This is a genomic window from Rhodohalobacter sp. 8-1, assembly GCF_038150125.1.
Classification (GTDB): domain Bacteria; phylum Bacteroidota; class Rhodothermia; order Balneolales; family Balneolaceae; genus SW132.
This window is the reverse complement of the sequence record NZ_JBBVMF010000022.1, coordinates 1-57,671: the sequence shown is the minus strand read 5'-3', so window position 1 is coordinate 57,671 and position 57,671 is coordinate 1. Positions and strand designations below refer to the sequence as shown.

Genomic DNA, 57,671 nt, shown 5'->3' with positions numbered 1-57,671 from the left:
AGCCTGGGAACAGGAAAACGACTGATACGAAATTTCACTTACTACAAACAAACACATACGGAAACTGTATCCCGTCGAGCCTGCCTTTCAATCTACAGAGAGCTCAGGTTCAACGTCTTCAGCCTCCAGAACATGTACCTTGATGATGCCCGGAGTGAATATCACGGCTCGTTCAAAGTGATGATTGCTAAACAGATTCAGGACAATCTTGAAGAACTGCACCGGAAAGTACTTTTTTTTGATACAGATGATATCGTTGACCTTATACCGGTCTTAGATCAGCTTCGGGCATTTTGGGCAAATTCATCAGAACCCGCCTTTTACGATAACAACTTGTCGGTTCGGCTGGATGAACAAATTATTCCGCTCCTATCTGACATTGAAAATTATTTACTGAACCTGCCGGAACTGTCAGACTCCTAACCTTTTTTATTTTTAATCTTATCAACAATACGTGATCGTTCCTAATACGGCTCACTATTTGACTGAACCAATTACATATTATGATTTCAAAAAAACTGCTCCTGATACTTATACCCGCCACTCTGTTGGTCGGCTGCCTGGACTCCACCAGCCCCGAATTTGACGATTACGACAATACTGCCGATTTGGAGTTTCTCGAAGAAAATGCCCAGCGTGATGACGTAACCGTTACTGAGAGCGGACTACAGTATCGGGTTATTGAAGAAGCAGACGGTACTCTTCCTGCCGAAGAATCTATTGCTGTCTTTAATTTTATCGGGACGTTTTATGACGGAGAAGTATTCAATGACACATTTGATGAGGGCCAGCCGATAGTCACTACAGTCAACTCACTTCCTCCCGGATTATCTGAAGGGCTGCAATTAGCGCCTATTGGCAGCAGATATGAATTTGTACTGCCACCGGATCTTGGATATGGCAACAACCCTCCTCCCGGCTTTCCTCCTGGAGCCGTGCTTATTTTCGAAGTAGAGGTGTTACACAGCAGCAACTACGATCCGATTTTTCTTGATCAAAATGCAGAGCGTGAGGAAGTCATGGTTACCGAAAGTGGCCTGCAATACCGTATTATTGAAGAAGGAAGTGGCGAAAGCCCGGCTAATGACTCTAGTGTGAGTGTAGAATATACCGGAACCTTTATTTACGGTGAGACCTTTGATACATCAAGAGATACCGATGGGCCTGCTACTTTCGATTTAAACGGAGTTATTGAGGGTTTTTCTGAAGGAATTCAGCTCATGCAAGAAGGTGCACGCTACGAGTTTTTCATTCCCGGAAACCTGGCTTATGGGCAGCAGCCGCCACAACAGAGCCTGATTTATCCTGACGCCACTTTAATTTTTGATGTTGAATTGATATCAGTAAATGATGAGTAACCGTATTTATCCTTTCTTTGATTGAAGGCAATTAACTCAGAATTCGATTTATACCTTGAGTCAAGTTCGTTATCTTGAAATTCTGAAAACGAAATGAGATTTATGATATGAGTGATAAAAAGTTCTACATCGAAACGTACGGCTGTCAGATGAATTTCGCCGATACCGAGGTCGTCAATTCCATTCTCATCGATGATGGAATGACACCGGTTCAGTCGGCAGACGAAGCGGATATTATTTTTGTAAATACCTGCTCCATCCGCGAAAATGCGGAAACCCGCGTTTGGAACCGTCTGAAAGAATTTCGATCGATCAAAAAAGAGAAGAAGCATCTTACCGTCGGCGTGATGGGATGTATGGCCGAGCGGATCAAAGATAAAATTATCGACCAGGAGCAGCTTGTCGATATCGTTGTGGGCCCCGATGCCTATCGCGATATTCCTAATCTGCTGGCAGAAGTAAACGATGGGCGAAAAGCCGTGAATGTACTTCTCTCCCTGGAAGAAACGTATGCCGACATCACCCCCGTTCGCACCAGCGACAACGGCCTCAGCGCTTTTGTATCGATCATGCGCGGGTGTGATAACATGTGCGCCTTCTGTGTGGTACCGTTCACACGGGGACGCGAGCGAAGCCGGCCCATGGAAAGCATTTTACGTGAAGTTCAGCAGCTCAGCGATCACGGCTACAAAGAAGTGACGCTTCTCGGGCAAAACGTAAATTCCTACCAATACCAGGACATCGACTTTACGCGCCTGATGGACGAGGCCAGTAAAGTTGACCCTGAAATGCGATTCAGGTTTTCATCACCCCACCCCAAAGATTTTCCGGAGCCACTGCTTCACCTGATTGCCGAGCGGCCAAATCTTTGTAATTACATTCATATCCCTGCGCAGGCAGGAAGCGACACCATGCTGGAGCGTATGCGCCGGCCCTACACGCGAGAGCAATATTTAAAACTTACAAAGCGCATGCGGGAGATTATCCCGGGCGTAAGTCTCTCAACTGATATCATCGCCGGATTTTGTGGCGAAACGGAAGAGGAGCACGAAGCTACGATGACCCTGATGGAACAGGTAGAGTACGATCTTGCCTATATGTTTGCCTATTCTGAGCGTGAGCGTACCCTTGCTCAACGAAAGTATGAAGATGACGTGCCTGAAAAGGTAAAGAAACGCCGCCTGTCTGAAATCATAACCCAACAGATGAACATCCAGGAGAAGCGCAATAATGCTGAAATTGGCAACGTACATATCGTTCTTGCTGAAGGCACCAGTAAAAAATCAGACAAGCAGCTCAGCGGCCGGTCAGACACAAACAAGATGGTCGTTTTCGACAGGGAACACTATCAAAAAGGGGATTACGTAGCGGTTGAAATCACAGAATGCACGTCGGCTACACTCATCGGAAAGCCACTTTATAAAACAACACTTAAAGAGTTTGCGGCAGAAGCAACTAAAGTTGCTGTGTAAGTAGTAAATGTAATAGCTTGTTTGAAATTCACTTTATCTTGACTGCCCAATAATAAATGCGGATTCAGGATTTGAAAAATTGATGTGCTTACATTGGTTCTAACAAACCAAAAAACCCGGCTCCATTTCTGAAACCGGGCTTTAGGTATGCTAACCTATCCATCTGGAAATCTAAACTTAGCGATTACTCGCCTCCAGACGCACTCAGCTCTATCTCACCTATGTCGTTAACTTCACCAACCGTTACGCTGATACTGTCTACGGATCCGGATTCAAAACCAGCTTCTCTCGGAGCAGCAGAAACGGTGTAAGATCCCTCTTCGAGGCCTACAAGGGTAAATTCCCCGGAAACGGTATCTGCAAAAGTGGTAGACAGTGTATCCGATTCCTGGATGGCATAAACAATAGCACGAGCATCAATCGGCACTACGGTTCCGGAGATGTTTCCGGTGATCGCTTCATTAGTAGCGCGGACAACCGGTTTCAGGTTATAAAGATCCTGATTTCCACGTTTTACCACTGACTTATTGGCGTCGAAATCGAGAAGCAGCGTATATTCAAACCCTTCCTCAATTTCCGCATTGATATTGAGCTTGAGGCCGGTCTGCTCACCGCTGGGTACAAACAGATCATACGATTTACCATCTATGACCACGGTGTTTTCATCATTAAGGATCAGGCGAATCTGTTCGTATGTACCGACTTCCAGTTCAACGTCTGCCAGAACGGCCATATCCCCATTCACCAGGTCCAGGATATTGTAGGTTGCGTTGGGTTCACTAATCACAATCCAGCCATCATCAGTTTGGGTATTGTTTACTTCTACTCGTGCCACTGATATATTAACCTCATCGTAATCCACCGGGGCATCGTGAAGTTTTACCACCATTGATCCGGTTCCGCTACCCGATTCTGTGTTAAGCGTTGATTCGCACCCCCAAAAAAGAAGGGAAGCAATTAGGAGTACGCTTGTCATTGTTTTTAACTGTATTTGAGTAAACATAGTAATCCTTGTCTGTTGTTTATGATATATAATTGGGGTTGTTACAGGAGTATGACGACCGGGATTTGAATCGGTTACACACTTTATTAAATATTTTTAATAAAAATTCTTATCTGTCCCCCACACTGACATAGCGGCTCAATTTCACAGAATACCTGAGGACGGTGTGCGGGTATCCACGACGTTAAGTTGGCTTTCCAAACCAGATTTGAAATGCTGATTTTATCTTATGAGGTGCCTGTTCGACTTTTCTCTTGGTAGTCGTTTAGGAGATTTAATTTAAAGTTTACATCAGTTCATCTATAAATGTCGGATTAACTTTTTAACACTCACCGGCGCCCTTCAGGGCAACACCTACTGTCCACTGCAGGAATAAAATAACCCTTCAATGGGTTAGTAATGCCGGCAAATGCCTTTAATGTTCTTCTTAGTCAGCCATCTATTAGTGCCTGTTCTTTAAGGCAGTCTTGAAGATAATGACTGCATAGTAAACCGTGTCCAGGTTTTAATACGGCTGGACGAATCATCCATCATAACGATGATTTCCTGAGAAATAGGGACAAAGTTTAACACATCTTCAAATCATTCGGATATCCAATTCACTATCTTTTCTTGAAAAATGTGTTTGTTTCAGAAACAAATAAAGTCAGCTTTGCAATTAAAACAGAGTGTTCCATACGTTAATGTGTCATCTACAGTGTCATACCGCTTTATATACGGCACCACCTGTACGCTACTGAAAGTATGCGCCAAAGGGCACCTGTATCCTGATCTTTTTGCACAGCTTACAAGTTATTCACGGATGATTAATAAGTGAAAGCAGGTCTAATAGCTGAAGGCTTTGCAAAACCTTAAAGCATACTGTAATCGATTTATCCATAAATATACCTTCATATCTTATGTTGTTTGGCGTTTATAAAAGAGACCTTATTAAAACAATTACATTGTTGTGTTTATGGATTGGGATGACAACTGTTGGACATTCTCAAACAATAACCATTATAGATCAACAAACTGAAGAGCCTCTGAAAGGTGCTGTACTTATGAGCGAAGGTTCCATCTTATCTAGTGTTACAAATGCAGAAGGGCAGGCTGATATATCGGCTTTTGTTGGAGCAGAAGAAATTTTAATTCGCTCGCTTGGCTATAAAACTGTGGTCTTTAGTTATAGCGAAATCCAGGCATTGAATTTTGTAATAGCCTTGGAAAAGTCAATTATGGACCTTGACCAGGTAGTGGTTTCAGCTTCAAGATGGCAGCAATCCTCAGGGAATATTCCTCTTAAAATTGCCTCTGTTACGCCTGAAAACGTGGCTTTACAAAATCCACAAACAGCTGCCGACCTGCTGGGCGCATCCGGAAAAGTGTTTATCCAAAAAAGCCAGCAAGGTGGAGGAAGTCCTATGATTCGGGGATTTGCCACAAACAGGCTTGTTTACACTATAGATGGTGTAAGAATGAATAATGCAATTTTCAGGGGAGGTAATATCCAGAATGTGATTAATATCGATCCGTTTTCCACGGAAAGCACCGAAGTTCTATTTGGGCCCGGATCGGTCATTTATGGAAGTGACGCCATCGGTGGTGTAATGAGCTTTCAAACACTTACTCCGCGCCTTAGACTAGAGGATGAGCCCCTTATAACGGGTAAGGCTGTCGCAAGATATTCATCAGCCAACAACGAGCAAACAGGCCATTTTGATTTTAATATTGGCTGGGAAAAATGGGCCCTCGTGACAAGTTTCAGTTCCTGGGACTATGGCCACTTGAGGCAGGGCAGATTTGGGCCGGATGATTACCTTAAAAATTACCACACAAAGCGGCAAGACAACCAGGATGTGTTGATTACACAGGATGAACGCTTGTTACAAATTCCTACAGCGTACTCTCAAATCAACCTAATGCAGAAAGTACGTTTCAAATCCAGCGAGAGTTGGGATTTTCAGTACGGCTTTCATTTTTCTGAGACATCCTCTTATGGAAGATACGATAGACATCAAAGGGTGAGAAACAACACTCCGCGATACGGGGAATGGAAATATGGTCCCCAAAAATGGCTGATGAATAACTTATCTGTCAGACACACTGAAAGGAATTCTATGTACGACCAATTGAATCTGAGAGTAGCTCAGCAGTCATTTGAAGAGAGTAGAATCAGTCGCAATTTCAATGACAATAAACGTCAAGCACGTATCGAAAATGTCGAAGCCTATTCTGTAAATCTTGATTTTATCAAAAACAGTGGGTCCAAAAATACTATCTATTATGGAACAGAGTATCTTTTGAATGATGTGACATCAATAGGCAGAAATGAATTTATTTCTGAAAATGTGATTGAACCGGACTCAATAAGTACCGGCCCAAGCAGATACCCGCAATCTACCTGGGAGTCGATTGCGGCTTATGTAAATAATGAATTCAGGCTTTCAGACCAGATCACTCTTCAGGCGGGTTTACGGTATAATCACTTTATGTTGGAATCAGATTTCAGTAATAACTCAGAATTTTATCCATTTCAGTTTACTACTGCTGAAATTGATAATGGAGCACTTACAGGGAGCTTCGGGATTGTTTATAAACCCGCTGAAAGCTGGGCCATTAAAACCAATGCCGGTACCGCCTTTCGGGCACCGAACGTGGATGATATAGGCAAGATATTCGATTCGGAGCAAGGGTCCGTTGTGGTTCCAAACCCCGATCTTAAAGCGGAGTATGCCTACAGTTTCGATTTAGGAATGGCAAAAGGTTTTAGTGATCTGGCGAAGCTTGATATCTCTGCCTACTATACCGTTTTACAAAATGCAATGGTGCGAAGAAACTTTCAAATAAACGGCCGGGACAGCATAGTGTATGAGGGTACGTTAAGTCGGGTACAGGCAATACAAAATGCAGCCAACGCTAATGCTTATGGTTTCCAGCCGGGACTGGAAATTAATTTCCCTGCCGGGTTCACCTTCTTATCTGACATTAACTACCAATTAGGTGAAGAAGAGCTGGATGATGGAACAAGCAGCCCATCTCGTCATGCAGCACCGCTTTTTGGTGTGAGCAGACTAAGATATGAAAACAGTACCCTTACAGTTGAGTTGAATACCATCTACCAAGGCGAAAGGTCTCATGAAAATCTTGCCGTCAGTGAACGAGGAAAAAGTGAAATCTATGCCCTGGATAAAAATGGGAATACATATTCCCCAAGCTGGTATACGCTCAATTTTAAATCTTTGTACCAGTTTACTGAGACGTTTAGCATGAGTGCAGGATTAGAAAACATTACCAATCAAAGATACCGCCCATATAGTTCAGGTCTATCAGGAGCCGGAACGAATTTCATACTTTCGCTGAGGGCAGAGTTTTAAACCCCGAAATTAAATATGAATGTGTTCGCTTAATCTTCCTGAGCTCGACACATTTAAAGGGGTTTCATTCTTTTTAGTCAATAAAAACAATTAGTTAACCCATCCCTATTTATGATTTTTGGGTGTCCCCGGCCTCGTCAAAGTAACTGCGATCGTAGCAAATACCGTTTTATCAGGATTTCTACTTGAACTGATATCATCACTTTCTTAGACAGATAATTCAAGCCTTAAAGATAGATGATAAATTTTATACAGCCGGCGACAGTTGGTAATCAATGCTATCCCTCCACCCATCAAGGCCAAACCCCCTCTTCCTATACAATATTACTGGATTTACTAAATGGCAAATTTATGGGTGTCCCAGTGTGGGACTCTGGTGAGTTCAGTTTGTCTTCATTGATTTACTCAAATGCAGTTTTATACTGCTTCTTCTGGTGTGCCCCAAGAGATTTGTCTATTTTTTTTTGAAGGAATTTTTTAGGCAAGACCAGGAAAACAGGCCCCCAAAAATCAACCGCATAAAAAAAGCAGTGACAAATATTTATCACTGCTTTTTGACCTACAGACATAAATTAGTCCAGGCGAATTGGACGTTGCTCAATCTCCCTGATCTGATCTGGAAGCTCGCCTTCAAAAACTTCAATTATCCGTTCAAACTGCTCATCTATTTGAGCTGAGAGATCCTCGTAAACTTCATACTGCTGCTGAGTAGGACGGCCATCACCCGTAGCCACTGTACTTGCCAGTGAAGCTAATTTATTATTAAGCTTAATTGGATAGTTCAGTACATCCTGGTAAGATTCCGCTTTTGTTTGCATCAATTCACCCTCCACATCTTCAAGCACCTCCAATACTTCATCTGCACGCTCCAGAAGTTCCGTATCTTTGGGGTTATCTGATTTAATATCATTGATCTGTTGACGAACATCACGAATCCGATTGATCATCTTATGCGTGGTATCAAGTTTAGCAGTAATGGCTTGATGCAGGGTGAATTGCTCTTCGAAATCCTCCTGTGTGGTTTCGATACGTGGATCTTTAGTCAAATCAAATGTCTGTGCACCAACCACTTCGTCATCAACAAGAAGTTGAACCTGATAGGTGCCCGGAATGGCTCTGGGTCCAGCAGTTGAACCAGACCATAAGATCTGACGTCCGTCCAAGTCTTGTGCGCCGGGATAACGCATATTCCACTCAAAAGAGTTATTTCCTTCTTTAGTTGTAAGTACATCTGAAGGGACATTGTGCTCTTCTTCATAGAATTCATCCGATTCTTCTACAGGGTCCCCTTCTAAGGTCTCAACATTAGAAAAGGTTCTTATTACAGTACCGTCAGATTCCAGAAACCGAAGTTTAACTTCAGCATCAGGTACACTGTTAAGCGTATAATAAACAACCACACCATCTTTTGGATTTTCACCTAAGGTTTCACCCGGTCTAATATCTCTGTGATTTCCAAATAGATACGTAGTTTCAGGTTTGAAGAGATAATAATCAGAGTTTTTAACCTCATCACTTAATTGATGAAGAACTGAAAGATCATCCAAAACCCAAAATGACCTACCCTGGGTAGCAATAACAAGGTCTTTATCTCTTGCATGAACTGTAAGGTCAGTAATTGGTACAGCAGGCAAATTTAACTGAAGCGGCTGCCATTTATCACCGTCGTTAAAAGAAACATAAACACCGGTTTCCGTTCCTGCATAGAGAAGGCCCTGACGGTTTGGATCTTCCCTGATAACGCGGGTGAAATCGCCTTCCGGGATACCATTGGTGATTTCGGTCCAGCTTTGTCCATAGTCGTCAGTTTTATACAACATTGGGGAAAAGTCATCAAACTTATACCTGTTGGCTGCCAGGTAAGCCGTGCCGGCATCATGAGGGGAAGGGTCTATGATACTTGCCATCGCTTCGGGCATTCCGTCTGGGGTTACTTCAGTCCAGGTTTCCCCGTTATCACGGCTGATATGGATGAGGCCGTCATCGGCGCCGGTCCATAACACACCCGGCTGAACCAGTGATTCTGCAAATGTAAAAATTGTATTATAATATTCAACGCTGGTATCATCTTTAGTGAGCGGTCCGCCAGACTCGCCTTGCTTCGACTTTTCGTTCCGGGTTAGGTCTCCACTGATATTTGTCCAGCTCATGCCTTCATCGTCAGACCTGTGCACATACTGTGACGTTGCATACAATATATCTGAATTATGAGGGGAGATATAGATTGGGAAGGTCCACTGGAATCTATATTTCAGATCCTCAGCTCCGGCACCCATAGGATTGTCCGGCCATACGTCGATGCGATCACTTTGATTGGTGAAGTCGTTGAACTTGTTAAAATATCCGCCATAACTACCGCCATATGTCACATTAGGATCATCAGGGTCGGGAGCTATATATCCGCTTTCACCACCGGCAACAGGGGCCCAATCTCTTTCAGTAATTCCGGCACTTGCAGTTCTGCTCATAATACCTACAGTACTGTTATCCTGTTGTGCTCCGTATATTCTATATGGAAATTGGTTATCGGTGATCACCTGATAAAACTGAGCCGTAGCATATTTATAGTAGGACGACCAGCTTTCGCCGCCATTATAGGATACCTGTCCTCCACCATCATCTGCAACGACCATACGGTTCCCATCATCAGGAGAAATCCACAGATCGTGATGATCTCCATGAGGAGTCCCAATCCGTTCAAAGGTGTTTCCGCCATCCGTAGATTTGTGGAATCCTACGTTTAATACGTAAACTTCGTCTTCGTGGTTTGTGCCGGCAACAACATGAGTATAGTACCATGCACGCTGGCGCAGGTTACGATCTGCTGTAGTACGTGACCACGTTTCACCTCCGTCATCTGATTTAAATAGTCCGCCATTATCGTTTTCGATGATGGTCCAGATACGGTCTGAATTTAGAGGAGAGATAGCAACTCCGATCTTGCCAGACATCCCTTTAGGCAGGCCGGGACGTTGTGATACATTTTCCCAGTTTTCTCCGCCATCAGTACTTTTATAAAGCCCACTTCCATCACCACCACTCGACATTTCCCAGGGATTTCTATAGGCTTCCCAAAGAGAGGCATATAATATCCGGGGATTGTTTGGATCTATTTCGATATCAACAGCGCCCGTCTTATCGTTATGATACAGGACACGCTCCCAATTTTTTCCGCCATCAGTTGTTTTGAAAACTCCTCTCTCAGAATTTCCTTCATTACCAAACGTGTGGCCTAAAACGGCTACCCAGGCTACTTCCTCATTTTGCGGATGTACCACAATTTCGCCAATAAAATGGGAATCGCCCAACCCAATATGCTCCCATGTTTTACCACCATTTACTGAACGGTAAACTCCATCCCCTGCAGACATGTTACCCCTGATACAAGTCTCACCCATACCGGCATAAATTACATTCGCGTTGGATGGGGCAACAGAAATAGCACCCACAGAACCGGTTTTAAAATATCCGTCAGAGACATTAGACCAGTTAATTCCACCATCTGTGGTTTTATATACACCACCACCGGTAAATCCGGTATAGTAGATGTGTGGGTGATCAGCATGACCTGCAACGGCAACAGATCGACCGCCACGGAACGGGCCTATATTACGGTATTCTAACTCCTGAAAATGTGAATGTTCATAATCAGGATTGGATATTTCTTCGCCATGTCCAAATATCTGTGCCTCTGCTGTGGAAAGATTCCCAAGAAGAAACAAAGATACTGCAAACATAAAAAACAAAGAACATAACGTCGGTTTTTTGTAACTGTGAGGCATTATACTTTAATTTTGAATTAAATATTTGGTTTAGGGGAGTCTTAGTGAAGCTATCAAAAATAAAATGGTTGTTACGTAAAAAAATGTGAACTGATGTTCATTGTCCTGGATTGTAAATCGGCACTCCGGAACAAATGTCCGGAGTGCTGATTTGATAAAAACGGACTATTGATAAGCTGAATTTTGCTCAATATTTTCATTGGCGTCGATATCTCTGGATGGAATTGGGAACACTTGACGACCAGCGTTAAGCAGTGATACCGGATCTCCATTTAGCCTGTCAAGATTAGTCAAGGTACTCAATCCCTTACCGGTTCTTAAAAGATTAAACCAGCGATGCCCTTCCTGGATAAATTCAATTCCCCGTTCACGTTCGATAGCAGCCATAATATCTGTGGCATTGGTTACACCTGCTCCGGTTGTATCGGCAAGACCTGCGCGGTTTCTAACCTCATTAAGGTCATCGAGTGCACCTGAAAAATCAGGAGTCGACTTGCGAGTACGTGCTTCTGCCCTGTTCAAGTACATTTCGGCTAATCTAAGAATCTGAATATTATCATCCCCGCCGGCTTTAGCATATTTTGTGGAATAATACGCGCCTACATTTGCATCAAACCCGATAAGTTCTCCGCGCTTATCATCCGGGCGTGCCAATACCATATCAACAAATTCCGCGTGCAATGCAATATCGCCACGTCCTCCACCACTTGAGGGAAAATACCAGAAACGGATGTCGTTTCCGTCTGTATTCGTAAATGTTAGTTCAAAGATGGCTTCTGCTGTATTTTCGTTCGCGAAGATATTGGCGAAGTCATCTACAAGAGAAAAACTAAAATCATCAATTACTTCAGTGGCATAGCTTTCAGCTAATTCGAAATCTTCTGTATAAAGAGCCAATCGTGAGAGTAAGGCTTTTACCGCTGCGTCTGAAACCCGATTTGAGGTTGAAAAACCGGCTGTTGCCAGTAGATTTTCCGCCTGAATAAGATCATCACGCACCTGCTGATACGAATCCGAGATTGACGCTCTGGAAGGAAAACTGTTCTCGTCAATTTGGCGGGAAGGAACGGTAACAATAGGTATTCCCTGATCTCCATAAACACCATCAACTCCACCAAACGTACGAGTCAGATCAAAAAAGGCGAGTGCCCGAATAAAGTGGGCTTCACCCAGTATCTGGTTTCGTACAGCATCAGGGATATTGTCGACGTTGGGTACATCAGCAATAATGTTATTTGCGTGGTTAACCGTAGAATACATTTGTTCCCACAAATTACGGACCTCGAGGTTACCGGCTGAAATCACATACGTATCCATTTCCCGGTAAAAATCCCAGGTTCCTATACTTTCCGAGATATCAGCAGATACATCACCTGAGATCTGCAAATTACTCCCATAATAGTCTGTTGATTGTAATTGACTATAGAGGCCATTAAGGGCTGCTTCAGCACTTTTTTGATCTCTTATAGCAATTTCGTCAGATATTGCTGTTTGTGGTTCTTGATCCAAGACATCACAACCTACCGCGAACACCAATGTAATAAGTAGATATTTTTTAAATTTTTTCATGATCAATAATTTTTTCAATTAAAATGAGATGTTTATACCGCCCATGACGGTCCGAGCCTGCGGCATGGTATAAAACTCAATACCCCGGGTTAGCGGCGAGGTAGCAGTTGCTGTAACTTCAGGATCCAGACCGGTGTAGTTGGTGAACGTCAACAGGTTTTGTCCGCTTAAATATATTCGCGCTCGCGAAATACCTGCTCCAAGCTTGTTAAGTATGTCAACAGGAACTGTATACCCTAATGTGGCATTTTTAAGCCTCATATAAGAGCCGTCTTCTACAAAACGCGAAGGCCGCAAGTTTCCGGCATAGTTAGAACTTTTCATTTGGGGGACCATGGTTTGATCTCCCGGCTGTTGCCATCGATCTAATTGTGAGCTCAGGTATCCTGTATTTCGGGTTCCTCCATGTTCCTGGAAGAATCTATTCCAGTTCAGCTGTTCGTTACCGTAGCTGTATTGAAAGAAGATTGAAAAATCGAATGCTTTGTAGTTTACCTTATTGGTTATACCCCCAAAGAAATCTGGATTAGCATCCCCAACAATTTTTCTATCCACATTCGGATTGAACGTCCCATCTCCATCAACATCGGTGAATATTGGTTCGCCTGTGTCTGGGTCAACTCCTATCTGCTCATGGAAATAGAAGGAGTACATTGGGACCCCCTCTTCATAACGATAAATATCACGGTTATACACGTTGAATGGAGAAGCTAGTTTAACAATTTTATTGCGGTTACCGGCAATATTGAAAATCAGATTCCAATTCAAGTCATTAGTCTGGATAATATCTGCTGCAATGCCAAACTCCAGTCCTTTGTTTTCCAGCTCACCAAAGTTCTGCACAAGCTCAGAAAAGCCTGTAGACATTGGTACAGGCACAGCAAGTAACAAATCATCTGTTTGCTTTTCGTAGTAGTCAAAAACAAAGTTTAAACGGTCATCAAACAACCCGATGTCAATACCGATATCCAGCTGTTTGGTTGTTTCCCATTTGAGTTCAGGATTTCCAAGCTGCCCCGGACTTGTACCCGGGCTATCACCATAACTTTCGCCGCCCCAAAGACCCCGGGCCTGAAAGTTACTTATACCGCTTTGATTACCTGTGACACCGTAGCTTACTCTCAGTTTTAACTCAGACACTGAGTCTATCGAAAAGAATTCCTCTTCAGAAACGACCCATCCCAGGGCTGCAGAAGGAAATGTACCCCATTGGTTATTTTCACCAAAGCGTGAAGAACCGTCTCGGCGGACAGTAAAAGTTGCCAGGTACTTGCTGTCGTAATCATATTTTACTCGTCCAAAGAAAGATGCAAGTCCCCAGCTGGTTCCTGATGAGGAAGCGGATTGTACCGCTGCGTCCTGCACCCTCTTGAAATCATTGCTTGGAAACTGTTCCCCCTCGGCAGTAGTACGCTCAAAGTTCGACTCTTCGACACTTGTACCTATTAGTGTACTGAAGTTATGATTGGATCCAATGTTGAAAAGATAGCTGAGGGTATTTTCAGCGGTCCATGTCTGTATAACAGCCACGGTTGAAAGAGCACTTCCGTTTACGGCAGATCCGTTATTTAGCAGTGTATTATCATACCTGTCTTCTTTAATCTGGTTATAATCCAGGCTCCAGCTGCTTCTGAAAGTCAAACCAGGGAGAAATTCATAGTCAGCAAAGACATTACCAATAAGCCTGTTAACATCCATATTGAAATCCACTTCGTTGGCGGCAGCAACAGGGTTTTCAAAAATGCTGAATTTAGTATAGTTGCCGTCACTATCGTAAACAGGTAGGTTCGATGGTATGAAATAAACTCCACCAAGCACACCGGTAATATTATCATTATTACGGGCCCTGTTACGATTCGAGAATGAATAGGTAGTGCTGGTTCCAAACGTAAGCTTTTCAGAAGCAAGAATATCAAGATTTAACCGGGCACTTTTCCTGGTAAATGAAGCCGGTGTTACAACCCCATCCTGGTCGAATGCAGAACCTGATACTGAATATTTAATAAACTCGTTGCCACCACTTACTGAAGCGTCATAGTTTTGAACAATTCCAGTTCTGAAAACCTGGTCAGCCCAATTCGTATTGGTAGCATTTGCAGGATTGGCGTAAGGCTCAGACTCTCCATTATTACTTGCAGCTTCGTTCATAAGCATTTCAAACTCAGGTCCGCTTACAAGGTCAGGCATGTTAACCGGTTCTTCAACTCCTCTATAAAGGTTGATACTTACACGAGGTTCAGTGAAACCACCTCTTTTTGTTGTTATTAAAACAACACCGTTTGCAGCACGAGCTCCGTATATGGACGTTGCAGACGCATCTTTCAATATTTCTATAGATTCTATATCTGAAGGGGCAATATCTGCCATAGCACTGGTAGTTTCACCACCAAGCCCTAATCCATAGTTACCTGTTTGAATCGGTATTCCATCTACAACATACAAGGGATCACTACCCCCGGAGATGGATGATGTTCCACGGATTTTTACGAAAATCCCTCCACCTGGAGTACCTGAATTGGCACTTACCTGCACGCCTGCAGCACGCCCTTGCATAAGCTGGTCGGTGCTGGCAGAAGGTATATTTGCAATATCTTCGGAAGATATTGAAGAAATCGCGCTTGTCAGCGTTTTTCGGTCTTGTTCACCGTACCCTACAACAACAACATCATCCAGTAGCTGGACATCTTCATCAAGCTCCACGTTGATAGTTTCCTGGTTGCCAACTACAATTTCCTGAGTTTCAAAACTAACTGAGCTAAATACAAGTATAGCATCAGAGTTCTCAACTGTTATCTCATAATTCCCGCTTTCATCTGTAGTGGTTCCATTGGATGTGCCTTTTTCCAAAACTGTTACACCGGGCAGAGACCCACCATCAGAAACGGAAGTTACTGTCCCATTAATTGTTATTTGAGCATATGATGCAGCAGTAATGCCGAACATCAAAATAAAAAAGCATGTCAATTGCGATGCTCTTCTCAATACTATTAAAAATTTATTTTTTGAGGTTGACACAGCATGGACTGCACCTGGATTGTATCGTTTCATCATATTATGCATTTTTTTTGAAGAGATGAGCTACTGAAGCTAGATGGATTATTTACTAGAATGAGCTTTTCAATTATTATATTATAAAAAATTAAAAATTACTACATCCCTTTTACTTTAATCATTAAGAGCTTTAACCACAAGAAATTATAAAATCTATTCAAAGAGAGCTTTGCAGAACCAGAAATTTTGACATAATCCACGGTCAGTCCACAAGCAGGTAAACGTGAATTTTTTAATGTTACAGTTTCGATGGAATTTGGCAATGCTCGGTTTTACAACACAGTCATACCAATAAAACAACACCTTCTGAAAGCCAGTGAATAAACTGAATAATACCAGCCTGGTTTCGATTCAAACAAATGGGAAAAATATTAAAAGCAGTCTGCAGCTATAATCGATACTGAGTTTTTATACCCGGCCGAAGCTGTTATGAAAAGAATAAACCTATTTTATTGGAGCAACAGGCGGTGAATTATAGAAAACCGAAGACGGTGGTGAAACCTGGGATATTGTTTCAGACGGATTTTCAAAATACCGGTTCTGTTTATAAAATCAGCGCATCTGTATCAGACTTTGAGATAGCATATGTTGAGATGAAAGGGTTTCCTCCACTCTGCGGTGTGACAATATCCCACGAAATTTAAGTCTACAGATCTACTGACGCGGGTAAAACATGGGTCTATATTCTGTCTATAGATGAGGGTACCGGAGCTTGTAACATTGATTGTGGATATGGTAAATCCGCGAATCATTTATGCGTTTTTTTGGCATCATCGACGCTATTTCCGTAAAGATCGCAGCGGTGGCCCCATTAGCTATATATGGAAGTCTAACGACGGAGTTGACGCCTGGAAATAACTAACAGAAAGAGCTACCTCTGCACACATCCTGCGAGTTACGAACCTGATTTCAACCTTTTGATTTCCACATCCAGACGGTATGGGGAATATGACCACTTATGTTTTAAACCCACCATTTCCTTTCCCGTTCCCATTGCCTTGTCCCTGTCCGGGCCTGTCACCTGGCTTCCCGCCGGGTCTGCCCGGAATGCCATTCGGCGGCCCGGCATTGATGTTCCCATTAAATAAGTTTTGAAGGACCTGGTTTGCCGGAATACCATTGTCTATTTGATTTGACAACCCGTTCAGGATTGAAGCAGACGGTAGCTGGCTCCGCTTTGCGGCAGCATTCATAGCGCCAGGTAGTTTTTGGATATCTACTGCTGAAAATCCGCCCTGAACCGCTCTTGAAATCATTTGTTGCATCCCTGCCTCATTTAGCATGGAAGCCGGTATGTCCGGGAGTATTCCAACGGCCGCTGCTATAACTTGTGGCGACGCTTTCTGCAGCACGGCAGGATTTCCCAGCTCAACCAATACAGATTCTATTGTTTCTGATGGCACCTCCTGAGTGAGTGATTTCAGGCTGGCATTAATTAAGTCACCTCTGAACCGGGATTGCTGTCCACCCATGGATTGCACGAAAGGAGTGACATCTGTTCTGTTCATCCACTGTTCAGACAGAGCTACTGCGCCCGGCGTATGCTGATGGATCGACTCTATAACCGGCATCATCCGGCCGGCCGGCACACCCTTAGCTAATCCCTCAAGCATCTTTTGAACCATAAAGTCGCTTGGCATTCCTCTTTCTGCAAGGTCCGCAGCAGGTTCCATTAATCGTGCCAGCATTTCATTGTCGATACCACGGCCGGCTGCCCTTTCCTGAATCTGCTCTATTTGATTTCGATCAAGACCTGCGGCAATGGCGCGATCTGTAATCTGTTGCAGATCCTGGACTTGTTGAGACCATGATTTAGCCGGCAGCATCAGTACAAGCAGCAGAATGATCGCCAAACCTGTTACATAATTTTTTAATGAATAACTGTTTTCGTGTTGCATAATAGGCCTCACCTATTCCTCAATAAAGATTAATCCATTCACACCGCCGAACCCATCACTGACGGTCATCGTATCATCTGACAATTCGACCCATGATTCTTCCCCATCCCGTATTAAAATCACTTTATATTCATAAATGCCAGGTTCCAGCTCTACACTGGCAGCTAATCTTTGCTGGGTTTGTCGTGAGAGAGCCACACCCGGGCGACCCCAATCATTAAATTCTCCGGTAAGATATAGATTGCCGTCTCCGCCGTAGTTCACAGTCACAACAACAGCTTCACCTGGCTTGTTCTCCCACTCCGGCTCAACTGCGCTTCGCCGCTGGTTTAGCATCGCCGACCCGGGAATTGAATAACGGATACCCACTGAAGCAGCAATGTCGGACCGAAATTCACCGTTTGCCGCCCAAAACGTATGCGTACCCACACTTCCGGATCCTGAAAGTTGTCCGGCAATTGGAAATGTGACTGCAACTTCACTGCGAAGCAGGTGGTCCGTCTGCTCAATGATCTCATCTTCAATACTTGTCTGCCCCGACCCAAAAGGTGAACCCCCTGTCTGCGGACTGATTGTGTAACTGTTTGTAAACCGATTCATACTCACACTTAACGTAATTCCTACCTTTTGTTGAATCAACCGCCTTACTGAAAGCGCAGCGCTGTGGTTATCAAGTAAGCTTTCACCCGGCATGCCATAACCGCTGACCTGGATTCTCCATCGCAAGGATGGCCAGTGTTCAAGCTCAATTCCAGCCAGATCAAAACGGTCACTAAAACTATTTACCTCGCTTTCACCGAGTCCGCTATACTCTCTGAAAGAGGAACCCGCCTTTGCCTGAATTCTCGTAAAAAGTGTTGGGGACCAGGTTACGTTGGGTAACATAGATAATGTCTGCTTTCTGAACGAAGAACTCATGTGGCTTCCGCTGGCCTCTACTCCAGCAGACAACGACTCAGTGAACCTGTAATGCAACCGGGCTGACCCAAATGCTCCGTTCCAGCTATTCCTGTTATCAAAAATGGATTCATAAAAATAGCCGGCTGATCCTTCGGCTGAAAAGCCCTGGCTACCCCAGAAAAACTGTGCTGATGGAGTGATCCTGGCAAACGCCCCATCATCTGAAGAATCCCATTCATTCACAAATGGATGGAGATATGTATTTGTGGAATATCCTCCACGGGATTCTATCGAGAAAATCGTATTTAAACTCTGAGCCACCAGGCTTTCTATACAGAACACCCCGATTATAATTAGGCCAAGTATTTTCATAAATAGATTACAGCATTTTTATTCCCAAAGCCGTCGTCCCGCTGAATCTCAGCCAGCGGATCCGAAATCCATTCCTCACCGTTTCGTACAAACATATACCGGTGCTCACCTCGCTTAACCGGCACAAGACCTGTCCAAACGGTACGGTCCCCCATCTTTCGGCTGTCCAGCTCTATCGGTTCCCAATCGCTAAAATTTCCGGCCACTGCAATCTGATTAGCTTCTTCATCTATATAAACAAACCGGATCCAAACTTCTTCAGACGCCTCGCCGGAAACAACCTGCGTTCCGGCCGAATACTCTATAGATTGAGCAGGCTTAAGAAGCATGGACTGGTAGAGACCGGTGAAAAGTATCAACAACAATGCGGGAACAGCGAAAATAGTGGCTGGTCTGAACGAGTATTCTCGAGGTGTTAATAAAGAGTTGAGCTGTTGCTTTACCTTTTCGATCCAAGAGGGATTTCTTTCTGCTGTTCCCTCAAGCTGGGCAATCTCACTCATTACATCATCCGAGAAACCCTCGGGAACGGAAAATGACTTCGCATCAAATTTACCTCTCAGCGTCTTGGAAACGTACTGCTCAAAGCGCAGTTGTTCTCTCATCTCGTCATTTTCAGCAATTCGTTTCAGCGCGTTCCTTTCCTGTTTAGGATTAAGTTCGCCATCGAGAAATTGTCTTAATAGGTCATTCAGATCATTATTATTCAGACGGCTCATCACAGCACCCCGTTTCCGAGATTTCTTTTTAACTCAAGACGGGCCCTGTGTACCCGCACTTTCAATGCAGATTCAGATACTCCTGTTTGCTGTGCGATCGCCTTGTAGCTCATTCCGTCTCTGTACTTCATAAGCAGCGGCTCCGACTGTTCAGGCGACAATTTTTCTATAGCCCGATAAAGAGCCCCCTCTGTTTCCTGCCGTTCCATCGATTCATCGGGCTGCAGTTCTTCGCTGGTATGGTCATCTATAAAAGTCTCTCCCAATTCGCTAAACCTTCTGTTATTACGGCGAATATTCTTTGCATAATCCCTGCAATAATTGAGTGCTATAGAATAGATCCAGGTTGAAAATTTCGCCCGTTTCTCGAATCTATCAAGTTTTGTATATGCCTTTACAAAAATTTCCTGAACCATTCCTTTAACCTCCTCTTCATTTTTTTCAAATGATCGTACAAGGTGAAAAATTATTGGTGAACTGGTATCCACAAGGTGCCTGTAAAGCTCCCTATCACCATCCAGGATCCTCGACACAATTTCTGAATCTGATTTGAATCGTTTCATACACTACATTCACAGATCAATCAACCGTCGGTGAGCCCTGCTACGTTAGTTGGACGACCGAAAGATGGATTGGTTACAGGAGTTTTTTCCTTTTAAATTTCTCTGCTAAATTCAAGAGCAATCTCTCAGAATTACATCCGGCAGCAACAAGCCAGACACCCTGAGGGTTTGAAAACTATAAATTCAATTAAGGGTCAGTTAAGGATCACAACTTAAAAGCCTCAAATATTTAAGATATTCTACATCTAAAGTGCAGAATAACTTTCGATCATTATTACTCTAAGCCCTCTATATAATTTCTAAAAGTATGATTGAAAGATATCCTCGATGCTTTTTTATTATCGGTTAGAGCTTGGTAAAAGTTCAGTAGAACTATCGCTATATTTTCCTCACTCATTACGCCGGTAATAAGTACAAATACGTTGGGATGTTCCTCAAAAACATTTAATAGTAATCCGGTATTTTTTTGCACAAACTTAACAGTAATAATCCTTTTACATTAAAAGTTTTCATTATATTGTGGAATGGTTACTTTTTCTTTCCCATTTAAACCATTAGGACTTAATGTTCAACAATTAAACGCATATGAGTTTACAATCTGTAACAGGTTCACTTCATGACTTACAGGACCAGCTGACACAGTTTCGAGAGATCCTATTAGCCAATCTTGTAATGATCGGGGAGATCCCGGCCCCAACATCCGGAGAACAGAAACGCATTGAATTTTTGCTGAACCGTTTTAAAGAGGCGGGGCTTTCAGAAAATTCAATTGATGACTGTGGAAACGGTATTGGTTTACTGGAAGGCGAAGAGGGTGAAAAGTCCATTCTTCTGAACGCTCACGCCGACACCGTTTTTTCTGAAAAATCTGATCATACCATGCAGGTATCTTCCGATAGTATCATTGGACCCGGGGTGGCAGATAATAGCCTCGGCCTCGGTGTGCTGGCTACCATACCCTACATTTTGCAGGAGCTGGACATAAAATTGAAGAATAATCTTGTACTGCTTGGCGGCGTGAAGAGCCTCGGTCGCGGAGATCTTGAAGGGATTCGGTTTTTCTTAGATAACAATGAGTTCGATATTAAAAATGCCCTTTGTATTGAAGGTGTTGAATTAGGCCGCCTTAGCTACACATCTATTGGCATGCTCCGCGGAGAAATTACATGTAAAGTTCCGGAATCGTACGACTGGTCGCGCTTTGGAGATGCCAGCGCAATTCTCACATTAAATGAAGTCATTAATAAAATTAATGATATCCGGCTGCCAAAACGGCCCCGAACAAGTGTGGTGATGGGATCCATTTCAGGAGGCTCCTCTTTTAACACCATCGCGAAGGAAGCCACGCTGGGTTTTGAAGTTCGGTCTGAAGCAGAAAACGTTGTGGACGACGTTGGTAAAACAATTGAGGATATTGCCAAAGAGGTGGCATCCAAAACAGGTGATGAGGTTGAACTCGATATTTTTGCCCGGCGCCGGCCCGGCGGTATTCCGTATGCGCATCCAATGAATGAGTGTGCGCGCTCAATCATGAATACCCTCGATATTGAGCCAAGATTGGCACCAAGTACATCGGAGCTCGCGGCACTCATCGATAAAAAAATCCCGGCTTTAACGCTTGGTATTACGTCCGGCGACAGGATTCATAAAATGAATGAATCGGTTCAAATTGACCCGATTTACAAAGGACTGGCTCAAATCATCGGAATATTAATTGCTACAGATGGAGGATTCTGTGACTGATCTTCAACACTGGATTGATAAAAATACGTATCATCACTCCCAATTCTGGGACCTGAAAAAATTGGTAGAAACAAAAGAGAAACATGGACTTACAATATCTCTTTGCCTGCCAACTCTGAACGAGGAAAAAACGATCGGCAAGGAGGTCATCCTGTTCAAGTCGGAACTCGTGAACCGTTATCCGCTGCTTGATGAAATTGCCGTGATCGATTCCGGATCGGACGACAATACCCTGGAGGTGGCTAAAACTTACGGTGCCGACACCTATCTATCGGCCGATATACTCCCAAATCTTGAACCTAAAATGGGGAAGGGCGAAAACCTTTGGAAAGCCATCCATCAGCTGAAAGGCGACATTATTGTGTATGTTGATGCGGACATCAGCAACATTCACCCACGCTTTGTATATGGACTCGTTGCGCCTCTTATTTACCGCGAAGAGGTGAAATACGTAAAAGCATTTTACGATCGCCCGCTGGCTGTCTCCGGCGGTGTGCGAAATTCAGGCGGTGGCCGCGTGACTGAAATCCTGGTTCGGCCGCTCTTTTCCTTGTTCTTTCCCGAACTGACAACCATCATTCAGCCACTTTCCGGCGAATATGCCGTACGGCGGGAAGTTCTGGAACAGATCGCTTTTCCAATTGGATATGGTGTTGAAACCTCCCACCTGATTGACGTGCACAACAAGTTTGGACTGGAAGCTTTTGCCCAGACAGATCTTGACAAACGGGTCCACGAAAATAAGCCAACCATTTCGCTTGGAAAAATGTCGTTCGGGATTCTTCAGACATTCCTGAAACGGGCTCAGGCGCTTGGCAAGTTTGAAAACGTGGATCACGAAACAATTTTAAGGCAGTTCCAGGTTACGAAAAGTCAATACCAGCAGAACGAAATTTCAATTGTGGAGGAAGAACGCCCTCCAATGATTGAGATCGAGGAATACCGCAAAAAATTCGGTCGAAAGAAACCATGACAGATGAAGCCACTTTAAAACAGCGTTTTAAAATATTGTCGTCTCCTCTTGATCCCGAAGAGACCGGGGAAGAGCCTGTTTTAAATAAACTAGCCGGTATTAAAGCCGTCATTTTCGACTTTTACGGAACACTGTTCATTTCCGGAGTGGGAGACATTGGTATAGATGAAGGTAAATCAGATGCGGGCTTACTCATTGAGTCAATGAAAGGTGCAAATATCCAGCCAGTCCATGATAAAGTGGGGAAACGCGGATATGAAATCTATGACAAAGTGGTGACGGAACAGATGCAGGATCTGAAATCCAGCGGGATTCCCTACCCCGAACCGGACATTCGAAAGGTGTGGAGAAATGTACTAAATCAAATGTATGCCGAAGACCTGATTGGCGAATCGACATCATCTGATCAACACGACCGGATGGCAGTTGAGTTTGAAGTCCGGATGAACCCAATCTGGCCTATGCCCGGACTAGAGGAGACGCTGAGCGGATTAAAAGAAAAAAATTTAGAGCTGGGAATCATTTCGAACTCACAATTTTATACCCCAATAGCGTTTGAAGCTCTTGCCGGAAAAACGTTGGATCAGCTTGGGTTTAACCCGCACCTACTGCACTGGTCATATGAAGAATCCAGGAAAAAACCGGGACTTGTTTTCTATGAGCACTTTCTGAAAAAGGCGTCAAAACATTTGCCTGATCTCGAACCCGAAAATTATTTATATGTAGGCAACGACATGCTGAAAGATGTTTACCCGGCACATGAAGTAGGGTTGCAAACAGCACTCTTTGCAGGTGATTCCCGATCATTAAAATGGAGGCCTGACGATTCCAGAACTAAAGACTTAAGACCGGATCTCGTTATTACTGAGTTGAACCAGATTTTAGATTGTGTATAATTTCTTTTCTCAGAATGCTTTTCATGACTTCTCCTTTGCAACCTGAGTTTGATTCTTAAACTTGTCAAATACCACCAAAATCAGTTCAAAAAGGGCGTTAGTTAAGTTAATTCATCAACAATTATGTCATGCCGGACTTAAATCCTGCATGACGGAATGGATAACATTATAACACTATTACGCCCTTTTTAAACAGCCTCCCATATTTACTCGTCAGCCTGTGAAAGCAGCATGCAGACGAGGGGCGAGTCACATCCACTCGTCAGCCCGCAAAAACAGCGTGCAGACGAGGCTCTACACCACAAGCCAGGCTACCTGGCAGGCATCAAGCTCTAACTTCTGATCTTTAACCCTTGTTTCCCCGGTAAGTATATCATCATAGGTCGATTTCTTTTCAATAGGAAGATCCTGTTCTTCAAGTGATTTGGTAATCTTATCCGTGGTTAAATTGGCCACAACCAATATTCGCTCAGTTTTGTCCGGGTCTTCCCGCATTATGCAGAACAGATCGCTACCAATATCGTAGACGGTTTGTTTCCCGAATGGATGAAACGCAGGATGCTCATTTCGTTTCAGCAGAATATCCTTGTACCTGTTAAAAATCCTGTAAGTATTTGTGTCAGGGTCATTCAAGAGATCCACGAGCTCTTCGTACTTCCATTTTTTCCTGTTAATGGTTCGGTACCGGCCCGTTATAGAAACACCGCGGATGTTGTTCCGGGTAGCCGTAAGGTTGTGAAAGTAAATACCGGGAACTCCCTGTAGGCTAAGCATAATGAGTTGCGAGCAAATATATCGTCGCTCCTGCATGCTTTGGGATCCATTATAATCAGAGAATGCATCAAAATAAGTGATGTTGAGTTCATATGGGCTCAGAGTACCATCAGCATTTTGCTTTTCACTCACAAAACCACCGCGTTTTTTCATGCTTTCAACAAGTGCGGTGAATTCGTCATCCGGAACCAGTCCTTCAAGCGGACGAACCCCGATTCCATCGTGAGACGCCGTGAAATTGAAATACGTGCAGTTCTTCGGAAGAGGCTTCAGAGATTTTGCCCACTCGGTTAGGTATTCCGCATTTTCAGTTATAATAGCATGCAGTAAAAGTGGTGGCAGGCTAAACTGGTACACCATATGTGCTTCATCACCCTCGCCAAAGTAGCTTATATTCTCCTTGTGAGGAACATTGGTTTCTGTGATGAGGGTTGTTTGCGGTACAAAGTGGTCTACAATTGTGCGCATCAGTTTCACAATTTCGTGCGTCTCAGGCAGATGAATACACGAGGTTCCCAGCTCCTTCCAGATGAAGGCAACAGCATCAAGCCGTATAAGAGACAAACCTTCACTGATATAAAAAAGAAAGATATCGATGTATCGAAACAGCAGTTCAGGATTTGAAAAATTTACATCTATCTGATCATCACTGAAGGTAGTCCAGACAAATTTCTCACCCTCTTCGGTATGAACGGGTGTTAAAATTGGCGAACTCCTTGGCCGCGTGACACTGCTCATATCTGTATCGGGGTCAACCTCAATAAAGTAATCGGTATAGGGTTTTTGTTGATCGGTATATTTCTTAAACCACATGCTGTATCTGGACACATGATTCATCACCAGGTCCCCCATCAACCTATAGTCTTTACTCAGAGCTTCAATATCTTCCCACCCTCCGAGTCGCGAATCAACCCGTTTGTAATCTACAACAGAGAATCCGTCGTCCGAAGAGCTCGGAAAAAACGGTAAAATGTGTATGGTGGATAGAAAATCTTTGGCGTATTCATTTAAAAATTTATGCTGAACATTAAGTTTATCGACCGCCTCTCCTATTTTTGGCTGAACCATATCGCCGTAAGTAATCAGAATTTGGTCCTGATGAGACCATACATCCTTAAACTCTTTTCTCTCTTCTGGGGGTCTCAAATTGTATTTTTCGAGCAGCCGATGAGTTTCACGAAGACATTTTTCTACAACTTCATCGTTGTAAATAAATGAGAAATGTTTACGTATAGCAGTCTCAAATTCATCCGTAAATCGTGGGTATTCTTTCATAAAGAGTTGATTTTTCGGTCATATATTAATTTGATTCGTAATCTATGCCAAAAGCCCATAATGTGTCGTGGCTCTTGATTCGGAATTCTCGTATGTCCCGATGTCTGATAGCTTTGACCGTTAGGTAAGAGCCGAATGACGCTGGGGCGAAAACAGCACATAGTTGCAATAATCAACGATTTTATTACTAAATAACATCTAACAAACAATCTTTTTTACTTAAAGTAAAGTTTGAATAGCAAAAGAGACGAAGAATTTATGGAAGCATTTCCTTTTATGGTAAGAACAGGAACTTTCTTATTTTTAAGGTCTATTAAATAAAGATTACTTATGGACAGACAAGCGCTTCAAGAAAGATTTGGTTTGAATGGTGAATCAGCTGCTATAAAGCAAGTAGTTGATAAGATTATGCAGATTGCAAAAACTGATATTACGGTTTTGCTGCAGGGGGAGACAGGAACCGGTAAGGACGTGACTGCACGAGCTATCCATTCAATCAGTGACAGAAAAAACTCAAACCTCGTTATTGTAAATTGCGGTGCCATTCCTGAAGGGATCATCGAAAGTGAACTCTTTGGCCACGAAAAAGGCTCGTTTACAGGTGCACATGATTCGCGACAAGGATATTTCGAAAAGGCCGATGGGGGCACCATTTTTTTAGATGAAATTGCAGATACTCCAAAAAATATACAGGTGAAGCTTCTTCGCGTATTGGAGTCGGGTGAATATTTCAGGGTAGGATCCAGCAAAATGCTCACGACGAATGTGCGTGTGATTGCTGCCACAAATAAAGATCTGTGGGAGGAGGTTAACGAAGGTAATTTCCGAGAAGACCTCTACTACCGGCTCGATACAGTTAAAATTAAACTGCCGCCTCTTCGCGACCGGCAGGAAGATGTTGTACCAATATTCAGAAAGTTTGTGACTGAATTTTCGTCAAGATACGATTCTGTATTTAAGGGTTTTTCGGACGAGGCGAGGGAGTTGCTTATTTCATATCGCTGGCCGGGTAATGTTCGTGAACTCAAAAATGTGGCCGAGCAGCTGGTTGTTCTCGAAAAATCGCAGTTTATTGACAAAGAGCGACTTCAAAAGTACCTGAAGGGCCGACAACACAGGGGCTCGGCAGATAACTTACCGGTAGTGGCATCTAAGAGCGAAAAAGAAACCACCTCTGATGATTTTGAATCTTCGCCATCCCAGGATCCTACCCTCATTTACAGAGCACTTGTTGAAATGCGAACCGACCTGTCGGACCTGAAAAAAATGCTGGCGAAATTTTTGTACTCATCATTCAGCAATAAAGAAATCAAGGCGCTTCCGGAGGCTATGCCCAGAGATTTCGATCCTAATGATATTTCGGTTTACACAAATAAGCACGGAGAAGAGAGCCTTGGCATCCGTTCTATGGACAACGACCTCGATGAGGAAGATGCAGATGAAGAACCGTCCATAAACTCTTTTTTCTCAGATGATGATATACCATCCATTGAAAAAGCTGAAAAATTTCTTATCCAGCAGGCTCTGAAAAAATACGAAGGTAATCGGCGAAAGGCGTCTGAGGCACTTGGAGTAAGCGAACGAACACTTTACAGAAAGCTGGATCAGTATGAGCTTCAATAAGTTTTTGGCAGCCGCAGTGGGGCTGTTATTTGTTTGTACATCCTGTATGAGCTACAGTTTTACGGGAACAAGTATTCCAAGCGATGTAGACACGATATACATCCCGTTTTTCTCTGATAACTCTCAGAGTGGTCTTGGAGACCTCAGTGACCGACTATACAATGCGCTTGTCAATCGGTTTGTGAACCAAAGCCGGCTCTCTTTGAACAATGAACAGGAAAACGCAGACTCGTGGATGGATGGGGCCATTCAATCATACCGAAACCGGCCGTTCAGTGTGGGCGGTGATGAACAGGCCAATCTAAATGAAATCCAAATTGTTGTCCGGGCCACCTTTCAGTATGCTGATAGTGACGAACCGGTTTATAGCAAAAGCTTTACCGGCACGGCAACATATGATGTGCTCGACAATCCGGTTGATGGGGAAATTGAAGCGGCCTCAGAGGCACTCCAGCAAATCGCAAATAACGCTTTTAACGATGCCGTGAGTAATTGGTAGTGAATATCAATTATTTTTTTTGTACTATCTAACTGCCGTATTTCCACTTACGGCAATGCCTGATAATTTCTTTTAGGCGCGTGGTCTCTATAATTGTTGCTCAAAAAAATTTGATTAATGGAATTGCCCGCAGGTCCGGTACCTGAATCGTACCAAATATACCTGGATCAGTTTGACAGCGATCCGGCAGGTACACTTACAAAACTTGAAACCCATGTATCCAAGCGCAGTAGCGGAGCTGTGGGGTATTATATCTTAGCCGTTCTGAGCCGTAAGGCCGGCCGTTCAAAAGACGCCATTAAGTATGCGTTATCTGCAAAAATAATGGCCCCCGGCAGCGAGTTCTTCAGGCGCCTCCCCTATTATATGCAACATCCAGATTATTTTGATGCCTGGGTTCCGGAAACGGCACCGCCATCGAACGGAAAAAGCAAACAAAAGCCGCGCAGCACGCATCCAATCCGGGATCTCGATCAGCTTATTTCAAAACTTTCAAAAGCGGAAACAAAGCGCATACAGATACCAAATTCAGGTACAGATCCTGACCAATCGGTTGAAGACCTGAGTCAGCGTTCTGCCGATGTTGACGATATCGTAACAGAGACACTTGCATTGATTCATGAAAAGCAAGGTAACTACCAGGCTGCAATTCATGTGTTTAAGCAGTTAAGACAGTCTAACAGCTCTAAAAGGGCTCACTACGACAAGCAGATTCTCCGTTTACAAGAGTTGATGGCAAATGACACCTCAGACTGAGTGATTCAAAACGTTAACAGCTTACGGCTGTAATACGGCGCAGAACAAAGTCTCTCCACCCTCCAGGTATCTGCCCTATTCACAAACCTGCCTGATTATATAGAATTCAGGTAGGCGTGAAGATCCTCATCTGAATCCAGGCCAAGTTTTTTCCTAAGGCGCGACCGGCTAATATACACGCTGGACGGTTTTATGTTTAGCAGGTCTGCAATCTCTTTTGAATCGAAACCCATTTTAATGTATATACAAAGCCTCAGGTCATAACGGGTGAGATCGGAGTACTTATTTCTAAGCGTTTCAAAAAACTCCTGGTGCAGCTCGTCGATTTGAATTTCAAATGTATTATCTTCAGAGTCGATATGAGAATCAATAATTCGTTTAATTTCGTCAGACTGGCGTGATAACGAATCCGGATTTTTTTTCAGCTTTTCAAATTTTTCATTTAATGTTTGAAGAATTTTCTGTTTCTCATCATTCTCTTTTGCTTTGGTCGCCAGTTCTATTGTTTTGCTTTTCAGCTGCGCTTTCATTTTATCATATTCGGCCCGCAATTTATCCTCTTCAACCCGCTGAAGCTGCTGGCGATAGCGCTCTTTCTGTTCCCGAAGTGAGTCCCTCTGATCCATCAGAAGATATTTCTTCTGCCTGCTGAGGGATACACCCTGCCAGGCGTAAATCAGGTAAAACACGGATGAAACGACTAAAAAGTAAAATAGAAAAGCCAGCCAGCCGAGATACCAGGGTGTATCAATCGTGAAGAAGACAGATTTTTCGGATGTTACAGCTCCGCCGACCCTTGCTCTTGCTGACAGCCGGTGATTGCCATATCCAATGCCGATCAATTCAAATGTTCCATTTTTCGTCCATTCGCTCCAATTGTCAGAATCAGAAGTTTTGTACTGGTACATCACATCAGATCTGTTCGGGACAATACTCACAATTCTGAGGTTATTGAGACGATAATTAACTTTTGAACCGCTGGGAATGTCCACTCGTTCATCGTTACTGTAGGCTTCAATATGCCTAAAAATTAACTCCGGCGTACCGCCATAGTTCTTGTCAGACCTGTTTAACTGTCGCAATGCAAAACCATTATAAACCGGGTAAAACTCATATGATCCATTTAATTGAACAGGCTGTGACCCTCTCAGTAACAAATTATCTATTCCCGATTCAGCTTCATCAAGGCGACTTTTTCTAAAACTGTTCTGCCCGGGAATATAGCTATGCCTATACCCCTCCGTAACTATGTTTACGCCTTCTTCATCCTTTACCAGGTAGTGATCCCGGCCACTAAACTGGTCTGACAGAAAAATCTCTCTGTTTTGCGGGTATAGATTTTCATCCAGTGATGCTTTGATTACTCCATAGTTTGGAATATTTACCCATATGGTATTATCCCCGTCAAGGATGATCTGGTTGCAGGATCCGAGTATTAGCTCCATCTGCTTGTAAAAAGTCCACCACTCACCATCTCTCCTGAAAACTGATATGCCGTTATAGGTCCCCGCAAGCAGATAATCACCGTACTGCGTTATGGTCCAAACACCACGTTGTTCTGCAATTCGTTCTGGCTGACCACCATTAAGTGAAAACAGGCCACGGTCGTGACCCATCAAAATTTGGTCATCAATCTTGCTAATTGTCCAAACCTGCCCCTCGGTTCCGGGTACGAGCTCGAAAACATCCAGCTCTGAGCTGTTGCTTAAATCATCCCAGTCAGACCGGTATAACCCTTGATTTGTGCCCAGATAAAACTCACCATTATTAAGAACAGCACTGTACCCGGTTCCAAAATCTCCCTGGTAGTCATATAAAAAGGTGAACTCGTTGCTCAAATCAATGAACGCAGCCCCGAAATCCAGCGCCAGCCACAATTTGCCCGCTTCACTATAGTGCACGCTAAGAACCGTATTATTTTTCAGACCTTTATTTTTGGTTATGTGATGGGCTACATTTCCATTTTTATCGCTGATATACACACCTTCCAGAATAGTCCCAAACGCAAGATAAGAGTCATTAATCGTTTCGAAGCTAAACACATTTGCCGCTTTCAGGCTTTCTGAGAGTTTTGACCGTACCGAAGACAGGTTTCCGTTGCTGAACTGATACAGTCCCGAATTCTGTGTTACAAGTATCAGGCTTTCACCCTGGGCATACATACCTGTGACCTCAATGCTGTTATTGTCTCCCAGAGATGAGAGTCTTACGGGTGACAAATTTTGCAGTTCAAATAATCCTTCCTGCTTATCCACAAAATAAAGCGTGTTGTTTATTCTGAAGCTGTTGTCAATTTCTTTCGGCGCCGGAATTTTGGTAAGGTTCTGATCTCTGTAGACGTAGATATTGCTCGAAGACACAAAGAATACATTGTCATTCAAGGTATGAACGTTCCAGAACTCTTCGCTAATTTGGTTAAGATCTTCCTTGAACGGATAGAGCGAGGTATACTCAAAATTGTTAAACGCATTTCGTTTCCAAAACCCAAAGTCAAGATCAGACCCTGTGTATATGAGCGTGTCGGATGCCACAAGAACAGAACGAGTAATTCCGTCGCTCCCGTCAAACCCCTTCCATTGATCACCATCAAACTCCAGGAGCCCCTTGTCGGCCGTCATATAAATAATGCCGTTTGGTGCAGAGTCGATATCCCAGATCTTACCGCGATGGTTATAGTCTGTGGGAGTAAAATTTTGCAGAAGTGGCACGCCTTTTTCAGTCATATGCTGTGCGGGTGACTGTAAAGCAACACCTAAAAGCAGTAATAATAAAGTGGTTAGTTTCTTCAAGTAAACCGGCTTGTTGTGATTGAGGTGAAACATCCTAATAAAAAGGATTCACCTTTGCAACAGAAGCTTTTAAAATCGATTGAAACTCAATGCTATATACGGCCCGAAAATTCTTGGTTTTAAACGCACTTTATCTTCAAGAGTGTCAAAAAAGCAATAAATCTTCTCAAAAAAAATATAAACGGAGCAAACCCTCTTTGATTTTGTGCAAAAAAAAACCGGCCCATGACAGGCCGGTTTTTATAAAATTTAGACGTATGTCTTATCAAATTAAGATTACTTGATAAGCAGCATTTTTCTTATCTGAACAGAGTTCCCGGAAGAAAGTCTGTACATGTATACACCTGATGAAAGATTTGATGCATCAAATGTTGCTGTATGTGAACCAGCTGATCTTACTCCACTTACAAGTGTTGCCACTTTCTGTCCCGTTACATTGAACACTTCAAGTGTCACTTCGCCGCTGGCGGGAAGGTTATACGTAATGCTCGTAGTTGGGTTAAATGGGTTTGGATAGTTCTGGTTGAGTGTGAAGCTGTTTGGTGATTCGTTGACTCCATCTATACTCGTTGAAGTTTGATTATAGAAATAAAGATTATCTATGTAAACATCAGTTATAGTACCTGCTGTTGTCATGACAATCTGATAAATATTTTCCCTATCCAATAAGCCATTAGCAGATTCAGATGTGAAGTCATCAAGTGCTACATCAAATGAAACCCATTCACCTACTGTAGATACAGAGTTCACCGAACCAATAGCATTGGTTTCACCTTCTGCATCGGGCAAGCCGGCATGATTAGATAGTTTGGGGTTTAAAATCGCTTCTGTGCCTACAGATTCATCTGCGACCCAATAATCAAAATGCATGTGTGTGAAATTGGTCAGATCAATTCCGCTTTCTAGCTGAATTCCAATAAAATTACCGAAATTATATTGCTTGATAAAGTCGCCGCTTGCTATCTCAACATCACCGACTAAATTTCCCTGACTCCAACTAGTTTGAAATGTGGTAACATTAATATTTGCATATGCATCGCTGAAAACTGAGATAACATCTGCAGCGTCTCTTGATGGAGGTGTTGGAGCAGCTATAGCAGGCTCGTTACCAGCTGAAGTACCACCTACAGTACCTTTCACGCCTGTAATATTATCGAAGTAAAACGTCCCAACTATTATTGGGTCATTCCATGCTGTACCGTCTGCGGTTCTGTTAGGGAAGAATACAACTTTATTATAGATTCCACTGGCTGTAGCTGTTCCATCATCACCCGTATTAAAAGTAAATGTTAAATTTTCCCATCCACTTCCGGTATGATTCTGAGTATTAGCTGCAGCTGCTGCAGCATCTGCAGATCCAGTCGTTTCTACCTTTGCCATTGGCGAAAAGGCAACATCGGACCAAATATCTACACTTACTGTAAGATCTGACGTTAAATCTAGCGCGCTGTCATCAGCAAGAATAACTTCTGCACCTTGCCAAGGATTACCAGTTGATGACGTGATTAATTCAAAAACTTGTCCATTTCCTGCATCAGAAGGATCAGAGACAATTGTAGCTGACTCTAAACCTTCAAAACCTGCAATTGTAGGAGAAGATTCAAAATCCTGGACAACTTCTTGTACATTTGGAGCATCACCTATAGTACCTTTCATGCCTTTAATATTATCGAAGTAAAACGTCCCAACTATTATTGGGTCATTCCATGCTGTACCGTCTGCGCTTCTGTTAGGGAAGAATACAACTTTATTATAGATTCCATCAGCTGTGGCTGTTCCATCATCACCTGTATTAAAAGTAAATGTCAGAGTTTCCCATCCATTTCCAGCGTGACTCTGAGTATTAGCTGAAGCTGGTGCAGCATCTGCAGATCCAGTAATTTCAACCTTTGCCATTGGCGAGAATGCAACATTAGACCAGACATCTACACTTACTGTAAGATCTGACGTTAAATCTAGCGCGCTATCATCAGAAAGAATAACTTCTGCACCTTGCCAAGGATTACCAGCTGCTGAAGTAACTAATTCCAAAACCTGTCCATTTCCTACTGTTGAAGGGTCTGGGACAATTGTAGCTGACTCCAAACCCTCAAAACCTGCAATTGGAGGAGAAGATTCAAAATTCTGGACAACTTCTTGTTGCGCAAATGCCAGATTGGCAATTGCCAAAAGCACAAATGTTAGTATTGTTGTTAATATTGTTGATTTCATAATTCTAAGATTTAGATATGTTAGGGTTTGTCGCGATTTATTCGATGTATGGTCTGTTTGGTTTTCTGTTTTTAGCTTTTTCTTAAAAAGCTGTTGTGAGTGTTTCTGTTAGGTAGAAGGTTGTTTGTTTGCCAGGTGTTTTACAGCCAGCTTGGGCGACCTGTCAATTTTATATAATCCCCAGTGTTTTTCAGGTTCCTCCGGGTGTGACGAGCCTTTCCAGGTTTCATCAAAAGCTTCAAAAAAGAACGTGAGAATATTTTCCTTATCCGTCCATTCCATCAGCTGTTCATAGTAAACTTTCTGATGCTTCTCGTTGACGTTTGATGGTTCAATTCCGCGGCCGTTCGATCGCGTCGCCCATCCCGCCTCGGTAATGACTACCGGTATATTCGGATACTTTTCGGCAACTGAATAATAATTGTGCCTGGTGTAGTCAATTGCTTCATTAATGTGCTTGTATTCCCATACCGGGTAGGTATGAACAGAGATAAAATCAACGGCATGAGCAAGCTCTTCCAGCTTGTACATCCACGGCACGTAATTTTCACAAAACGTAACAGGCTGCTCCGCATGTTCCTGAACGTGCCGCACATATTCTAAAACTTTATTTTCGTGCACGTAATGATCGGTCCATTCAACGCAGGCTTCATTTCCAACCGATAGTGAGCACACTATTTCCGGATATCTGTTGGCCATATCAATGAGCCGCTGAATTTTCTTCTTATTACCGGCTACGTTCGCTTTCAGCTTTGCCTCTGAGTATACTCCGCCATCCCATGGACAGTTAAAGTTGTTCATCTCGGCATTGATATATGCTCCCAGCATCACTTTAAAATTGAGCGATTCTTTTTCGATAACCTCAAGAATCGTCATTGTGTGTTCTGCGCAATCGTACACCCGTAAATACGTCCAATGGCCTTGAAGAATCAGCAGGTCTTCCTTTACCTGGTCGTAGGTAGGAATTTCACCTCCAGGCTGCTGGCCTTCGCGGTAACCCGAGTAGCAAATTGCACGTCCGGGTTCTATACCTATATTGGAAAATGTGTTCATTCTCAGTATTTAAGTTTTCCGTTACTGTCCCAAACACCCCAGTAGGCTCCAACATCTCCTTCGCTGCCCACTTTCCATGATTCATCAAACGATGAGAAATAGAACATCTCTATATCGTCGTCTTTTGACCAAAGGTTGGCATTCACAAAATACTTCATAGCGTTTTCGACTGATGGCTTGGCTCCGCCCAATCCCTCTCCCTGGCTTGGCCAGCCGGTTTCGGTAATGATCACCCGTTTACCGTTTCCTGCCTGTTTCGCCTGGTTAAACATATGCTGCATATGCTGGAAGGAGTCTTCTATGGATGTTCCTTCCCAGTAAGGGTAGCAGTTACATAGGATTACATCACATATATCAGCGATCTCCTGATGGTTCACAAACTCGTAATACGCGTCTACGTAACCTACCGGGATATCATCACTGATTTGTTCCTTTACATATCTTATTTTTTTCAGCAGTTCTTCCGGAGACAGATCATTTCGATAAAGAACTTCATTACCGACGGCAGCTACATCCACGAGCCCTTCTTTGGCAAGTTTGATGAGGTTTTCGATCTCTTCCTCATTTTTTTCAGAGTCACTTCCCAGCCATGCTCCGACCAGTGTTTTGATTCCCATTTCTTTTGCCACTTTTGGAATGAATTCGTTGCCTTCTGTACAGGAAAACGTTCGTACCCAGCTTGTGTGAGGCTTCAGTACGCTCATCCGTCGCCTTATTTGATCTTCAGAAACAACATGGCCCGGTCCCTGCCCTTCCTCATAAAGGCTAAAACAGAAACCATGGATTCCGCTGTTTAATAATTCGTGAAAGAGACTTGATATCTCCTCCGCGGGCATATCTTTGGTATAGCCCACATGGGTCTTTTTACCCGGGCCGGTGTATGTAAGAAATCTTTCTTCTCTGTAGGACATTTTAGTTCACTTTTAACTGTTCATTTTTATTCCAAAGTCCCCATCTCGCTCCAACATCACCTTCGTGTCGGGCTTTCCAGGATTCGTCAAATGATGAGAAGCAGAAGACTTCGATATTCTCCTGTTCACTCCATTTTTTTAAGCGGATGAAATATTTCATCATATTTTCAATTGACGGTTCAGCCTGATCCACGGGTTTCCCATACGTTGGCCAGCCTGTTTCCGCAATAATTACTTTTTTATTACCCGCAACATCCTTTGTCACTTCATACATCTTTTTCAAATACACCGATGAATGTTCGGCATCATAGCCTTCCCAGAATGGATAACAATTGGCCATTACCACATCACAGGCTTCAATCACATCCGGGTTTTGGTAGAGTTGATAATATGTATCTACATAACTCACCAACACTCCGGGCAATGCATCTTTTACCCGATGGATGTACGCTATGATTTTATCCTCACTCAGCTCTCCCCTCAATAAACATTCGTTCCCAACAGCGACTATATCGGCATGACCCGCTTTGGCAACCTTGATTAAATTCTCTATCTCTGTTTCGTTTGCTTCCAGGTTATCATCGATCCATGCTCCAACTAAGGTATTTAATCCCATCTGTTTGGCAACCTCGGGTGTATATTCGTTACCATCGGTACATGAAAATGAACGGATCCATTTGGTGTGTGGAGCCACAACCTTCATTCTTTTCTCAATCTGCTCTCTTGATAGCTGATCACCCAGATTTTGACCTTCCAGATAGGGGCTAAAACAAAAGCCATGAATACCACTATTCAATGATTCTTTGAAACTTTTTCTTAACTTCTTCATACTGAGTTGGCTTATCTCAGGTGCAATAGCTTCTGCGTTGGGATCGATAGAAGTCATAGAAAGCAATCGGTCTTTTTGATAAACATATGGTGCCGAAACTGCCTCTTTTTCTTCCTTGCGAGCATCCAGTATTTCCCGGACCTCATTTGCTTTTTCTTCGGTTACGTCATAATCACGCATGACCCAAAGTGCCACCATCGTTCCAAACATCGGCAAGGCCGAAAAGAAAAACCTCAATCCCGTGATCGATCCTTCAGGCTGAACTGACAGATTACCATCAAAACCGACCACGGTAAGAATAACTCCGCTTAATCCCCCTGCAATCGCAAAGCCAAATTTCACCATATACCAGTATATGGCACCGAATATTCCCTCTCTCCGTTTTCCGTATTTAAGTTCGTCTAAATCAATAACATCTGCAGTCATCGACATCATCAATACAAACAAACTACCGATCCCGAACGAGTGAAATGGCAAGGCCAGCAAGAACAGCCATGGTTTTCCCGGCACAAATAAGAACCACAGACTTGCATACCCAAACAGTGCTATCGTTTGCGCTATCATGAATGCATTTTTCTTGCCAAGTTTTCTTGACATACGAGCTACAATCGGGATCACCAAAAAGGTGGTTACCAGGGCGCCGGCACTTCCAAACAGTGGAGTCCAAATACCTGCTTCGCCTGCGTCTCCGCCAAACAAATACCAGACAATAATGAAGAAAGAAAATCCGGCAACAGTGTTAAAGGCATTAAAAATGAAGAACGTAGATATACAGAGTTTTCTGAACGGGACAGATGAAAACGCTTCCTTGAATCCTCTGAGTATTTCTTTCAGGCTCCGCTTTATGTTGTTTAGCGTCAGTGGTTCATAATCTTCATTTACAGTAGATTTACTCGGAATAAAAAGTCCGGGTATCATAGCACATAAAGCAAAAATGATTCCTACCCAAAGAGCTAGTTCTCGAGTGGCTACTTCGGCGGTTGGGAACCACTCCGGGTCATACATGATCACCCAGAACCATGGAGCAATTACCCATGCCCATTGACCAATCCATTGTGCAACGGCCATAATTTCGGTTCGCTCATGAAAATCGTCACTCATTTCATAACCGATAGCCACATAGGGCACGCTGAATATGGTTAAGCCGATGTAAAAGGCAAATGACCATAATAAGAAATAGCCGAAATTATAATTGACGGAGTTTTCAGCATATAGCTGCCACATGATCGTGAAGGCGACTCCCATGATTATCGCACCTGTAATCACATACTGCCTTCTGCGACCAAATCTTGAACGGGTATTGTCAGATATAAACCCCATGATAGGATCGGTAACCGCATCAAGTACCCTGGGCAGAAAATAGACGATACCCCACATCCAGCCAGGAAAGCCAAGATTTTGTACCAGTACAACCATGAATATCCCCAGGGTAGCGGGAAACATCTGATTGGCAAGCATACCCATCCCGAATGCTATCTTATGTCGATAGGGCACTTTCTGTTTTGAAGCTTTAGGCTCTGACATTTTTTATTATTTATGATTTAAGACCGATCATTACTGGTTAGGTATACGCACCGTTTGAATAGCTTTTCCATGTATTGCAAAGGAGACGGTTTTTCCGTTTAGATCTAATTCTATCCCTTTCGAATCTTCTTCCTGGTTTAGCAGAACCACCGCCATCGAACCATCAGGATTTTCCACAGCTGTTAGCAACAAGTTTTCATCACTGTTTTCAAATCCTATTCTTGTAGCACCCGGCCGAATATATTTACTGAAATGTGCCATGGTATAGTAAAGCGGTGTGAAATAAACCTCATCCAGTTCGGGATCCACAATCACCGGAGCCAAACACCAGTTTTCTGCCCAGTTTGGCCCGCCTTGTCTGTTGAGAACCATATTCCAGTCAACCCAGCCATCTACCCAGTTATTAAGCGTGCCGATGATGTCGCGTGCATAGCGGTAGACAGGTACATATTTTGGGTGAAGATACTTCTTATCCTCAGGAGCCCAATCCCAGCCCCAATCTGTTGCTTCTTTCGACCAATACCAGCTGTCGTCTCTCCAAACCGGGACCTCGGCATCCGCTGTAGCCTCGGTCTGAATCATATACTTTCCAGGTGCCGCTTCATGTGCATACTGCAGCTGTTCCTCAAAAATCTTGTATGTACTTCCATACCAGTGAACAGCAATTCCATCGTAATAAGAGGCTGCCTCTTCATTTTCCTTATACATGGCATCCACCCATTCTATCATCTCTGTATCACGGTTTTGATCATACCCAAGAACCACTACATCGTGATTGTCTCTTTCAAGCTGGGGACCCAAATGGTTCACCAGAAAGTCGTTCATCTCTTCCGGGGTATAGTGCATGCTTTCCCAGTTGTCGTCATTACCAAGAGGTTCATTTTCAATTGTGATTCCCCAGATGTCGATACCTTCCTCTGAATATGCCGTCAGGTATTTCGAAAAGAACAATCCCCAGGTGTCGTAATATTCGGGAAGCAGTTTTCCTCCTTCCCACTGCTTATTATCTTTCATCCATGGCGGTGCGGTCCAGGGTGACGATATAATTTTAAACCCATCGGTAGACACCTCCATTGCGTCTTTAATCATAGGAATGAGGTCAGCGCGGTCCTCTTCAATCGAGAAGTTTTCGAGCTCGGTATCACCAGCTACAGGCGCATAAGAATAGTTGCCAAGTGAAAAGTCACTTGAATTCATATGTGTACGGGTGAGCGAGTATCGTGCCCCATCGTCCCCAAAGTACGCGTCTATTATGCGATTACGATTTTCTGTGCTCAGCTCATTCAACAGGTAGGCAGATGCTTCCGTAAACGAACCTCCAAATCCTGTAATCTCCTGAAATCTTTCATCCGGGTTGATTGAAATTCTGGCCATAGAGTCAGCTTCGGGAAAATCGGTCACCGGTGTAAGCTGGTTGCCACTTGCCGATGTTTCCACAATATCGACTTCAAGTGTGTCTGTATTCGAACATCCCGCCATGAGTGTGACTATAATTAATATTGTAAGTAATTCTCCTAAATTTGCATTCATAAGCATCTTACTCCTCTTCTAGTCTGGCTGCGATTTCATCTTCTGTTGGTGGTACTTCTACGGTTTCCATCAGTCTCTCTAAGTCACCATCAAATGTTTTAGTGATCGGCATACCGTCACGGGTTAAACCGTCAAAAACGCCCGCATCAACCTCATCCCAAAGCACGTATTTCGCTTCCGACTGCAGAGTAATCAATCCGAAGTGATTTTCAGATCCCATCTGATTTTCAGCATCTTTCCACTTTTCATCAGTCGCCTCGAAATAGAATACCGAAACTCCGTTTTCATCAGACCACTCACGAATCATGTCGTGGTACATCGCCATTTTGTACTCGTCTGTGGCACGTGACCCTTCAAGGCCATACTGGCCGTTAGATACTGTAGCCCATCCGGTTTCACCAATGTGCACTTCTTTGTCTACCCCGAGACTTTCCATATAATCAACTACACTTTGATACTGACCCACCGCGTATTCCAGCGACCGATCCATTGCAGCCTCAATTTTCTCCATATCCGTCATCCTTTCCTGATCTTCAGGCACGCCCCAAAAATCCGGATTGTAGTGCGTATCGTGCATCGGGTATGTGTGCATGGAGATGTAGTCCACCGATCTGATCAGCTCATCTAAATCCTCTTTGTGGTACTCTTCTCCGCCGCCTCCCCAGGACGCAAAATTATCGGAACTGGTAATCCATACATCTTCGGGAATCTCACCATTTTCTTTTCGCTCCTGCAGATCCTGAACCCATTTCAGAATAATACCCGGTTCTACGTAGTACTCTTGCTGCCAGTGAACCATCGCTTCGTTACCAACGGCGATAACCTTTACAATGTCAGGGTACATGCTCGCATAGCGCGCAGCCCTATCAATCTCTTCCGGATTCCTTGGGTGATCTTCGTGCCTGATGCGTTCCGGCTCATCAGTCCAGGCATTTTTTGCATCAATCCAGGCGCCCATCATCATATACATCTCAAATTCCGGGTCCTCTTCCTTCAGCTCACGAATTGCCATAAGCAAATTAGGAACAGCATCGAGATACAGATTGTACGTCCGCACAATTTTGATACCCATCGCCGAAAGAATTTTCATGTCTTCCTTCAGTTCAGGAATGGTTGGCTGGATATCTCTCGTAATTCCGCGGTAGCCGCTATATGAGATTGCCGGATACTCCGGGTTTCCCAGTATTTCCTCAGCTGAAGTTGTAGCGGACTCTGATACCTCAGAAGATTGATTTGAACAGGCCATAATCGTAAGGGATAGCAAAAAAACCAGAAGCGTTGTGGTTGTTTTCATTTTATTGAAGTTTCCTGGATAGTTTTTATGAGTTACCGCAACTCTTTCTTGTTGATTGATACAGTGACTTCATTTATCTCGCCCGTCCGCTGAAAAATGTGGGCTGATGTTGCCATATCAAGCTTTGGCTCATCAAATGATTTGGTTGAGCCATTTTTGAACTGAACCGTTAAGCCATTGCTATTCATTTGCTTGTAAGTAACTGGAACCTGGCAGCATGTAAATGCCAATGCATTTGCGGGCACAGTTAGGCTGTACGGCGTGTGATCTAAAGCTACCAGTTCAAACGTTTGCTGCTCATTGGTAAATTGATTGTGTTTCAGCAGAAACGGTTCAAAATGTAGTTCTCCTTTCTTCATATACATTCCAAGTTCACCAAATCTCACCAGGATGTCCTCCTTCACCTGCCCTGTCATGCCCGGCTGCTGTGCTCCGCGATGTTTAGGGGTGTGCGAGTATGGATCTGTTGGAAATGCACCGTACACTTCCGGATCTTTATGAATCCCTATGCCTTTGCCGACTTCATCAAAATGTGTAGCGAGCCGCTTCATAACAGCCGGGTCAGCATCATCTTTGGCAGCATTCACGCATGTTTCAAGTACGGCCAGGTGTAGTTTGGATACCATGTGCCAGTAAATTGATCCAAGACCTTCGTAGGCAAAGAATGTACCGGAGCGTCCTGTAAATGCCTTGTGGTTGAACACCTCTTCAAAAATATCAAGTACAAGATCTTCCTCTTGCACAGCAAGGGCTCCGTATTTGGAGGACTTCATATCATTCAGGGCAGCTTTCAAATCACCCGCGTTTTTGAAATTACCGTTGAAATGATACCCTCCCTCAACATCTTTGTTGATGATCCGGAGGTTACCGTCGGATATTAGCTTCTTGAGAAGTTCAGATTTTTCAACCAGCTCTTCCGGAATATTATTCTTTTCCAAAAAGCCCGGAAGCTGTTTATTCGGGTAGAGAATATAGCTTTGCTGATCTTCCCTGTATAGTGCACTATTGCGCAGGGCGTCCATTACCTTGAGCGATTCTTCTGCATTCAGATAGTCCGAACTCAGCACCGCTACCTGCCCCTCCAGCATTTCATCGAGATATGAAATTGAAACGCCGCTGTCTTCAAAACTGATCAGGTTGTAGGCGTGGTAAAGTCCATCTTCGCGCTTGTTAGTATCGATGGAATGCTCTAAATAGGTAAGTGCAACTTTTACAAAATCCTTGATTTCACTTACATCGATTTCAGATTTCTTGCCTGAAAAACCGTTCTCGTAAACACGATCCCTGTAATGGCCGCCTGCCTTCCCAAGACTATCAGTGATCGCTTTCCTGGTGCTATTATCAATGCTTGCCTTTAGTTCGCCGCTATGCTCATTAAGTGCGTCTGATATGCTCTCAAAGAATTCCGCCAGTTCTACCGAGACTTTAATTTTTTCCAGGTCACTGTCTGCAAGAAGCGGCTCAAAGAATTTCAGAAATCGTCTCAAATAATACAGTGTCACCATCGACACACCGTTTCCTACCAGGGCATTATTCGCATCATTCCATTCCGGGCGCTGTGTGTTCATCCAAATGCCCGCTTCCGGCACAAAGTTCGATACCTTTGCCAGCACTGTAGCCAGTATCTTTTCCATGAAATTCACGTGGTGGATCTCTTCAGAGCTACTTCCTAAAAGCGCACCATCGGCCCCTTTCTTTCCAATTTCAGTTCTGATATGGCGATCCAGTTCATCATCAAATTCAATGGTATCTTTCGGATTCTCTACAATCTCGTCGTAAGATTTTATTCGATATGGCACATTTGCGTACACAAATGCCTGTCTGCTGAAGAGTGATTTAAATTCTTCCGGCTTATAATCTGAATAAAACTCCAGAAATTTCAGCAGGTAAATAATCTGGTGATCACCCCAGTAGCCGATATACGACCATGGATCATCCGGTTCGATGGTCTCCCAGTCGAATCCGCCTTTGGTGACGCGATATGGATTATATCCGTCGAAAGTAGACGCATTCAGAAATTTGAAGATCATTCCCTCAATAAATTCGGGATAGGAATGCGCGAGAGCTTCCCAGTTTTGGAATATATCGCGCCAGTTTCCTTCGTAATCCAGGATTTTTGACCCGTCAATTTCACTATGCGTGTTGATGGAGAACTGGTTCCACGGACGGCTTGGATCGCCATGGCGCCGGCTGAATTTCAATGGGAGATATTCTGTACCGAGCCGGATTAGGTCGGGATCGTCAGAATTTTCCAGGTGTTTATCAAGTGTTGACTTATCGAATGTTTCTGAAAGCTGATTGAACAGATCGCTGTTTCTTTCTGAGACTTCATGACTGGCATTTTTCATATAGTTGACAAAATCTCTCTTTTCAATCGTATAATTATTATCAAATATTCCGCCGCGCATAATATTGAACAGCGTGTTAGAATAATGTCGGGCATCCCTGAACTCATCGGAACTTAACTGCAGCCCATCGGAAGCCGCCACAAGCTGAATCAATTTTTGAGTGCCGCGATCGATATCCGACTGTATCTCCCCCTCCAGGTCGTGATTTTCGACTATAGCTTTGTTCAGTGCAACTACATCAGCCTGTGTTTGGTTTACGTTTGCCACAATTGACCAGCCGGTCTCTGAATTGCCTTTCAGCTCAATTTCTTTCGTAACAAAGTAGGCACCCTTTTCACCTTTTACGTCTGTTTCCGGTTCAATCGGTTCCAGGTTCCGGAAATTATCAAGCTGAAGGGATGATAGCAGATGAGTGGGGTTTTCGAGTCCCATCGACCAGGCAATATTGGCTTTTAGAGCCTCACTCGGCTCCGCTTTATCAACAATTATTGCACTGAGGGCAAAGATGCCAACACCGCTCTCTTCCACCAGTTCATGGCGTTTGTATGCATCAACAAGGTTGCTCGATTTTGTCTGTAAATCGCTGCTTACACCATATGGCATTATGTTTTGAATGCCGTCGAGAACAGTAATACTGCGCTTCTCTTCCGACAGGTTTACGAGCATTGAGTTCTTTACAAAACCATATAAATTGCTCGAATTCCACTGGTACTTGAAAACCAGATTGAGGTCGTTATTGACCTCCTCAAACATAATCTTGTTCCCGTACCGGCTCTTGTAAAGATTGCGGGTCGTGTCGAAACGTCCGGCATCGCGTTTGGAAAACGGCTCCCACACGACAGTTTCTCCTTTTTTTTCAACCCTCACAATCGACTTACTGCCGGTAGTGTGCGCTAAATCGATAAGTTTGTCGTCGGTATAGTAGGGAAACAGTGCGAACTGAGGATTTTTGCGTCCTGCTGATATTCCTCCGTTACTTGAGATGAACATCCAGTGGTTTGAATCACTCACTATACTCATAAAAAATGGACGCAACGAATCGTGATTCGGTATTTTGAACCAGGATTCGCTTTCATACTCTTCAAGTGTTATTGACACAGTAGCTATTTACTTTTCTTTAATATTTAATTCTATCGCTATACATTTTTTCTGGCCCATTTACTCACCCGGATATTCATAAACCCGAATGTAGTCTACCAGCATTGTTTGAGGAAATGGGGTTTGATCTGATGGCGGCCCGACAAATGTTCCGCCTACCGCAACATTCAAAATGATGTGAAAACTGTTGCTATTGAAGACCCATTCACCGCTCACGTCGTCTGGGGTAATTTCATTGTAGAGTACATCATCCACATAGTATTTGATAAAGTCGGGTCCCCATTCTATGGCAAACAGGTAAAAACCGGTATCAAATCTTCCGCTTGGAAGTCTGTAAGTAGCCGTTTCTGCCTGACCCGCTGAGTACCCCGGACCATGAACGCTGCCGTGAACGATTGTTGGCTGCTGACCGCGGTACTCCATGATGTCGATCTCGCCAATTTGCGGCCAAATGACGGTGCCGTCGGAATCATCCCCCAGCAGCCAGAATGCCGGCCAGATACCCTGACCAAAAGGAAGCTGAATTCGGGCTTCGAAACGGCCAAACGTTTTTTCGAAGAGGCCTTTTGTCAGTATTCTTGCAGATGTATATTGAGAACCTTGAAAGGATTCTTCCCTGGCCGTGATATGAAGCAATCCATCTTTCACCTGAATGTTTTCAGGCCGATCAGTGTAGTACTGCTGCTCATTATTTCCCCAGCCCGGCCGTCCGAATATTGCCTCGCCGGTTCCAAGATCAAAGGCCCAGTTATCAGCGTCAACGCTGCCATCAACGTCGAATTCATCCTGCCAGACAACCTCGGTGAAGCCGTTCTCTTCCTCTTCATTGTTTGTAGCGCAGCCAGGTAGTATGATGACCGCGATGAAAAAGAAAATATTTAGGTATAAAAAGTTTTTCATAAAGTTAAAGTGTTTAAAACCCTGTATTCAATATCAAGAAACAGAAAGCCATTTATTCAATTAAATAAGTAATCAGGCCGAACCCATCGATGATGAAAACGGCCTGAGGACGTACACATATTACTCGGCAGAGTTGTCGTACAAGTAGATATTATCTACGTAAAACGACTCGCCTTGTAGTCCAGGCCCAAGATCAGAATCCAACACTATCTGACCAAGATTTGATCTACTTGACATTCCTGATATATCAATATTCATCGGAATCCAACGTCCTGAAACCAGATCATTCGGTTGTGGAGAATTTGGATTAGCTGGTGGAGTAATTGTCACACGGCTTTGGGTGTCATCTCCACCTCCAAATGAATCATCGGGTCCGAAATCTACAAGCGTTGCTCTCAATGCGGAATTTTGGGGGATTTCATCAGGAAAAAATACACTCATTGTAAAGTTAGTCATTTCACTGGCATCAATCGTCGGTACGTTTTGATTGAACTCGATGCCAACAAAGTTGAAGTTGTCGTAACCCAGAACGTTGTTGCCATTTACCGTAAAGTCGTTCGACGTTGTGGTCTGGAACGGCTCGTAGAATCCATTAAAGAAGTCAACAGGTACATTATCGTAAGCATCACTGAAGATTGAAATCACTTCTGAAGCGGGTTCTGTTGGTGTTGGTGCCTCTACAAATTCACCTACCGAGTCAATGATAAGAGCGCCATTAGCACCTATGCCGGCAACGGAACCCGTAATTTCGGCTGTACCCTCTCCTACAACTGATACCAGACCGTCTGAATCAACTGTTGCAACACTCTCATCAGATGAACTGAATGAATAATAGGCTGGTGACGCATTAACGGTAACATCAACCGCTACACCATCTTCCGTCACCCTGTTTACGGTATAAATAAGACCTGAGACAATGGCCGTGGAACCAATGAAGCTTGTTTGGGTAATTTCATTTCCATTCTGAATGGCGGGACGTTGCTGGGCCAACCCTTCAAGGTTTTCATACTTGACTTGATCAAGCCAGAAAGAGTATCCATCGCCATCTTCAGGACCTTCAGCGTACCACAACAACCCTTGTTCAGCCGTTAGCAATGATGCATCAGGAATTGGCACCACATACTGTTCCCAATTGGTAGTAAGCTTAGTGTTAGACAGTGAAACAACGAAATCGTTTTCACCAAAATCCTGGCCAAACCCTATTTCGTTTAAAGTACCGGCTATGGTTCCTTTTGCATAGAATGTAAGAGCGTTGTAAGAAGTAAGATCTCGCCCGCCGTTTTCATCTCTGAAAATAGCACCTGCATAACCTCCTTCGGGGTCACCTACATTCGGCACATCGAATCGCATGGAGGCAGCAGTATTATCATGGGTATCGTCAGTGTCTACGCTAAATGCATCCTGATCAGAATCAGCAAAAGGATAATATTCTAACCCTGCGCTAAATCCATCAATAAACACATCCGGATTTTCTGTAAATCCCGGCTCTTCCAACCCATCTACTGACCGTTCACATGCCAGGGCAACAAACATCAGTGATAGTGCTACTATAAAAGTTCGTTTAATATTTTTCATGACCATTGTATTCATGTTTCCTGCCCTAATTAATTCGAAATATCGATTTGAATGTATGTTCGGAATTCCCACTCACTTCCGTTATCCAGGTTGTCAAGAACGGAATCGCTGAAATCATCGAATTCCATTACAACCTCACCGTTAATAGTGGGAGCAAAGCGAGGTGAATATCTATTCAGTGATCGCCACGTACCTCTCACACCTATTCGGGTAGATGGCAGGTTGAACCAATCGGGTCGTCCGATATCAAATGAGAAATCTCCAATCAGTTGAAGCGGGAATGTCAGGTTAAAATCTCTGTGATAGTCATAAGGCCCCCAATCGTTAACTTTAACGTGTGAACTTACTTTCATCTGCTTGTAAATCATTCTTAAATCACCGCCATAACGATAAACCAACCTGTCGCTATCGCCATTTGCCTGAGCTTTCCCGCCAAAGAGATTGGTGATGATTCCAAGATCTCTGTTTACTTTTGAAATAATGCGAGAATGCACTTCCCAGAGATCTTCTGCCGGTGGGGCACCGCCGAATGGGAAGAATGTTCTGCCATCTGGCAAGATACCCACCGCCGCATCCTGGGTTGTGGGCAAGTGCCGGTATACGAATCCAAGATTCATTGCAAAGCGGGCATCTTCATTCATATCGCTGTCCCACTCATACATATAGGTGCCGGGTGTTGGATCAAACGTTAAAAGAAGCTCACCGGCTACCTGTTCCCTGTTGGCACGTACCACAAACGGATCATCCAGAATATTACGCGGGCGTGCAGGAGCTCCTAAGCCACTAACATAATCATCACCAACAGCCGCTATAGATGGTACAGGACCTTCGATAGGTTTTTGCCACATAAAGTTTGGAGCAATCTGCAAGTTTCCAATCTGATAGGTCAGCCCTGACAGAAAATTGTACTGGTTACCGCTACCGCTATCTTTGAGTCTCCAGCCGGTAAACGTCATAGTTTGATCTGCACCACCACCGGCAACCAATCCCATCACCGCCCCTTGCGCGTACCAATTGAATCGGCCAGCTGTATAAGTCAGCTTTGCTTTGCCACCCCAGTTATCTTGAGGCTTAATTTCATCCTGATACACATTAAAGACGCCATCGCTCTCTTCCCTGGCAATCTGGAAGGTGCGACCGTTCAAAGGCTCACCGGCCCAAATACCGCCTAATTCAACACCAAAATTTCCAAACTCACGAGCAGTGTGAAGCGCAAGCCGCCTGGTTTTTGGCTGAGGAATAGCAAAAGAACTCCCTGTAAGACCTTGGCGCTCTATATCTTCGTGGAAGATACCCGTCACAGAGGTCTGTCCTATGTTTGTAGTATATTTTAAAATTGCAGCCGGGTTTGCTCCCCACCAAAGCTGGGGGCCGAATGCCAGCTTAAAGCCATCAAACATCTGCTTTCCTTCCATTTCAAATCCAAATGGTGCCTGCCCGTTATATATAAAGATCTGATCGCCGTAGTTGGCTTCCGGATAAATTCCAAAAAAGTCACCCTCGTAGCCCCAGTGGTAGTGTCCTGTTCGGTAAAAACCCTCGAGGTCAAAGAGATCGTCACTCCAGGTATAGCTGGCACTATATATGTCCACTCTGTTGAGAGATTCTGCCGTTACCGGACCATTCAGACCCAGAAGATCCACTGCCCGTCCCCTGTTTTCATAAAAGATTTCATCGATAGGATTTTCTGCAATATTACCAAGAATGTTCAAAACCACTTCACCTTTAATATTTGGTGACGGGTTAGCCTCTACACCAATGAAGTACGATTGCATATGATCGAAACCAAGCTCGTCCGGAAATCGAAGTTCTGAGACATCTGCTTCATCCGGAGTTGTAATATCGCTGCCGCCGGTGTTAAACGTTTCAAAATGGGCAGAAAATCTGCTTAATGAGATAAGATCTTTGCCTTGTGAGGCTCCTCCACCCGCTTTAGCTCTTAATTCTGCTTCAATCGGATTAATCTCCGAAAAATGTTCTTGCAGATCTTCCGGCCCGACTCCCCGGGCATAGGGCTCAAAATCATGGACATCTTTCAGCAGATAGTAAGCGGCACGTGGATACAGGTCGTAAAACCCTGAAGGATCTGTAGGACCTTTTGCCATGATCCCAAACCACTCTTCATTCATATTATTTTCACCCGGGACGTGATCAAATTCATAACCTCCATTCTCCCAGGACGCATTGGTATCGTGTGTATTGAGTCCTTCGGTTTGTCCATACTTCCACCATCCATCGCTAAACTGAAAGGTAAAACCCCCGATAGAGTTATCTGCTCCGCCTAACCCGGCAGCATTCCTGTAGATTTCTCTCCAGTTGCTGAACAAATATTCGGCCTGGGCTCCCTGAGCTTCTTGCTGAGTTTGTGCGTTAAAAGCATCTGAACCGAACTCAGTAAGCAGAACAGGTTTACCATACTCGCTTTCTACTCTGTCATATAAATCAGTGAAGGTCTTTCCCCGGTAGGTGTTTGTTCCGAAAATATCCATATCCGGAACCAGCTCAACAATCAGATCCAGAAAGAGTACATCACCGTTCGCAAATGCAATTGGCCGGGTATTGTCAATTGCCTTCATTTGAACTGCCGCTTCGTTAAATAGCTCATACATTGCCCGGGCACGAACTGTGGACCGCCTGTCTTCTACAGGAATATCTTCCGTTTCAGCACCTCCCCAAAACAAGCCATAGTTATTTTCATTACCCAGTAGATAGAGTAGTAAGCCCGGTGTTCCCTCGTATTCCTCTACAAGCTCAGTCACCTCACTGAGAAGAAGCTCTCTTACCCTGGAATCTCCGTATTCCGTATTTCCCATCCAGGCTCCGTCTATCGTCACACCATAGCGGCCAAATGAATGGTTAAGCATCGTGTAAATTCCGTAGTTCTCATATATATAGGTAATCCAGCGCTTCGGAATACCTGTATAAACACGGATTGCGTTTACACCCATATTTTTAAGCAGAGCCATTTCATAGTCAAGTGCCTGCTGTATAAAATCAGGGGACTGGTTCCATAAACTGTAGGCGTAATTGGTACCCCGGGGAAAGTAGTCCCAGTTCATTCCGTTAATGATTTCGGGTTCACCATCAACCATCAGCTTCCACCCTTCCGGGGTATTTTCAACAACTACTTCATTTGTCTGACCAAATGATGTTGAAGCGAATCCGATTAAAGCTATTAGTAGTACGACGATTTTTTTCATGCTAATATTATTTAGTCTAATGCAATTCGTGAGTTGATTAACCCTGCTACCTGAAACCTTTGGATATTCAACTCCTCTTCGACCCGACATTAATTTAACAGCTGTAGAATTGCAACCTTTACAATATATACACAACGCCTAAAAAACCGCTTTTCTGGCTATGAAAGGGCACTCATGAACATAGAATCAACTTTACCAGTATTAACTTATCTTTAAGTATTTACGAAGAAATTTCTATTGTATATACTTAATAAAGGGGTGTGCAACGGAAAGGGAAGTTGGTCATGATGGATCTCAGCACCGGGAGGTTTTTCGGCTCTGGTCAAAAGAAGCTTACGCACGAAATGACAGACCGATTTTTGAGAGTTTACAGTAAAATAATCCCCTCATCACCAAGAATTAACTTCGGGGCGAAAGGGGAAAAATTTACACGAAAAGGCAACGCCGGATGAGTGTAACGAGGGGGGTGTCGGTGATGGCAGCAAGCTGTGATTAAAGCCCAAAAACAGCCCTTTCTTCAATCTGTCATCGGTAGCAACTAATCTTGCCCAAAAGCGGGGCAAGACTATTTAAAAGGTGACAGAACAATTGGAGGTGTCGTAGATGAAGCCGAGCTTTTGAATCCTTGAAATCTGCTCAAAAACGGCACTTTTAACAATCTGTCTGGTAGCCCCTAATTTTGCCCAAAAGCCGGGCAACACCATTTTAAAAGTGACAGAGAAGATCCAGTCCTCCTCAATATATAATGTTTAGGAGAATGGTTTCCGGCCTTGATGGGTGGAGGGATAGCATGGGTTGCATCACAGCACGGGAGAAATCAGTTTGAGCGCTCACAAGGTGAGCATTCTCAAAGTGTACCCGGGCGGGCAAACCGTGCCCGGAAGCCATCATAGCCGGGAGTTTTTGCATACTTTTGGCGGTCCAAAAGTATGGGGAGTAAACGTCATGTTTACAATCTGTCACTGGTAGCAACTAATTTTCCCCCAAAAAAAGGGCAACACCATTTAGAAATTGTCAGGATTAGGTTTCCATTGGACGTATATCGTGTATTTCGTGTATGGAAAAGTGTTCGGCGTACCGGGTAATTATTAATTTCAAAAGTACGTTCCCAGACCCTGAGGAATACATGGATTAGATCTTTCATAACCCCGTCGACTGAATTCATTTCTTCTGTAGAATCACCCGCCTTGGGGCTCTTGGATTATCTTCACTACCTAACCCCACACTGCGCGCCGTCAACACCACGGCGCTTGTGTAGGGCTACTAAGCTGCCGTCCCTGCCGGGACTTATTGTTACGCGCAGGCGCGAAACCACGCATAACCGGATTTACATTGGCAGGGGATAATTCACGTGCATATTAAAATAAAAACATCGATTTTAGCCTAAAACAGTGCTTTTTACAATCTGTTATCGGTAGCAACTAATCTTGCTCAAATAAACTGGGTAACACCATTTGAGAGGTAACGAGATGCGTTTTCCGATCAGGAAGTACTATGCGTTTTGCGAATGGTGGGTAGTGTGCGGTATTCCGGGTAAATTTAAATTTCAAAAGCACCTCTTCAGATCGTGATGCCTCCATGGATTAGATCTTTAATAACCCCGTCGACTGAATTCATTTCTTCTGTAGAATCACCCGCCTTGGGGCTCTTGGATTATCTTCACTACCTAACCCCACACTGCGCGCCGGCGCCAGCGGCATCCCTTTGGGACAAAACCACGGCGCTTGTCACGTAGTGATCCTTCGGGTATGGGGCTACTAAGCTGCCGTCCCTTTCGGGACTTTCTGTGACGCGCAAGCGCGTAACCGACTTACATTTTCAAATAATTTAGATATGTGCTCGTAGATAAATCTTTGTTTAAACACCAAAAGCAACACTTTCTTCAATCTGTGACCGGTAGCTACTAATATTGCCCAAAAAGCAGAGCAACACCGAATGAGAGATTATGAGCAGGCGTTCTGAAGGGCGTTTTTAGTAACGAATTTCAGCCTGTAACAAACGGATTGGCTTTTTTTTCTTCTCCAATAGTTGTTTCGGGACCGTGGCCCGGATACACCACAGTATCATCCGGAAGGGAATAGAGTTTATCTTTGATTGATGACCTGAGAAGATCGGAACTTCCTTTATACAGATCCGTTCGTCCAACACTTTGTTTAAACAGGGTATCTCCGGCAATCAGCATATTATCCTTTTCAAAATAGAATGAGATATGATCAGGGGCGTGACCCGGAGTGTAGAGCAGCTCCATCTCAAACTGATCTACAGAAAACGATTGGTCAGACGGAAGCTCTTTAGGGGTAAAATCAAGATTACCGGCAGTGATGCCAAACATTTTTGCCTGCTCGGAGATATGCTTCCAGGGGTGCAGGTCTTCATGGCTAAGATACACATCAACATCAAAGGCATCCAGTACCACCGGTAGTCCCAGAACATGGTCGATGTGGGCATGTGTCAACAATATCGCTGAAAGCCGGGTGTTGCTGTCTGCCAGTTTCGCCCGGAAAGCTTTAAACTCCCGGTCGTTGGAAAACCCCGGGTCAATCAGAAGTGATGTCTCATTTTGGGTCAGGAGATATGTATTTTCAGCAAACGGTCCAACTTCAAATCTCTTGATGTCCATAGTTTCAGGGTTTAAGAATCTTTGTTCGATTTAAAAATCTTAGATGAGAAACTCCCCCTTATTAAAGGGGGACTGAGGGGGATGTTCATCATATTTTTGAAAAGTCCGATGGACACCCCTCTCTTTCTCCCCTTGTCCCAAAGGGATCCCTATAGGATTAGGGGAGACTTCTTTTCGAACTCGATCTAAAAACAAAAAAAGGATCTGCCGTACATACGACACATCCTTTTAAAATTTTAAAGTACCAATTACTTACGATTGTATCGCTTGTTGAATCGGTCGATACGGTCAGCTTTCTGCTTAATTTTCTTGTCTTTATTATAAAATGGGTGATTTTTAGAATCAACCTCGCTTTTGTACTTCCCGTCTTCAGTATCGATCGTACTTCTTGTCTTAAGTTCAGTTCCGTCGCTCATCACAACGGTTACTTCTTTATAGTCAGGATGGATTCCTTTTTTCATAACGTAACTATCTTTTGATTTTTTCAGAGACCTATAAGATAAGAGTTCGATGCATTTATTGCAATGATCATTCACGCTCCGGAAAATCTGTGTCATCAAAATCCCCCATCCCGCCGAGCATCGATCCGAGCATGTCGCTGTACGATCGTTCATCATCCAAATCGTCTTTGCCAAGCATCGAGTTTTGATGGAGTGCCTCAATCACCAAATCTTTGATCGGGTAAAGGTTCTCGTCTTCAATATTAACTCCTTTTTTCACCACATCACTGAGAGCGGCGACTCCATCGAGTCGCTTTTTATATTCTGCATTCGTGATACTATCGGGAAGTTCAAGCGTCTGCCCGCTCGCAAACCAGTCAAGCAGTGGTTTGTAAAATTCGTCATCCCCCTCTTTCTTTTTTTGCTGAGGATCTGGAAAATGCATTTTAAACGTTTTATTAATCGCCTTTCCAAGAATATGCTTCGCTACATTTACCGCACCCTCCTGCTCGCCTTCATACACAAGCTCAAGCTTCCCGGTTAGCGCGGGCACCATATGAAACAGGTCAGCGATTCGCACAGAGGTTTCCTTTTCGCCGTTAATGACCATTCGGCGTTCTGCAGCCGACACAACCTGCTCAAGGGCGGTAATTGTCATCCGCGCCGACACTCCGCTTTTCTGATCGATATATTCACTTTCACGGGCAACAAACGCGACCTGGGCAAGTATTTCTCGGTACAACTCAGGAATATGAACTGCCCGGCCACCATCCCGTTGAACCCACGCTTCCTGCCGTGCAATCTCGCGTGCAATGTCCAGCGTTTTAGGATAGTGCGTGATTATTTGCGCGTCAATTCTATCTTTTAATGGCGTGATGATATTCCCCCGGTTGGTGTAATCTTCCGGATTGGCCGAAAATGCCATAAACAGGTCCAGCGGTATCCGCACATTGAACCCGCGAATTTGGATATCGCGCTCCTGCATAATATTCAGCAGAGATACCTGGATACGAGGCTGAAGATCGGGCAGTTCATTAATCACAAATATTCCCCGGTTTACCCGTGGGATGAGTCCAAAATTTATTACATCTTCGTCTGAAAGTGTCAGGCGTTTTGATGCAGCTTTGATGGGGTCCAAATCCCCAATCAGGTCTGCTACAGTTGTATCGGGCGTTGCAAGTTTTTCGCCATACCGCTGGTCGCGCCCTACCCATTCAATGGGGGTGTCATCACCCTCCAGCTCAACTTTCTCGCGCCCATATTTTGAGATTGGCTGATATGGATCATCATGTATTTCCGATCCGGCAACAATTGGCATCTCTTCATCTAAAAAATGAACAAGCATTCGCAGCATCCGGGTTTTTGCCTGGCCTCGCAGACCCAGCAGCAGCAAATCATGCTTTCCCAGAAGTGCATGCTGAATCTGAGGGATAACCGACTGCTCGTATCCTAAAACTCCGGGGAACAGATCGTCGGACTGCTGCATTTTTTTTATCAGGTTCCGCCGAATCTCTTCTTTAACTGACACCGACTCCCAGCCGCTTTTTCTAAGTTCACCAAGAGTTTTGATCGAATTGCTCATCGTAGATAATTGGTTTTGTGGGTTGATTGATGTGATCTAAACTTAAAATCCTTCAACTTCATTTCACATCTTTTTTGTTTTGAACAAGCTGAAGTACTTTCGATTTCAGCAGGGTTTCACTCCACTCCTCATCCGGGTCTGAATCCCCGGTTATGGCACCCCCAACGGGATATACAAGTTTGTTTCCTTTAATGATCGCAGATCGGATCACAACATTAAAATCAAAGTCTCCATCCGGAGTGATGTATCCAATTGCCCCGGAATAAATTCCGCGCCGGTAATTCTCCAGTTCCTCCGTACGCTTCATCACTCTTATTTTCGGAGCGCCCGTCATCGACCCCATCGGAAAACAGGCACGAATTACATCAACAGGATCTGCATGGTCCGTTATTGTTCCTTCCACACGAGAAATGAGCTGGTGAACCGTGCCGAACGTTTGAATTTCAAAAAGTTTACTAACTTCAATTGATCCGGGCTCACAAACCGCAGACAGGTCATGACGAACAAGGTCAACTATCATCAAATTTTCAGCTTCATTCTTTTCATTTTTCAGCTCATCACGAAACCGTGCATCTTCTTCCACGTCGCTGCTGCGTGCTGAGGTACCCTTAATAGGCTCGGAGATAATTCGTTTGTTTTGTTTTCGCAAAAACCGCTCTGGTGATGAACAACAGACACTTAATCTTCCGCCTTCAATTTCGATATATGATGCAAAAGGAACGGGATTTATCTCCCTCATACGTCGGTATAACTCATAGGGGCTTCCCTCGAAATCGGCAGTCATAGGATATGAGAAATTCAGCTCATAGAAATCACCTTCTGCTATTAGGTGTTTTATTTGGCGCACCGTCTGGATATAATCATCTTTTGATAGCTCCGGAGATATATCTTGTAGTGAAAAGCCGGCGGACTTATACGTGTTCTTCAGGTTGATGTCATCACCAAGGAGCTGCTCAACCCCGTCGCCATCAATCCTGAACAGGTAGTCAGGTTCCATAAAAAACAGATCCGGTGCATCATAATACGATTCGTTCTCCGGATGTCTTACAGCGGGCTGTACGGCTGCATCATAACCGATAAAGCCAAACATCCAGCCGGCAGATTCCCTGAACCTCTTTAATACCGTCCATAAATCTTCATCAGCCCGGAGTGACCCTTTCGCTGTTTTCCATTCAACAGCCCCGTTTTTTACTTCTAAATACTGTTTAGAAAACCCGGCAACATAGGTTTGATTTGATTCGGGGTGATACGCATGCTGAGACTCAAGAATAATGATGTCCCTCGGCAGCTGGTTGTCAGGCAATGATTTAAGACGGGAAAATAAAGCATCAACAATGGATTTCGCTTCTTTCATGTGCAGTAGGTAAAACTCAGAATATTAAAGACAGTTTTTTCGAAGTTAGTATGAGGTTGATTAACTTACATGTAACCGAAAATAATCACCATGCGTTTTACAAACTCTTCTGAGCATTACAGCAGGCCGGTAGTCATCTTACGGGTGTAGTATATGTTTTTGATACATCCTGTCGCTTATCGTCAGGTCATCAACTTTGGGGACACTCTTATTATTATCTATGAATATTTATAAAACTGCCGTTCGCCCCCTTCTTTTTCAACTCTCCGCTGATAAAGCTCACGACATAACTTTGGATTTTGCCAGTTTTGCCAGCGGCAAATCGTGGATCACTAAACCGATTGAAAAAATTTACAGGCGTAATTATCCGGGACTGAGTCAGAAAATTTGGGGACTGACGTTCAGTAATCCCATAGGTATAGCGGCCGGATTTGACAAAAACGGCCACACCACTCATTTAATGGAAGCCCTCGGGTTTGGCTATATCGAAGTTGGCAGCATAACCGCAGATGCATCCACAGGTAACCCAATGCCAAGAAGCTGGCGTCTTCCGCAAGATCAGTCCCTGATCAACAGGCTCGGCCTGAATAACGATGGCGCAAAAACAGTTATAAAACGGCTAAACCAAAGCAGAGCCAACTTTCCCCTTGGTGTGAATATAGCAAAAACACATAATCCGTCAGTAAGCGGACAGGCCGCATTCAACGACTATAAATTCAGCCTTGAGTTAGCAAAACCGATTGCTGATTACATTACGTTAAACATCTCTTGTCCGAATACCGAAGAGGGAAAAACCTTTGAGGACCCTGCCTTACTGAATCAACTGCTCGAACATCTTGAAATCGGTAAGGATGCGTCTGACCCTCCGGTTCTTATCAAGTTCTCGGTTGATCTGAGTGGTGAAAATCTGTCGGAGCTTTTAGATGTAACCGAGTCATTTGCTGTCAGCGGATACGTTGCTTCAAATACATCTTCATTCAGAGATAACCTAAGTACTGAGTCCACGACAATAAAAAATATTGGACGGGGCGGTTTGAGCGGAAAGGCAATATCAGAAAAGAGCACGAATGTAATTTCTCGTATCTCAGACATCACAAAAGGAGAAAAAACAATAATGGGCGTCGGCGGAATTTTTACAGCCAATGATGCTATTGAAAAGATTAAAGCGGGAGCCGATCTATTACAAGTTTACACCGGGATGGTCTATGAAGGCCCGTCCATTGCAAAAACAATTAATAAAGGATTAGACGCTTATCTGCGAGAACACAATCTTGATAATGTCTATCAGATTAAGACATCCTGAGCCACCAATTTTGCCCAAAAACAACGCAACACCATTTGAGAGGTGACAGGATTAATTCTACCCTTGAGGGGAGTAGTCCGCCAGCTGGCGGAGAGAGGGGTGTCCAGTGAGCCAGTCAAGGCTTTTTACAATCTCTCATCAGCGTCAAAAAGCTACGCTGTCAGATCCCCCATAGGTCTCCCTTCGGGGCAGTGGGTGCTGACAGGTTGATGCAACAGACCTGTCAGCATTCCGGTGTTTTCCCGTCCCGACAGCGGTCGGGATGTCAGCGTCGCTTAACGGCCACCCAAAGACATGGCATGTCTATTCGACTCCAGCACTCAAAATCTTTCCCTTGGCTGATTTCGATCCTGAACGTTGATTAGTGAGTGATAGACATGCCATGTCTATCACTGCACCACAAATTCTCATTTACGACGTTTTATATTTGACTTAACACTGAGGAAAGTTGGCTCTATGTTGATATGTGTGGGTTGCGTAATAAATTAATTAAAAATGTATTGAGGCTTTTCACCTATCCGGCCTCCG

General features: G+C 43.9%; 35 protein-coding genes (1 of these 35 running past the window's edge). 11 read left to right on the top strand and 24 right to left on the bottom strand.

The window, feature by feature from the left end:
* From AABW11_RS17010 to miaB, 3 genes are all read left to right on the top strand, one after another.
* Positions 1–423, top strand: partial view of a hypothetical protein gene (locus tag AABW11_RS17010; RefSeq protein ID WP_340106340.1) — the 3' portion only. It extends 60 nt beyond the left edge of the window; 423 of the gene's 483 nt are visible here — the last part of the coding sequence; its start codon lies beyond the left edge, outside the window; its stop codon occupies positions 421–423.
* 80 nt (positions 424–503) lie between these two features.
* Positions 504–1,358: an FKBP-type peptidyl-prolyl cis-trans isomerase gene (locus AABW11_RS17005; protein ID WP_340106339.1), complete on the top strand. Its 855-nt coding sequence runs from the start codon at positions 504–506 to the stop codon at positions 1,356–1,358.
* A 107-nt stretch (positions 1,359–1,465) separates the two neighbouring features.
* Positions 1,466–2,830, top strand: a complete 1,365-nt coding sequence (miaB, locus tag AABW11_RS17000; protein ID WP_340106338.1) for a tRNA (N6-isopentenyl adenosine(37)-C2)-methylthiotransferase MiaB — start codon at positions 1,466–1,468, stop codon at positions 2,828–2,830.
* A gap of 184 nt (positions 2,831–3,014) precedes the next feature.
* On the opposite strand, the gene AABW11_RS16995 is transcribed toward miaB, so the two are convergent.
* The gene (locus tag AABW11_RS16995) at positions 3,015–3,833 is read right to left on the bottom strand and encodes a DUF4382 domain-containing protein (protein WP_340106337.1); all 819 of its coding nucleotides are present in this window, start codon (positions 3,831–3,833) and stop codon (positions 3,015–3,017) included.
* Between the two features lie 965 nt (positions 3,834–4,798).
* Between AABW11_RS16995 and AABW11_RS16990 the strand changes: the two genes are divergently transcribed.
* Positions 4,799–7,189 carry a TonB-dependent receptor gene (locus AABW11_RS16990; protein ID WP_340106336.1) on the top strand — a complete coding sequence of 797 codons (2,391 nt, stop codon included), beginning with the start codon at positions 4,799–4,801 and terminating at the stop codon, positions 7,187–7,189.
* Positions 7,190–7,761: 572 nt separating this feature from the next.
* On the opposite strand, the gene AABW11_RS16985 is transcribed toward AABW11_RS16990, so the two are convergent.
* From AABW11_RS16985 to AABW11_RS16955, 7 genes are all read right to left on the bottom strand, one after another.
* The gene (locus AABW11_RS16985) at positions 7,762–10,926 is read right to left on the bottom strand and encodes a VPS10 domain-containing protein (protein ID WP_340106366.1); all 3,165 of its coding nucleotides are present in this window, start codon (positions 10,924–10,926) and stop codon (positions 7,762–7,764) included.
* Between the two features lie 210 nt (positions 10,927–11,136).
* Complete coding sequence (locus AABW11_RS16980) at positions 11,137–12,540, bottom strand: RagB/SusD family nutrient uptake outer membrane protein (protein ID WP_340106335.1); 1,404 nt, start codon at positions 12,538–12,540, stop codon at positions 11,137–11,139.
* An 18-nt stretch (positions 12,541–12,558) separates the two neighbouring features.
* Positions 12,559–15,591, bottom strand: coding sequence for a SusC/RagA family TonB-linked outer membrane protein (locus AABW11_RS16975; RefSeq protein WP_340106334.1), 3,033 nt, complete (start codon positions 15,589–15,591; stop codon positions 12,559–12,561).
* Positions 15,592–16,547: 956 nt separating this feature from the next.
* Positions 16,548–17,489 (bottom strand): hypothetical protein, encoded by a 942-nt coding sequence (locus AABW11_RS16970; protein WP_340106333.1) that lies wholly within the window; start codon positions 17,487–17,489, stop codon positions 16,548–16,550.
* A 12-nt stretch (positions 17,490–17,501) separates the two neighbouring features.
* Positions 17,502–18,761 (bottom strand): glycogen-binding domain-containing protein, encoded by a 1,260-nt coding sequence (locus AABW11_RS16965; protein WP_340106332.1) that lies wholly within the window; start codon positions 18,759–18,761, stop codon positions 17,502–17,504.
* A complete protein-coding gene (locus AABW11_RS16960) occupies positions 18,758–19,480 on the bottom strand; it encodes a hypothetical protein (protein WP_340106331.1) in 723 nt (240 codons plus the stop codon). Before AABW11_RS16960 ends, AABW11_RS16965 begins: the two co-directional genes overlap by 4 nt.
* Complete coding sequence (locus AABW11_RS16955; protein WP_340106330.1) at positions 19,480–20,043, bottom strand: RNA polymerase sigma factor; 564 nt, start codon at positions 20,041–20,043, stop codon at positions 19,480–19,482. Before AABW11_RS16955 ends, AABW11_RS16960 begins: the two co-directional genes overlap by 1 nt.
* Before the next feature lie 585 nt (positions 20,044–20,628).
* Between AABW11_RS16955 and AABW11_RS16950 the strand changes: the two genes are divergently transcribed.
* The 3 genes from AABW11_RS16950 to AABW11_RS16940 are packed head-to-tail and all read left to right on the top strand — an operon-like array spanning position 20,629 to position 23,655.
* The gene (locus AABW11_RS16950) at positions 20,629–21,786 is read left to right on the top strand and encodes a M20/M25/M40 family metallo-hydrolase (RefSeq protein ID WP_340106329.1); all 1,158 of its coding nucleotides are present in this window, start codon (positions 20,629–20,631) and stop codon (positions 21,784–21,786) included.
* Positions 21,767–22,759, top strand: coding sequence for a glucosyl-3-phosphoglycerate synthase (locus AABW11_RS16945; RefSeq protein WP_445263793.1), 993 nt, complete (start codon positions 21,767–21,769; stop codon positions 22,757–22,759). The genes AABW11_RS16950 and AABW11_RS16945 overlap by 20 nt, the downstream gene beginning before the upstream one ends.
* The gene (locus tag AABW11_RS16940) at positions 22,756–23,655 is read left to right on the top strand and encodes an HAD family hydrolase (RefSeq protein WP_340106327.1); all 900 of its coding nucleotides are present in this window, start codon (positions 22,756–22,758) and stop codon (positions 23,653–23,655) included. The genes AABW11_RS16945 and AABW11_RS16940 overlap by 4 nt, the downstream gene beginning before the upstream one ends.
* A 294-nt stretch (positions 23,656–23,949) precedes the next feature.
* Here the strand turns inward: AABW11_RS16940 and AABW11_RS16935 are convergent, their stop codons facing one another.
* The gene (locus AABW11_RS16935) at positions 23,950–25,704 is read right to left on the bottom strand and encodes a sugar phosphorylase (RefSeq protein ID WP_340106326.1); all 1,755 of its coding nucleotides are present in this window, start codon (positions 25,702–25,704) and stop codon (positions 23,950–23,952) included.
* A gap of 330 nt (positions 25,705–26,034) precedes the next feature.
* Here AABW11_RS16935 and AABW11_RS16930 point away from each other — a divergent pair, with 330 nt between their 5' ends.
* The 3 genes from AABW11_RS16930 to AABW11_RS16920 all read left to right on the top strand — a co-directional run bounded on the left by AABW11_RS16930 (position 26,035) and on the right by AABW11_RS16920 (position 28,582).
* Positions 26,035–27,327: a sigma-54 interaction domain-containing protein gene (locus AABW11_RS16930; RefSeq protein WP_340106325.1), complete on the top strand. Its 1,293-nt coding sequence runs from the start codon at positions 26,035–26,037 to the stop codon at positions 27,325–27,327.
* Positions 27,314–27,826, top strand: a complete 513-nt coding sequence (gene lptE, locus AABW11_RS16925; RefSeq protein WP_340106324.1) for an LPS assembly lipoprotein LptE — start codon at positions 27,314–27,316, stop codon at positions 27,824–27,826. Before AABW11_RS16930 ends, lptE begins: the two co-directional genes overlap by 14 nt.
* 117 nt (positions 27,827–27,943) lie before the next feature.
* Positions 27,944–28,582: a hypothetical protein gene (locus tag AABW11_RS16920; protein ID WP_340106323.1), complete on the top strand. Its 639-nt coding sequence runs from the start codon at positions 27,944–27,946 to the stop codon at positions 28,580–28,582.
* Between the two features lie 95 nt (positions 28,583–28,677).
* Here the strand turns inward: AABW11_RS16920 and AABW11_RS16915 are convergent, their stop codons facing one another.
* From AABW11_RS16915 to AABW11_RS16845, 15 genes are all read right to left on the bottom strand, one after another.
* Positions 28,678–31,371, bottom strand: a complete 2,694-nt coding sequence (locus tag AABW11_RS16915; protein WP_340106322.1) for a helix-turn-helix and ligand-binding sensor domain-containing protein — start codon at positions 31,369–31,371, stop codon at positions 28,678–28,680.
* A 276-nt stretch (positions 31,372–31,647) separates the two neighbouring features.
* Positions 31,648–33,582: a T9SS type A sorting domain-containing protein gene (locus tag AABW11_RS16910; protein WP_340106321.1), complete on the bottom strand. Its 1,935-nt coding sequence runs from the start codon at positions 33,580–33,582 to the stop codon at positions 31,648–31,650.
* Positions 33,583–33,690: 108 nt separating this feature from the next.
* Entirely contained in the window at positions 33,691–34,635 is a 945-nt protein-coding gene (locus AABW11_RS16905) for a glycosyl hydrolase family 17 protein (RefSeq protein ID WP_340106320.1), read from the bottom strand.
* Between the two features lie 2 nt (positions 34,636–34,637).
* Positions 34,638–35,546 carry a glycoside hydrolase family 17 protein gene (locus AABW11_RS16900; RefSeq protein WP_340106319.1) on the bottom strand — a complete coding sequence of 303 codons (909 nt, stop codon included), beginning with the start codon at positions 35,544–35,546 and terminating at the stop codon, positions 34,638–34,640.
* Between the two features lies 1 nt (position 35,547).
* Positions 35,548–37,899 carry an MFS transporter gene (locus AABW11_RS16895; protein WP_340106318.1) on the bottom strand — a complete coding sequence of 784 codons (2,352 nt, stop codon included), beginning with the start codon at positions 37,897–37,899 and terminating at the stop codon, positions 35,548–35,550.
* 30 nt (positions 37,900–37,929) lie between these two features.
* Positions 37,930–39,429, bottom strand: a complete 1,500-nt coding sequence (locus AABW11_RS16890) for a glycoside hydrolase family 30 protein (protein ID WP_340106317.1) — start codon at positions 39,427–39,429, stop codon at positions 37,930–37,932.
* Between the two features lie 7 nt (positions 39,430–39,436).
* On the bottom strand, positions 39,437–40,723 hold the full coding sequence (locus AABW11_RS16885) for a glycosyl hydrolase family 17 (RefSeq protein WP_340106316.1): 1,287 nt from the start codon (positions 40,721–40,723) through the stop codon (positions 39,437–39,439).
* 32 nt (positions 40,724–40,755) lie between these two features.
* Complete coding sequence (locus AABW11_RS16880) at positions 40,756–44,169, bottom strand: hypothetical protein (protein ID WP_340106315.1); 3,414 nt, start codon at positions 44,167–44,169, stop codon at positions 40,756–40,758.
* A 60-nt stretch (positions 44,170–44,229) separates the two neighbouring features.
* A complete protein-coding gene (locus tag AABW11_RS16875; protein WP_340106314.1) occupies positions 44,230–45,069 on the bottom strand; it encodes a glycoside hydrolase family 16 protein in 840 nt (279 codons plus the stop codon).
* Positions 45,070–45,189: 120 nt separating this feature from the next.
* A complete protein-coding gene (locus tag AABW11_RS16870) occupies positions 45,190–46,644 on the bottom strand; it encodes an Ig-like domain-containing protein (RefSeq protein ID WP_340106313.1) in 1,455 nt (484 codons plus the stop codon).
* 29 nt (positions 46,645–46,673) lie between these two features.
* Complete coding sequence (locus AABW11_RS16865; protein WP_340106312.1) at positions 46,674–49,844, bottom strand: glycoside hydrolase family 2 TIM barrel-domain containing protein; 3,171 nt, start codon at positions 49,842–49,844, stop codon at positions 46,674–46,676.
* A 1,984-nt stretch (positions 49,845–51,828) separates the two neighbouring features.
* The gene (locus AABW11_RS16860) at positions 51,829–52,464 is read right to left on the bottom strand and encodes an MBL fold metallo-hydrolase (protein WP_340106311.1); all 636 of its coding nucleotides are present in this window, start codon (positions 52,462–52,464) and stop codon (positions 51,829–51,831) included.
* A 248-nt stretch (positions 52,465–52,712) separates the two neighbouring features.
* On the bottom strand, positions 52,713–52,925 hold the full coding sequence (rpmE, locus tag AABW11_RS16855; protein ID WP_340106310.1) for a 50S ribosomal protein L31: 213 nt from the start codon (positions 52,923–52,925) through the stop codon (positions 52,713–52,715).
* 67 nt (positions 52,926–52,992) lie between these two features.
* Positions 52,993–54,486 carry a magnesium chelatase gene (locus AABW11_RS16850; RefSeq protein ID WP_340106309.1) on the bottom strand — a complete coding sequence of 498 codons (1,494 nt, stop codon included), beginning with the start codon at positions 54,484–54,486 and terminating at the stop codon, positions 52,993–52,995.
* Between the two features lie 58 nt (positions 54,487–54,544).
* Entirely contained in the window at positions 54,545–55,840 is a 1,296-nt protein-coding gene (locus tag AABW11_RS16845; RefSeq protein ID WP_340106308.1) for an anthranilate synthase component I family protein, read from the bottom strand.
* A gap of 220 nt (positions 55,841–56,060) precedes the next feature.
* Here AABW11_RS16845 and AABW11_RS16840 point away from each other — a divergent pair, with 220 nt between their 5' ends.
* Positions 56,061–57,143, top strand: a complete 1,083-nt coding sequence (locus AABW11_RS16840; protein ID WP_340106306.1) for a quinone-dependent dihydroorotate dehydrogenase — start codon at positions 56,061–56,063, stop codon at positions 57,141–57,143.
* Positions 57,144–57,671 lie beyond the last annotated feature (528 nt).

Bases quoted from the DNA above. Each gene is read 5' to 3' on its own strand.
- AABW11_RS16850 (WP_340106309.1), bottom strand. From the start codon at position 54,486: ATGAGCAATTCGATCAAAACTCTTGGTGAACTTAGAAAAAGCGGCTGG.
- AABW11_RS16860 (WP_340106311.1), bottom strand. From the start codon at position 52,464: ATGGACATCAAGAGATTTGAAGTTGGACCGTTTGCTGAAAATACATAT.
- AABW11_RS16910 (WP_340106321.1), bottom strand. From the start codon at position 33,582: ATGAAATCAACAATATTAACAACAATACTAACATTTGTGCTTTTGGCA.
- AABW11_RS16960 (WP_340106331.1), bottom strand. From the start codon at position 19,480: ATGAGCCGTCTGAATAATAATGATCTGAATGACCTATTAAGACAATTT.
- AABW11_RS16895 (WP_340106318.1), bottom strand. From the start codon at position 37,899: ATGTCAGAGCCTAAAGCTTCAAAACAGAAAGTGCCCTATCGACATAAG.
- AABW11_RS16905 (WP_340106320.1), bottom strand. From the start codon at position 34,635: ATGAACACATTTTCCAATATAGGTATAGAACCCGGACGTGCAATTTGC.
- AABW11_RS16875 (WP_340106314.1), bottom strand. From the start codon at position 45,069: ATGAAAAACTTTTTATACCTAAATATTTTCTTTTTCATCGCGGTCATC.
- AABW11_RS16965 (WP_340106332.1), bottom strand. From the start codon at position 18,761: ATGAAAATACTTGGCCTAATTATAATCGGGGTGTTCTGTATAGAAAGC.
- AABW11_RS16870 (WP_340106313.1), bottom strand. From the start codon at position 46,644: ATGAAAAATATTAAACGAACTTTTATAGTAGCACTATCACTGATGTTT.
- lptE (WP_340106324.1), top strand. From the start codon at position 27,314: ATGAGCTTCAATAAGTTTTTGGCAGCCGCAGTGGGGCTGTTATTTGTT.
- AABW11_RS16840 (WP_340106306.1), top strand. From the start codon at position 56,061: ATGAATATTTATAAAACTGCCGTTCGCCCCCTTCTTTTTCAACTCTCC.
- AABW11_RS16865 (WP_340106312.1), bottom strand. From the start codon at position 49,844: ATGAAAAAAATCGTCGTACTACTAATAGCTTTAATCGGATTCGCTTCA.
- AABW11_RS16930 (WP_340106325.1), top strand. From the start codon at position 26,035: ATGGACAGACAAGCGCTTCAAGAAAGATTTGGTTTGAATGGTGAATCA.
- AABW11_RS16920 (WP_340106323.1), top strand. From the start codon at position 27,944: ATGGAATTGCCCGCAGGTCCGGTACCTGAATCGTACCAAATATACCTG.
- AABW11_RS16940 (WP_340106327.1), top strand. From the start codon at position 22,756: ATGACAGATGAAGCCACTTTAAAACAGCGTTTTAAAATATTGTCGTCT.
- AABW11_RS16975 (WP_340106334.1), bottom strand. From the start codon at position 15,591: ATGATGAAACGATACAATCCAGGTGCAGTCCATGCTGTGTCAACCTCA.
- rpmE (WP_340106310.1), bottom strand. From the start codon at position 52,925: ATGAAAAAAGGAATCCATCCTGACTATAAAGAAGTAACCGTTGTGATG.
- AABW11_RS16980 (WP_340106335.1), bottom strand. From the start codon at position 12,540: ATGAAAAAATTTAAAAAATATCTACTTATTACATTGGTGTTCGCGGTA.
- AABW11_RS16955 (WP_340106330.1), bottom strand. From the start codon at position 20,043: ATGAAACGATTCAAATCAGATTCAGAAATTGTGTCGAGGATCCTGGAT.
- AABW11_RS16885 (WP_340106316.1), bottom strand. From the start codon at position 40,723: ATGAAAACAACCACAACGCTTCTGGTTTTTTTGCTATCCCTTACGATT.
- AABW11_RS16935 (WP_340106326.1), bottom strand. From the start codon at position 25,704: ATGAAAGAATACCCACGATTTACGGATGAATTTGAGACTGCTATACGT.
- AABW11_RS17005 (WP_340106339.1), top strand. From the start codon at position 504: ATGATTTCAAAAAAACTGCTCCTGATACTTATACCCGCCACTCTGTTG.
- AABW11_RS16970 (WP_340106333.1), bottom strand. From the start codon at position 17,489: ATGCAACACGAAAACAGTTATTCATTAAAAAATTATGTAACAGGTTTG.
- AABW11_RS16995 (WP_340106337.1), bottom strand. From the start codon at position 3,833: ATGTTTACTCAAATACAGTTAAAAACAATGACAAGCGTACTCCTAATT.
- AABW11_RS16985 (WP_340106366.1), bottom strand. From the start codon at position 10,926: ATGTTTGCAGTATCTTTGTTTCTTCTTGGGAATCTTTCCACAGCAGAG.
- AABW11_RS16945 (WP_445263793.1), top strand. From the start codon at position 21,767: ATGGAGGATTCTGTGACTGATCTTCAACACTGGATTGATAAAAATACG.
- AABW11_RS16990 (WP_340106336.1), top strand. From the start codon at position 4,799: ATGACAACTGTTGGACATTCTCAAACAATAACCATTATAGATCAACAA.
- AABW11_RS16845 (WP_340106308.1), bottom strand. From the start codon at position 55,840: ATGAAAGAAGCGAAATCCATTGTTGATGCTTTATTTTCCCGTCTTAAA.
- AABW11_RS16950 (WP_340106329.1), top strand. From the start codon at position 20,629: ATGAGTTTACAATCTGTAACAGGTTCACTTCATGACTTACAGGACCAG.
- AABW11_RS16900 (WP_340106319.1), bottom strand. From the start codon at position 35,546: ATGTCCTACAGAGAAGAAAGATTTCTTACATACACCGGCCCGGGTAAA.
- miaB (WP_340106338.1), top strand. From the start codon at position 1,466: ATGAGTGATAAAAAGTTCTACATCGAAACGTACGGCTGTCAGATGAAT.
- AABW11_RS16890 (WP_340106317.1), bottom strand. From the start codon at position 39,429: ATGAATGCAAATTTAGGAGAATTACTTACAATATTAATTATAGTCACA.